Annotated in this window: 37 protein-coding genes and 2 tRNA genes (1 of these 39 running past the window's edge); 6 read left to right on the forward strand and 33 right to left on the reverse strand. The window is 61.9% G+C overall.

Annotated elements, in window-relative coordinates:
* Positions 1-217 precede the first annotated feature (217 nt).
* A complete protein-coding gene (locus tag LKG04_RS02915; RefSeq protein WP_291761844.1) occupies positions 218-1,438 on the forward strand; it encodes a trans-sulfuration enzyme family protein in 1,221 nt (406 codons plus the stop codon).
* Positions 1,439-1,658: 220 nt separating this feature from the next.
* Here the strand turns inward: LKG04_RS02915 and LKG04_RS02920 are convergent, their stop codons facing one another.
* Together LKG04_RS02920 and rpsO are read right to left on the reverse strand one after the other, a co-directional pair.
* Complete coding sequence (locus LKG04_RS02920) at positions 1,659-4,265, reverse strand: polyribonucleotide nucleotidyltransferase (RefSeq protein WP_291761845.1); 2,607 nt, start codon at positions 4,263-4,265, stop codon at positions 1,659-1,661.
* A 606-nt stretch (positions 4,266-4,871) separates the two neighbouring features.
* On the reverse strand, positions 4,872-5,141 hold the full coding sequence (gene rpsO, locus LKG04_RS02925) for a 30S ribosomal protein S15 (protein ID WP_291761846.1): 270 nt from the start codon (positions 5,139-5,141) through the stop codon (positions 4,872-4,874).
* A gap of 495 nt (positions 5,142-5,636) precedes the next feature.
* On the opposite strand from rpsO, the gene LKG04_RS02930 reads away from it, so the two are divergent.
* Positions 5,637-8,084 carry a glycosyl hydrolase gene (locus LKG04_RS02930; protein ID WP_291761848.1) on the forward strand — a complete coding sequence of 816 codons (2,448 nt, stop codon included), beginning with the start codon at positions 5,637-5,639 and terminating at the stop codon, positions 8,082-8,084.
* 71 nt (positions 8,085-8,155) lie between these two features.
* On the opposite strand, the gene LKG04_RS02935 is transcribed toward LKG04_RS02930, so the two are convergent.
* The 15 genes from LKG04_RS02935 to LKG04_RS03000 all read right to left on the reverse strand — a co-directional run bounded on the left by LKG04_RS02935 (position 8,156) and on the right by LKG04_RS03000 (position 32,986).
* Positions 8,156-8,968 carry a hypothetical protein gene (locus LKG04_RS02935; protein ID WP_291761850.1) on the reverse strand — a complete coding sequence of 271 codons (813 nt, stop codon included), beginning with the start codon at positions 8,966-8,968 and terminating at the stop codon, positions 8,156-8,158.
* Positions 8,969-9,080: 112 nt separating this feature from the next.
* Positions 9,081-9,154, reverse strand: a tRNA-Gly gene (locus tag LKG04_RS02940).
* Positions 9,155-9,262: 108 nt separating this feature from the next.
* The gene (locus tag LKG04_RS02945) at positions 9,263-9,778 is read right to left on the reverse strand and encodes a holo-ACP synthase (RefSeq protein ID WP_291761852.1); all 516 of its coding nucleotides are present in this window, start codon (positions 9,776-9,778) and stop codon (positions 9,263-9,265) included.
* 177 nt (positions 9,779-9,955) lie between these two features.
* A complete protein-coding gene (locus LKG04_RS02950; RefSeq protein WP_291761854.1) occupies positions 9,956-11,770 on the reverse strand; it encodes an alpha-amylase family protein in 1,815 nt (604 codons plus the stop codon).
* Positions 11,771-12,076: 306 nt separating this feature from the next.
* Complete coding sequence (locus LKG04_RS02955; protein WP_291761857.1) at positions 12,077-13,168, reverse strand: iron-containing alcohol dehydrogenase family protein; 1,092 nt, start codon at positions 13,166-13,168, stop codon at positions 12,077-12,079.
* Positions 13,169-13,434: 266 nt separating this feature from the next.
* Complete coding sequence (locus LKG04_RS02960; protein WP_291761859.1) at positions 13,435-14,316, reverse strand: MetQ/NlpA family ABC transporter substrate-binding protein; 882 nt, start codon at positions 14,314-14,316, stop codon at positions 13,435-13,437.
* 66 nt (positions 14,317-14,382) lie between these two features.
* Positions 14,383-15,063 (reverse strand): methionine ABC transporter permease, encoded by a 681-nt coding sequence (locus LKG04_RS02965; protein WP_291761861.1) that lies wholly within the window; start codon positions 15,061-15,063, stop codon positions 14,383-14,385.
* Entirely contained in the window at positions 15,060-16,184 is a 1,125-nt protein-coding gene (locus LKG04_RS02970; RefSeq protein ID WP_291761863.1) for a methionine ABC transporter ATP-binding protein, read from the reverse strand. The genes LKG04_RS02965 and LKG04_RS02970 overlap by 4 nt, the downstream gene beginning before the upstream one ends.
* Positions 16,185-16,293: 109 nt before the next feature.
* Positions 16,294-17,157: a DUF1684 domain-containing protein gene (locus LKG04_RS02975; RefSeq protein WP_291761865.1), complete on the reverse strand. Its 864-nt coding sequence runs from the start codon at positions 17,155-17,157 to the stop codon at positions 16,294-16,296.
* Between the two features lie 140 nt (positions 17,158-17,297).
* Positions 17,298-18,599, reverse strand: coding sequence for an acetyl-CoA hydrolase/transferase family protein (locus LKG04_RS02980; protein ID WP_291761867.1), 1,302 nt, complete (start codon positions 18,597-18,599; stop codon positions 17,298-17,300).
* A gap of 370 nt (positions 18,600-18,969) precedes the next feature.
* Positions 18,970-19,209 (reverse strand): serine hydrolase, encoded by a 240-nt coding sequence (locus tag LKG04_RS08770; protein ID WP_363300738.1) that lies wholly within the window; start codon positions 19,207-19,209, stop codon positions 18,970-18,972.
* A 108-nt stretch (positions 19,210-19,317) separates the two neighbouring features.
* The gene (locus LKG04_RS02985; RefSeq protein ID WP_291761869.1) at positions 19,318-19,536 is read right to left on the reverse strand and encodes a hypothetical protein; all 219 of its coding nucleotides are present in this window, start codon (positions 19,534-19,536) and stop codon (positions 19,318-19,320) included.
* A gap of 315 nt (positions 19,537-19,851) precedes the next feature.
* Positions 19,852-29,346, reverse strand: coding sequence for a type I polyketide synthase (locus LKG04_RS02990; RefSeq protein ID WP_291763233.1), 9,495 nt, complete (start codon positions 29,344-29,346; stop codon positions 19,852-19,854).
* 152 nt (positions 29,347-29,498) lie between these two features.
* Positions 29,499-31,067 (reverse strand): acyl-CoA carboxylase subunit beta, encoded by a 1,569-nt coding sequence (locus tag LKG04_RS02995; RefSeq protein ID WP_434734859.1) that lies wholly within the window; start codon positions 31,065-31,067, stop codon positions 29,499-29,501.
* A gap of 35 nt (positions 31,068-31,102) precedes the next feature.
* A complete protein-coding gene (locus LKG04_RS03000) occupies positions 31,103-32,986 on the reverse strand; it encodes an acetyl/propionyl/methylcrotonyl-CoA carboxylase subunit alpha (protein ID WP_291761755.1) in 1,884 nt (627 codons plus the stop codon).
* A 954-nt stretch (positions 32,987-33,940) separates the two neighbouring features.
* Between LKG04_RS03000 and LKG04_RS03005 the strand changes: the two genes are divergently transcribed.
* Positions 33,941-34,522 (forward strand): biotin transporter BioY, encoded by a 582-nt coding sequence (locus LKG04_RS03005; protein WP_291761757.1) that lies wholly within the window; start codon positions 33,941-33,943, stop codon positions 34,520-34,522.
* A 188-nt stretch (positions 34,523-34,710) separates the two neighbouring features.
* Here LKG04_RS03005 and LKG04_RS03010 read toward each other — a convergent pair whose 3' ends face one another.
* Positions 34,711-35,685, reverse strand: coding sequence for a biotin--[acetyl-CoA-carboxylase] ligase (locus LKG04_RS03010; protein WP_291761759.1), 975 nt, complete (start codon positions 35,683-35,685; stop codon positions 34,711-34,713).
* Positions 35,686-35,875: 190 nt separating this feature from the next.
* Here LKG04_RS03010 and LKG04_RS03015 point away from each other — a divergent pair, with 190 nt between their 5' ends.
* Together LKG04_RS03015 and LKG04_RS03020 are read left to right on the forward strand one after the other, a co-directional pair.
* Complete coding sequence (locus LKG04_RS03015; RefSeq protein ID WP_291761761.1) at positions 35,876-38,101, forward strand: DUF6020 family protein; 2,226 nt, start codon at positions 35,876-35,878, stop codon at positions 38,099-38,101.
* 311 nt (positions 38,102-38,412) lie between these two features.
* A complete protein-coding gene (locus LKG04_RS03020) occupies positions 38,413-39,192 on the forward strand; it encodes a PucR family transcriptional regulator (protein ID WP_434734860.1) in 780 nt (259 codons plus the stop codon).
* 211 nt (positions 39,193-39,403) lie between these two features.
* Here LKG04_RS03020 and rplA read toward each other — a convergent pair whose 3' ends face one another.
* From rplA to dapE, 12 genes are all read right to left on the reverse strand, one after another.
* Positions 39,404-40,096, reverse strand: a complete 693-nt coding sequence (gene rplA / locus LKG04_RS03025) for a 50S ribosomal protein L1 (RefSeq protein WP_291761763.1) — start codon at positions 40,094-40,096, stop codon at positions 39,404-39,406.
* A gap of 14 nt (positions 40,097-40,110) precedes the next feature.
* Entirely contained in the window at positions 40,111-40,542 is a 432-nt protein-coding gene (gene rplK / locus LKG04_RS03030) for a 50S ribosomal protein L11 (protein WP_291761765.1), read from the reverse strand.
* A 319-nt stretch (positions 40,543-40,861) separates the two neighbouring features.
* Complete coding sequence (gene nusG, locus LKG04_RS03035) at positions 40,862-41,770, reverse strand: transcription termination/antitermination protein NusG (protein ID WP_291761768.1); 909 nt, start codon at positions 41,768-41,770, stop codon at positions 40,862-40,864.
* A 29-nt stretch (positions 41,771-41,799) separates the two neighbouring features.
* Positions 41,800-42,027, reverse strand: coding sequence for a preprotein translocase subunit SecE (gene secE / locus LKG04_RS03040; protein ID WP_291761770.1), 228 nt, complete (start codon positions 42,025-42,027; stop codon positions 41,800-41,802).
* A 36-nt stretch (positions 42,028-42,063) separates the two neighbouring features.
* Positions 42,064-42,139 (reverse strand) — tRNA-Trp (locus LKG04_RS03045).
* Positions 42,140-42,288: 149 nt separating this feature from the next.
* Positions 42,289-43,494, reverse strand: coding sequence for a pyridoxal phosphate-dependent aminotransferase (locus LKG04_RS03050; RefSeq protein ID WP_291761808.1), 1,206 nt, complete (start codon positions 43,492-43,494; stop codon positions 42,289-42,291).
* A gap of 273 nt (positions 43,495-43,767) precedes the next feature.
* A complete protein-coding gene (gene proB, locus LKG04_RS03055; RefSeq protein WP_291761809.1) occupies positions 43,768-44,904 on the reverse strand; it encodes a glutamate 5-kinase in 1,137 nt (378 codons plus the stop codon).
* A 50-nt stretch (positions 44,905-44,954) separates the two neighbouring features.
* Positions 44,955-46,631, reverse strand: coding sequence for a GTPase ObgE (obgE, locus tag LKG04_RS03060; protein WP_291761772.1), 1,677 nt, complete (start codon positions 46,629-46,631; stop codon positions 44,955-44,957).
* A gap of 278 nt (positions 46,632-46,909) precedes the next feature.
* Positions 46,910-47,161 (reverse strand): 50S ribosomal protein L27, encoded by a 252-nt coding sequence (rpmA, locus tag LKG04_RS03065; protein ID WP_291761774.1) that lies wholly within the window; start codon positions 47,159-47,161, stop codon positions 46,910-46,912.
* Between the two features lie 43 nt (positions 47,162-47,204).
* The gene (gene rplU / locus LKG04_RS03070; RefSeq protein ID WP_291761776.1) at positions 47,205-47,513 is read right to left on the reverse strand and encodes a 50S ribosomal protein L21; all 309 of its coding nucleotides are present in this window, start codon (positions 47,511-47,513) and stop codon (positions 47,205-47,207) included.
* Between the two features lie 137 nt (positions 47,514-47,650).
* Positions 47,651-50,500: an Rne/Rng family ribonuclease gene (locus tag LKG04_RS03075; RefSeq protein ID WP_434734861.1), complete on the reverse strand. Its 2,850-nt coding sequence runs from the start codon at positions 50,498-50,500 to the stop codon at positions 47,651-47,653.
* A gap of 546 nt (positions 50,501-51,046) precedes the next feature.
* Positions 51,047-52,255: a succinyl-diaminopimelate desuccinylase gene (gene dapE, locus LKG04_RS03080; protein WP_291761780.1), complete on the reverse strand. Its 1,209-nt coding sequence runs from the start codon at positions 52,253-52,255 to the stop codon at positions 51,047-51,049.
* 116 nt (positions 52,256-52,371) lie between these two features.
* Here dapE and LKG04_RS03085 point away from each other — a divergent pair, with 116 nt between their 5' ends.
* Positions 52,372-53,313 (forward strand): AEC family transporter, encoded by a 942-nt coding sequence (locus LKG04_RS03085; protein WP_291761811.1) that lies wholly within the window; start codon positions 52,372-52,374, stop codon positions 53,311-53,313.
* Positions 53,314-53,857: 544 nt separating this feature from the next.
* Here LKG04_RS03085 and LKG04_RS03090 read toward each other — a convergent pair.
* The 3 genes from LKG04_RS03090 to LKG04_RS03100 all read right to left on the reverse strand — a co-directional run.
* A complete protein-coding gene (locus tag LKG04_RS03090; protein WP_291761813.1) occupies positions 53,858-55,279 on the reverse strand; it encodes a Maf family protein in 1,422 nt (473 codons plus the stop codon).
* Between the two features lie 265 nt (positions 55,280-55,544).
* Positions 55,545-56,657, reverse strand: a complete 1,113-nt coding sequence (locus LKG04_RS03095; protein WP_291761782.1) for a homoserine kinase — start codon at positions 56,655-56,657, stop codon at positions 55,545-55,547.
* A 133-nt stretch (positions 56,658-56,790) separates the two neighbouring features.
* On the reverse strand, positions 56,791-57,671 hold the 3' portion of the coding sequence (locus LKG04_RS03100; RefSeq protein WP_291761784.1) for a homoserine dehydrogenase. The gene runs 433 nt beyond the window's last position; 881 of the gene's 1,314 nt are visible here — the last part of the coding sequence; its start codon lies beyond the right edge, outside the window — the gene reads right to left on this strand; its stop codon occupies positions 56,791-56,793.

The following is a 57,671-nucleotide window of genomic DNA, read 5'->3' on the forward strand; positions in this document are numbered from 1 at the left end:
GTCGAACTGACGTCGAGTCGCCCGGCAGGCAGTTTTTTATTCCGGAACGGCTTGATCGAACAAGACTCTTCGACCAGCCGGCTGGCGCAAATGGGCGGCATGCGCGCCGCAGCGCCTTCGATTCTTTCTATGAACGGCTATCAAACGCTGCAATAGTGGCGATTCGAGCAGTTCGTGCGGATATGCGGATTTGCCGTGATGCTGGCACACTGAGAACATGACTTCAGATCTCGTGCATCATGGCGAATCCTTCGACGGCAGGCCCCTCGGATTCGCGACCAAATCGATCCATCTCGGCAACGGCGTGGACGCCGAAACCGGTGCAATCCGCCGGCCGATCACGCTGGCGAACGCGTATGCGCTGCCATACGATCCCTCTGACATTAACTGGTCCAGCTCGGACACGAACCTGTATACCCGCAACGGCCACCCAAACCAACGCTACCTTGAGGCGAAGCTCGCGAATCTCGAAAACACCGAGGATGCGGTCGTGCTCGCATCCGGCGTCGCCGCCCTAGCCGCCACATTCACCACGGTGCTGGGTCGCGGCGACCATGCGGTCTTCTCCGACACGACCTATGTCGCCGCGTATCGGCTGCTCAATCAGATCCTGCCGGAGAAGTACGGCATCGAAACCTCCATCGTCGACTCTTCGGACGCGCGCAACATCGCCAATGCGATCAGGCCGAACACAAAGCTTGTACACATCGAAACGCCCGCCAACCCTACACTTAAAGTCACTGATATCGAGGCCGCTGCGGCCATTGCGCATGAGGCGGGCGCGCTCATAAGCGTCGACAACACCTTCAATTCGCCATTCAATGTGCGTCCGGCCGACCTTGGCGCGGATATCGTGATCGAAAGCCTCACGAAGTACATCAATGGCCATGGCGACGCGCTGGGCGGCGTCATCGCCGCGCGCAAGGAGATCACCGACCAGATCCGCTTCACATACCAGGTGAACTATGGGGGCATCATCTCGCCGTTCAACGCGTGGCTCATCAACCGCGGCTCGGTGACGCTGCCGCTGCGCATGAAACAGCACAATGCTTCCGCACTGACCATCGCCAAGCATTTGGAAACTTTGCCGCAAGTGCGGTTCGTCGCCTATCCCGGGCTGGAATCGCATCCGCATCACGAGGTGGCGACGCGCCAGCTCGCCCGGCCCGGCGCGGGATTCGGCGGCGTCCTCGCGTTTGGGCTTGGCACCGGCCACGACGGACACAACCGCTTTGTATCCAAGCTCAATGTGATCACTTCAGCCGTCTCGCTCGGCCACGACGAAAGCCTCATCGTGTTCCTGGGCGAAGAGGACGAACGCCAACATCTCTACCCGCAGGAGTTCCATCGCGGCTTCTTCCGCTTGGCCGTAGGCTTGGAAGATACGGACGATCTCATCCGCGACATCGATCATGCGCTGGCCCAATCGCAGCTGTAAACAACACAGCTATACGGCAGAAGGCAGAAACACTCGAATATCGACCACGGCTGGCAGAAAGAACCGGCAATCGATTCACTCGCGTCGGAAGCACAGCGAGAACACGACGGCCCAAATACAACGACAGGCCCGCCGCCGATTATGAATCGGCGGCGGGCCTGTCGTTGTATTGCATCTGCGCCTGTCAAGTCAATTCAGGCTCGATCAGCACCCCAAATGATCAGTCCTCGAAGGGATCGAAGTCGGTGCGCACACGGCGGCGCGGGCGCTCCGAACGCTCTGCGCGGTCGGCGCTGTACTCATCGTAATGGTCGTCGGCGGCGTAACGCGGATTGCGGTCGTCGCGACGGCCGCCACGGTAGCCTCCGCGGCGATCATCGCGGTCCGCGCGGTCGTCACGCGAGCGGCGCGGACGGTCACTGTAGCCACGATCGTCGCGGTTATCGTAGCGATCCCCACGGTCCGAACGGTCGTCACGGTCGTCATGCGAACGGCGCGGGCGCTCATCATAGTCACGATCGTCACGATGCCCGCGATACCCGCGGTCGTCACGGCCACGGTCGTCACGGCCACGGCCGCCACGACGATCATCGCGATCCTCGCGCGGCCGGCGTGACGATTCCTGGTTCTCGAAGCCGGGGATGGCCAGCGAGATCTTGCCACGATCGTCGATGCTCTGGACGATCACCTCGACGACATCACCTTCCTTGAGCACATCTTCGACCGCCTCGACGCGTTCGCCGTCGGTTAGGTTGCGGATCTGGGAGATGTGCAGCAGGCCGTCGGTGCCGGGCGTCAGGTTCACAAACGCACCGAAGCTCGTCGTCTTGACGACTTTGCCGTTGAAGGTCTCCCCGGGCTGTGGCACATGCGGGTTGGCGATGGAATCGATGATCCCCTTCGCCTTTTGGGCGGCTTCGCCACCCTCGGAGGAGATATAGACCGTGCCGTCATCCTCGATGGCGATATTGGCGCCAGTGTCCTCTTGGATCTGATTGATCATCTTGCCCTTGGGCCCGATGATCTCGCCGATCTTCTCGACCGGAACGGTGGTGGTGATGATGCGCGGCGCGTACGGGCTCATCTCGGCCGGCGCGTCGATGCACTCGTTGATGACCTCGAGGATCGTCGTGCGGGCTTCCTTGGCCTGGTTCAGCGCCGAAGCCAGCACGTCGGCGGGAATGCCGTCGAGTTTGGTGTCGAGCTGCAAAGCGGTGATGAACTCGGAGGTCCCGGCCACCTTGAAGTCCATATCGCCAAAAGCGTCCTCCGCGCCAAGAATATCGGTCAGCGTCTTGAAGATGTGCTGCCCGTCGACGTCACCGGAGACCAGACCCATCGCTATGCCCGCGACCGGTGCCTTGAGCGGCACGCCGGCGGCAAGCAGCGACATGGTCGAGGCGCATACCGAACCCATCGAAGTGGAGCCGTTGGAACCAATGGCCTCGGAAACCTGACGAATGGCGTAAGGGAACTCCTCGCGATCGGGGAGCACCGGCAGCAACGCCTTCTCGGCGAGCGCGCCGTGGCCGACTTCACGGCGCTTGGGCGAACCCATGCGGCCGGTCTCGCCGGTCGAATACGGCGGCATCTCGTAATTATGCATATACCGCTTGGTCTCCGGGCCGGAGATGGCGTCGATCTGCTGCTCCATCTTGAGCGTGCCCAACGTCGTGACGCCCAGAATCTGGGTCTCGCCGCGCTGGAAGAGCGCGGAACCATGGACGCGCGGCACGATGTCGACTTCGGCGGACAGCGTGCGGATGTCGCGCAGGCCGCGGCCGTCGATGCGGTAATCCTCGCTCAGGATGCGACGGCGGACGATCTGGCGCTGCAGCTCCTTGAAGGCATTGCCCAGCTCCTTGTCTTTCTCGGCCGGATCCATCTCGGTGAACTCGCCCGCGAGCGTTTCACGCACGGAATTCTTGATCTCGTGCAGACGGTCCTGACGCGGCAGTTTCTCGGCGATGGAAAGCGCCTCGTTGAGCTGGTCGTGCGCGATCTCGTCGATGCGCGCATACAGCGCATCGGTGTACTCAGGGAAGAGCGGGAATTCCTTGGTCTGCTTGGCGGCAAGGGACTTGAGCTTGTCCTGCGCCTCGCAGATCGCCTTGATGAACGGTTTCGCGGTTTCGAGACCGCCGGCGACGACCTCCTCGTCGGGCTTGGTCTGGCCCTCGTCATAGATGAGCTTCCACGCGTTCTTGCCAGCGCCAGCTTCGATCATGGCGATAGCCACGTCGCCGTTCTCGATGACGCGGCCCGCGACCACGATCTCGAAGACGGCGCGCTCGCGCTCGCTCCAGCGCGGGAAGGCGATCCACTGGCCGTCGACGAGCGCCAGACGCACGCCGGAGACCGGGCCTTCGAAGGGCAGACCGGAGATCATCGTGGATGCCGAAGCGGCGTTCAGCGCGATCATGTCATATGCGTCGTCAGGATTGACGGCGAGCACGGTCTCGACGACCTGCACTTCGTTGCGCAACGTGTGCGGGAACAACGGACGCAGCGGTCGGTCGATGATGCGGCAAGCCAAGATGGCGTCAGCCGACGGGCTGCCCTCGCGGCGGAAGAACGAACCCGGAATCTTGCCTGCGGCATACATCTTCTCCTCGACGTTAACCGTCAGCGGGAAGAAGTCATAATTCTCCTTGGGGCTGGATCCAGCGGTCGTGGTCGAAAGCACCATCGAATCATCGTCAAGGTAAGCGGCTACTGCGCCGTCCGCCTGCTGGGCCAATCGACCCGTCTCGAAGCGCAACGTGCGCTTGCCAAATGAACCATTGTCAATAATGGCCTCAACGGCCTTGATTTCGGGACCCTCCACGGGTTCCTCCTTCTGTTTTGTTTCTTTTCCTACGCAACATAACCAAATAAGCGAATCCGTTTGCTTGGCGCCCTGCGCCCAATCCGACACGGCATACCTGGCCGCGCATCCTCAACGACGGATCTCATTGTTCACTTATGTCCTGAGTATCGTTATTCTGTTATTTTCTGTTCTGTTATTCTCGTCGGCCTTCGCCCGCGTCCTTAATACAGCCGCCAGCCGAGGACCGAAAATCCTTCGCGTTCCGCCATGTGCCCGTTATGTGTCGCATCCCGGCGCCACACGCCCCGATGCCCTACATCTCGTTGACGCTTCAACTTCGCTACGTTCCACGTCGCATTGCCTGCATTGCTTTTCGCTACACCCGAGCGAATGCCCGCGCCTCATGTGCCGCCAGATGCTGATTGCACCATCCGTCCGCACTGCGCGCTTCGCAATCGTTTACTTCCGTTTTCAGTTATACCACCGGCAGCCCGGCTGCACGGCGTGCCATGCCGGCACGCAGCTTCTTCTACGGCTCTTGTGCACTCTTGCCGCCCTGCACGTCTACCGTGCGAGGCAGCGATGCAAAATGCCCGGGCGACAAGTCGCCCGGGCAACGGTTGGTTATCGGCGCAAACCGAGTCGTTCGATCAGGGAACGATAACGGTTGATGTCGACGCGCTTGAGGTAGTCAAGCAGACGGCGGCGGTCGCCGACCATCAGCAGCAGACCACGCCGCGAATGGTGATCGTGCTTATGCTCTTTGAGATGCTCAGTCAGGTTATTGATACGCTGGGTGAGCAACGCGACCTGGACTTCCGGGGAACCCGTGTCGCCCTCGTGCGTCGCGTACTGCGAAATAATGCCCTGCCTGTCTTCAACCGTAAGTGCCACGGCTTCCTCCTTATAATCACTGCGCGGTGCCAACAACCCAATGCTGCAAGCGCTCTGTATCCGCGGGCGAAACACGCCAATCGACCAGTATACGAATAGCCTGCGACCGAGAAGGGTTCAAGCAGAGGCGACGGGAAAGCCATGGCAGAAAAGACCAAAATATTGCAATACGGTATAAATGCTGGCTAGTTCCGGCTGACAAATTCAATCATGCAACCGTCAATGCCGCAATTTTGTGGGTACATATAGCATTAAGCGTTGCTGAATCGGTTCATGTATGTATGTCGACACACTGTTTGCAAAATTTATTTTACAATATACAGAATTCTTTTATTTATATGGATTTTAAGTCCTCGTAACAACTTGCTCCGCGATACATCACAATTAATGATGCCATTATTTTACCTAATCGCTTAAGCTTCTTGTTGCAGCAGTGGTGATGCAGCATGGCTCGATGCCGAACCGGGAGCGGCGAGAATCAGAAAGGAATACTGCATGCACATCCAAACCCTTATACGACGCCGCATATCTGCTGTGGCCCTGGCAACCGCAGTGGCCTGCGCTGTCGCTCTCGCGGTCTGCGCGCCGCCGGCGCAAGCGCAAGACGATAGCTCCTCAAGTGCCATTACGCTCGCCGATCCGCAGGCGAGCGCAAGCACGCGAAGCCTGTATCTCAAACTGAGAGACAACCACGGCAAGATTCTATTCGGTCATCAGCAGGACACCGACAATTTCGTGACAACGGATGAGCAGAATCAAGGCACGAACTCCGACGTCTACGCCGTCGCCGGCCAATATCCAGGGCTATGGGGGCAGGATTCCGGCACCGAGAGCAATCCCAATGTTCTCGCCAGCGACGCGATCAAGGCCGATGAGAACGGCGCTGTCATGACCCTCTCCTCCCATTGGGACAATCCCGCCACAGATGGCCCGTATAACGACACCTCTCGCGTGGTAGACTGCATTCTTCCGGGAGGCGATCTCAATGCCAAATTCAATCAGCAGCTCGACATCGTGGCCGAAGCGGCACATCAATCGGTGCGCGCAGACGGCACGCCCATACCGATTATCTATCGTCCCCTGCACGAGAACGATGGAAGCTGGTTCTGGTGGGGCTCCGGCCACGCCACCAACGGAGAATATATCGAACTCTTCCGTTACGTCGTCGATTATCTTCGCGATGCCAAAAATGTACACAATCTTCTGTACTCATACTGCGGCTATACGATGAATGCATACCCTGGAGATGATTACGTCGACATTATCGGCACGGATATCTATGACGACGCCACAACGTTGGAAGGAACCCGCGAGTGGATGCAGCAGGCCGTGTCCCGGCTCGAAAAGGTTTCAGACTGGGCCCAAGAGCACGGTAAGCTCCTTGCGCTCACCGAATTCGGAAAGCTCATGCACCAACACGACGGCGACAATCCGAACCCACGTTGGTTTACTGAGCTGCTCGCTCAGATCAAGGCCAGTCCCAAGGCTTCACGCATTGCCTATATGATGACATGGGCGAATTGGGACACGGGGCAGGTATGGACTCCATGGCCAGGCACATCCATCGCCGACGATTTCAAAGCCTTCAGCCAGGATCCGGCAATCGCGATGGCATCCGGTTCGCCCCTCGATTACTCCACCGATGTCGCTACGGCGCAGCCCAAGCCAACGATTCGATTGGTGAACCCGAATGAACGGACCCGCATCGAACAATCCCCCACTGCCGTCTACGCCAGAATCAACGGCAAGGCAACGCCAAGCCGCGTCTACTTTACCGTGCAGGGAGATAAACGACAGCATGAGCTCACCAAGGACGCCCAGGGATATTACACGAGTTCTTGGGATATCGATTCATCGATGATGGACGGGCAGCTCAGGACCATGCGCGTAGTGGCGGCAACTGCGCAAGGCGAGTTGAGTTCGCAGACGAACGTGATCCTGGGAGCCCAGGCAGAGCGGTCGCGTGGCACGATCGATGGATTTGACGAATACGCCGACGATACGGACCTCAGGCAGACCTGGACACCGAATCACTTCGATTCTGCTGGTTATTCGCTCGCGAATGATGGCGCAGGCGGCAAAGCGCTCAAGATTGACTGGGATTTCAATGCCTCGCCAGACTATCTCGGCGTCGGCCGCGGTTTCCCCGCCGGCGAGGATTGGAGCGGATTCGACGGGCTGCAGCTGAATGTCACATCAGCGGCAAATGGCCACAAATTTGTGGTGCAGCTCTCCGCTGGAGGAATTACCTTCGAGGCATATCCTTCATTGGATACAGCCGTGGATGGCATCGTCAGAATCCCATTTTCGAACTTCGCCCCGGCCGGATGGGAATCCGCCGAGCACAAATCGAAGACGCTGAACGACGACACGCTCAAGAAGATAGGCGGCTTCAATTTCTATCTCAATGACGGCGACAAGGAGTTCAAAGATCCGTGGACAGGAGGCACCCGGCCGCGCTCGGGAACCATAACGGTCGATAATATCCGCTGTGTGGATCTGTCGACCGAAAAAGCACGCGATGCGCTGCTTGCAACCATTGAAAACGCCGCCCGCTACATGCAAAAGGATTACACCGCGAAGTCCTGGGAAACCTTCAGCAAGGCACTGAACGCCGCGCGAACGATTGCGAACAGGGCTGACGCGTCGAAGGACGGGCTGGAGGCAGCCGACAGCCAACTGCGATCGGCCGTCGCGGCGCTGGAGACCAAGTCGGAAGGCGAGACCGGGTCAGGATCTGGATCGGAGCCCGGCACCACGCCCGAACCTGAGAACGGCAACGATGAACATGCTCACGCAGCCGGTAGCCAGGTTCCCGCAACAGGCAACGTGACGCGTCTGGCCAATACAGGCGCCGTCGTTTCGTATGCTGCGACGGCGTTTGGCTCACTTGCGCTCGTAGCCTTAACGCTGCTTGCGCTGGCCCGCCGCCGTCGCAGTTGAAAGCGCACACTTTCGACTGAATGATTCGGAATGCGGTCTGCCGGTTGACTGGAAACCGGCAGACCGCTTTTTCAGATCATGGTCAGCAAAGCGCCGAGCACAATGGCGAGGGCGATCGCCTCGATGACGAAGAACATGATGAATGAGGCCCAGCTGTGGGTAAGCACGTTGAGAGGCGAGTCTTTCCTGATGAGCACGAGCAAGCCGACCCAGAGCACGGCGAACGCGGCTACAGCGAAGACGGCACCGATGATGCCGAGGTTCGCGGCGTTTGCAAGCCCTGCTGATTTACCGTAGACCACATAAGTGGAATACCAGAAGTTGAATCTGAGCAGGCACAGGCCCGCGATGAATTGCTCAGCCGCAAGACTGATCGCAAAAAACGCGCGCCACAGCCATTTATGCACATCGACCACCATCAAGCCCAGCGCGGCCAGAGTAACAAACGTGACAGCCCACGAAACGAAGGCCACGCCCTGCGCATTGAGCAGGTTCAGATGCGATACCAGCCACTCGGTGCGATTCGCGGCGAACGAACGGCCGAGCCAGTACGGACCGATCAGCGCGACCAGAATGACGACAATATATATGGTGCGCTGCAGCGGTCTGGAGCGGCTGCGCTCGATGTCGGCAAGGGACAGCTCGGACTCGGGTATCGAAGCCACCGGGTGCTTGGAGACATCGACGATAGCGATGGAATCGCCGATGAGTTCAGTGGCGGTATTGGCTGATTTGGCGATTCCGCCGCCATGAACCGCAAGCGTGGTCTGAACGGCATCAGCCAAATCTTCACCGGCACCTGCCGCAGGACTGCCCCAATCGGGGGCGTTACCCCGGCTTTGGACTTCACCTACCTTATCGGTGTCAGCGATCCGCTCCGCCATGTCATCCACCTTAACTTCGCATCCCTGTTACACAGCAACGTTCACACGTCCCATCGACCAAGAATAAGAAAGGTAACCCTTGCGGCGACTGGGTTCCCGGCTTTGGATAGAGTGGAGCGGACGACGGGAATCGAACCCGCGTAATCAGTTTGGAAGACTGAGGCTCTACCATTGAGCTACGTCCGCGTGGGACTGCTCGTGTGCATCGTCCGAAAACCGCAGCGCCGGCTTTCCAGACCGACTGCACAACAAACAACCTGAGTCATTATACATGAATACCGCTATTCAGCAAGCTTATGCGAGTCCCAGTGTGGCTACTGCGGAAGCGATCGGGCCATCATGGCTCAGCGAGACATGCCACTGCGGATGAATATTGTGGGCGCTTCCTGACCGATCAGAGCCCGAACCATGATATAGCGATGACTTCGCTGCCGAGTTTCCTGACTGGGCCCGAGTTCCAAAACCAAGCGAGACATGCAAAGTCTCCTCGACATCCGCTCTGAGCACAACGCTCGGGCGCGAGCGTGAATCGTCGAGGATCTCGATGCCAGCCCACGGGAAATCGTCGAGCGTGTATGGGTTCGCAGCATCGCCGAGCGCCTCGCACCAGGCTTTGAGCACCGACTCTTTGCCCGCCCAGCGTGCGGCAAGATGTGCCGCCTCGCCGTCATGCTTAATCTGCGCACGCATGGCGCACTGCCGCAGTTCGCGCGCAGAGAACAGTTCGCGCATGCGCGACCCCGGCTCGGCGAGTTGCGCGGCGAAAGCGGCGACGTCGACCACATCATGGCCTATGGCGATCAGTTCCATGCGCGGCCGTTCCCTTTCTGCATGGCGCATATCTCGGGCCCGCAATCACGCAGCCGCGCTGGCGTCAGCACAACACACGGTATCATTGAGCGCCATCGAGCTCCAACGGCTTTCCGCACGTCGACGCCAACCACAATGCCAGATCGATCACTATTCCCACAAGTTCTCCGAAGACCCTCAGCGCCGCACCAGTCTCGCCTCGTAAGCACCGAGATCTGCATCCATCGGCCCCATGATACCGTCGCTGCCGTCGAGCCGCGCATGCTGGTCGTATCCGGTGAAGTTGAATAGGCCAACCAACGTCTCAGCGTGGGATTTCCGCACGACTGCGAAAATACCATTGGCATGCGCGTCCCAGGTCGAGACCCACGCGTCCGGCGCGAAACAAGGATCCGAACGCATCGATCGTAGCTGAGCCATGCCCTCCCACAGCTGGTGTTGCAACGTGCCGGTCTTGCGGCGCAGCGCGGCCTTGCCCCAGTCGAAGCGGCTGCGATGCAGGTTGCGGCTGTCGTCGACGCGGTCGGGATCCTCTTTATAATCCCAGCCGTTGAGCTGCGCGATCTCGTCGCCGCAGCTGAGCATGGGGAATCCGCGCAGGAAGGCCATAGCCTTGTGCATGAGCAGGTCACGGTTCACAGCGATTTCGAGCGCCGGCCCGTCATGCCTGATCAGCGCGCGCTCGATGCCGCACAGGCTCGCCGTGGTGCCGCAGCTGCGCGCGTCGTTGCTTGCGGCGTCGTAGTTGTACAGCTCCCCCATCGCCCAGCTGCCGGGCACTGCCCCCTCATAGAAGTGGTACAGGAACTCCTTGTGCTGCAAAGGATCGATGCCCAGCTCGCGCTCCTTGTCCTCGTCGAGCCCCCAGCCGATATCGTCATGGCAGCGCAGGTAATTCACGAACCAGCAATTGCTCGGCAGCGCATTAAGCGCATCGGTCTGCGCCTTGAGCAGCCGCGTATCACCGTTGGCCAGCGCGCTCCACAGGTTGACCATCATCGAGACATTGTAGAGCATATGGCATTCGGGCTTTTCAGGCGTGCCGAAGTACGCCGCGAGCTCCTTGGGAGCCATGACGACTTCGCCCTTGAGCACGACTGCTGGGCAGACGCACTCAAGCACGATGCGCAGCATGCGCACGATGGCGTGCACCTGCGGCAGGTTGCGGCAGTTGGTGCCCAGTTGCTTCCATATATAGGGAACTGCATCGAGGCGCAGCACCTCGACGCCGAGGTTCGCCAAGTGCATGGCGCTGCCCAGCATCGCGACAAGCACCTTGGGGTTGCTGTAGTTGAGATCCCACTGGAACGGGTAGAACTGTGTCATCACCCATTTGCCCATCTGCTCGTTCCAGGTGAAGTTGCCCGGGGCGGCGCTGGGAAAGACCTGCGGCACGGTATCGTCGAACTTGTCAGGCATCGTGCGATCGTCGTAGCAGAAGTAATAGGACTGACATTCGGGGTCTCCCGCCTGCGCGCGCCTCGCCCAGCGGTGCGTCGATGCGGTGTGGTTCATCACGAAATCAAGGCACAGGCTGATGCCCGCCGTGCGCAGCTTGGCCGTCAGCGCCGCCAAGTCCTCGTTCGTGCCGAACATCGGATCGACATTATCAAAATCCTCGACCGCGTAGCCACCGTCGTTGTGCGGATGCGGCATCCGCAGGATCGGCATCAGATGCAAGTAGGTGAGCTTCTGCTCCTTCAAGTACGGTATGCGCTCGGCGAGCGCGTTGAGGCTGCCGGCGAACAGGTCGGAATACATCGTCATGCCGAACATGCCGCCGCGCTTATACCATTCCGGGCTGGCTTCGCGAACCTCGTCCAGCTTGCGCAGATCGCCCGGCCGTGCGGCATAGGCTCGAGCCATAGCCCCTTTCAACGCATTGAGCGCCGATTGATCGTTATACAACTCCATGAACAACCGGTCGAGCTCCTTGCCCCGCTTTGCAAGCCGGCTGCTAAATGCCGTATCGGTCGATGCCGCACCATTCATCAGAAACTCCTTCGTTTCACGTTTACGACCAACAGTGTATCGCATACCCGCACAGCCTAAAACCGGTTCGACGTGTTGTGCACGCGTCATGGCTGAGTGTTGTGACCGCCGAATACGCGCAATATCCCAAGCAGCATCATCGCGTGCGACTGTAATTCGTCATGTGTCATAAATTTCATCGTAGGCCGCCTTCGAAACTGCAAAACCATAGAATTTCGCCATTCCTGGATTCTCGAACACGTCACGCAACGACAGCTACGTCGCACGAGGGTGGGCACGGCATGCGCGGGAAACCGCGCGCAGAGCCTACGCCTTCTTCGCGCTTTGCTCGACCGTGCGCATTGCCCGCGCTACCTGCTCCGGCACGATATCGGGAATGGCGAGTATGAAATTCTCGCGCGGCGAGGCGGCGATAGTAGACACGGCCCGAATATCATCGTCGCTGGCATCGATGCCAAGATCGGCCAACGAGCACGGCAATCCGATTCGCCCATACCAATCACGCAGCAATCGAAGATCACGCTCATCCCCCAACGCCGTGAGCAACACGAGAATCCCATAGGCCACCTGCTCCCCGTGCAAGCTTTGCGACGACCCGGGCAGCGCAGTGATCGCGTTGGCGGTGGCATGCGCGCCAGAGGACCGGCCTTTTCTGTTGGCGAAGCCGCCTACAGAGCCCGATAGGGGAAAAATCGCCTCAACGGCATCGCAGAATACCTGCGTATCCTCGCCGATTCGGTTGGCGTCAACGGCGGCCTGGGCGTGCTCAAGCAGCAGATCCTTGACATTTTCAGCTGCGATCAGGCCTAGGCGCTCGGTAGGCCGGATGCTGGTGCCTGGGCGCATGATGGATTTTGCCTCATACCATTTGGCGATCGAATCACCGATGCCGGCAATCAGATAACGTTCCGGTGCGTGCGCAAGCAGCGCAGTATCCACCAGTGTGGCCAGCGGACTATGGTCATGCTGCTCGAAGCCGGACTTGGCGTGGTGCCGGTCATAGAGCACGGTATGCGACGAATATGCGGCGCAGGTGGCGGCGATGGTCGGCACGGTGACAATATCAGCGCCGATATGCGCTGCCACGGATTTGGCGGTGTCGCACACACGTCCGCCGCCGATGGCGACGATCAGATCGGATCCCACAGTCTCAGCCTCGAGCCGCTCGATGTCTTGCGTCGATACGGTGCCGTCGTAACGGTGCACGCTCACGCCATCAAGCACGTCGGCATCACCAATCGTCTGTCGGAAAGCCGCATAGGATGCGCGTCCGGTGATGACGACAACATGCCGCCGATCCTGCACATAGTGCCCGAGCAGTTCAGCGAGTATGCCGCTGCCTTGGACATAGTTGTCTGGCCCGCTGCGCGCATGCAGAAGGGTATCAAGCTGGTTCATGGTGGTTTGCTGCGGCTTTCTGACGAACGGAGACGTTAACGCGTAACCTTGCCGAACCGGAAAGCGAACAGCCCTGTGGACTGTTCGCAGGCAAGGTGAGGCCCCGCCAAAGGGCCGAAGGACGATGCTATTGTCATCGTCCCCTGCGCAGCCGGCATCCAGGGCCCAGAAGGCCCAGAGGATACAACGGAGATCACGCTGATTAATCCAAGCGAAGGCGACAGACATCACGCTCACTCAGTCGCGCCATTCACAGGCGAGGAATCTCAGTACTTGAATGCGGGGGTGTAGGCGCCTTGGAATTCCTTGATGATCGTATCGGCGACTTGCCTTGTATGGTAGGCGTCGACTACGTCTTTGAACAGCGGATTATCTTTGTTTGCCGTCGCGCAGGCGATCGTGTTGATCCACTGGTGGTTGAACGGGTCGGAGAGGTTGACGTCAGCCTTGTATATCGCGTCCTGGTCGGGCTTCATGCCGTGGTCGATGATGGAGAAGACGTTCGTGACGCCCGCATCATAGTCCTGCAGCAGGTTCGGGATCTGATTAGGGTCCACCTCGTCGACGGTCAGGTGCTTGGGGTTGCCGGTGATGTCCTGTTTGGTGGGCAGGTTCGCGTTCGCCGGGTTCAGCGTGATCAGCCCTGCCTGCTCGAGCAGGTTGTAGGCACGCGCCGCATTGGTCGCATTGTTCGGCACGGCGATCTTGCCGCCGTCCGGGATGGACGCGAGATCCTTGTGCTTCGTGGAATATAGGTTGTAAGCGTTGATGACCGTGTCGCCGATGTTGGTGACCTTGTAGCCCTTCGTCTCGACCAGGTTCTTCCAGAACGCATAATGGGCGTTAGCGCTCAGGTCGATGTCGCCGCTAGTGAGCGCGTCGGCGGTCTGGGTGGTGCCGCCTTGGAATTGCACGAGCTTCACGACGATATGCTTGTTCTCCTTTTTGAGCACCTTGTTGACGGCGTCCCATATGGCGCTGTCGGCGGAGTTGGTGATGCCCACCTTGATGGTGGTGTCGCCCTTCGGCGCCTTGTCTTTCGCGCCGAAGGCGACCTTGCCGACGATGAGCGCGACGACGACAAGCGCGACGACGACAAGGAGCGCAATGATGGTTTTCCTGTTGGATTTCTTGGCATTGGCGGACATAATGTTCCTTTTGTGTTGGTTGGTGACGGACTCGCGGCGGCTGATCTCGGCGGCCGCCTATGCCTGCTATCCGTGCGAGGATTCGCTGATGACCAGTTTGCCGACCGTCTCGACGATGTAGATGAGCACGAGGTAGACGAGCACGACAGCCAGCGATGCATCGAACATGTAACGCTGGAAGCCGTAGCGTATGGCGAAATCGCCCAGCCCGCCGCCGCCGACGATGCCGATGATGGCCGTCAGGGCGAGCAGATTGACGATGGTGATGGACGTGACTTTCGCGATGCCGGGAATCGACTCGCGCAGCACTACTTTCCAGATGATCTGCGGGCGGGTCAGCCCGATGGATTGCGCGGCTTCGAGCAGACCCGTGTCAACGCCCAGCAGCGACGACTCAATCTGGCGGGAAAAGAACGGCACGATGCCGATGATCAGCGGGAACACCGCGCCGCGTAAGCCGATAGCCGTACCCATGACGAGGCGGGTGAGCGGGATCATCGTCGTAGCCAGAATGACGAAGGGAATCGAGCGGAATAGATTGATGACCTTGTCGAAGACTTGGTAGATGACCGCGTTCTCATACAGGCCGCCTTTCTTGGTCGTGGTCAGGACCACCGCGATCAGCAGGCTGAGCACGAATGCGATGCTACCGACAATGGCGATCATGGCCAGCGTGTCCATCGTGCATTGATAGAACTCGTCCATGCGCGCGGAAACGTTGGGAAATATGCGCTGCAGCATGCTCATTGTTCATCCCTCCGATAATCCTGCAATGCGCAGTCAACGGATTGGATGGCGTGCGATTGCGTGGCGTCAGGCCGCTCGGCGCCGGACGCGAGGACCTCCACGCTGACATCCTTGCCGCGGAAGTAATCCAACACCTGATCTTTGGTGACCGCATCGGCATCGATCAGCACGACGATGCCGCCCAGTGGCGCGCCTTTGATCAGCGCGACATCGGCGAACAAGATGTTCAGATCGACGCCGAAGCGCCGCGAGGCCTCCGACACGAGCGCCTCAGACACCACCTGCGTAGTGTATTTGAGCCGCACGAGCGTCTTTCGCGCCCCTTCGACGAATGCTACGCCGGCTTCCTCCAGATCGGCGGACTTGCCCAGATTCGATGTGGATTCCACGAATTCGCGCGTGAGCTGCTGCTGCGGGTCGGCAAAAATGGAATACACGTCACCTTGTTCGATAATCCGCCCGTTTTCGAGGACGACAACGCGATCGCAGATCTCCTTGACGACGGCCATCTGATGCGTGATCACGATGATGGTGATGCCCAAGGTCGCATTGAGTCTGCGCAGCAGACGAAGAATCGATTTGGTGGTCAGCGGGTCGAGCGCGCTGGTCGACTCGTCGGACAGCAAGATCTCGGGGTTGTCAGCCAGCGCACGGGCGATGGCCACGCGCTGCTGCTGGCCGCCCGAAAGATCCGCAGGGTAGCTCTCCTCTTTGCCGGTCAGCTCGACCAATGTCAGCAGTTCCCTGACGCGGGCTTTCCGCGCCGCCTGAGACAGTTTGGAGTTGACAAGCGCCAAGCCGACATTGTCTTCCACTGTGCGCGAAGGCATGAGGTTGAACGACTGGAAGATCATGCCCACATGGCGGCGCAATGCGAGCAGGCCGGAGCGCGACAGGGCTTGCACTTCCTCGCCTTTGACGCGCACCGTGCCCGCACTGACGGGTTCCAGCCCGTTGATGCAGCGCACCAGTGTGGATTTGCCCGCGCCCGACAGCCCGATGACGCCGAAGATCTCGCCCGGGTAGACCTCCAGATTGATGCCGTCCAGAGCCTTGTGCCTTTGGTCGGCGCCGGAATAGTGCTTTTCGACACCGCTGAATTCGATGATGGGCTCAGCCAAGCCGTTCACCTCCCTTGTGTCTGTGCTGGTGTAGTTATCCGTGTTGATGTTGCTGCGGTTGCCTGCATATATGCAATCACCCGCGTCTGCGCCCACGTGCCGCAGCCGCCTATTGCGCCTCGCGCGGCGTCTTCTCGCCGGCCTCGACTGCGAACGGCAGCCGGTTCTCACGCGTGGGCACAGGGCATGTGCAGTACGGGGTAAACGAGCAAGGGAAGTTGTAGGCTCGATTGAAATCGATGTGGTTCAAGCCTCGTGCGTCGGCCCGGCCCAGCTCGAGGATCCTGCCGTTGCCATATGTGGTGTCGCCGCTGGTCGCATCGGAGAAAAAGATCGTCGGCGTGCCGTGCACATCTGCGACCTGCAGCGAATAGTCCTGATCTCGATAGGTGAACGTCACCTTGCCGATGATCGACAGCACCTGGATGACGACCTTCTGGACCGTGTCCTGCGTGGAGATGGCTTTGCTTTCGAACAGCTCGAATCGAGCGGGCAACTTCCAATCGCGGGTCGGCGCGTAGAATGGGATTCCCGTGAAACCACGGCGGGTCGGCGAATCCGGGTTCTTCACGCGGATCCAGAAGCGATGCCTGTCATGGTGCAGCTGGTCGCTTTGCGCCTTGACTTCCGCAATGAGATTCCCGTATTCGAAGAGCGCGAGATCCTCCTCGCCATAGAAGCTGGCGCGAAAACTCAGCGCTTCGCTCACTTCACGACCAGCGTTGGTGACCGTCGCGCCCGCCTGCGGGGTGTAAGTGAGCACGTCGTCATGCGCACTCCACGTGCCGGGAAAGTCCTCGGAAGTCTTGCTGTCGCCCTCCCATACCCAGGTGATCGACGTGGGCGAAAGATAGCCGTGCGGCGATTCGAGCGCGTCGAGACGGCTGCCATGCCAGACATGCCAGCGCTGCAGAAAGGAATCGGTCGCGTTGGCATCGACTGGTTTTGTTTTTACTGCGGATTCGTTCGCCATAATGGTCCTTTGCATTGGGTGGGTTGTCTTGAATGATTCGCTGTGTAGATTGCCGTGGTTGGACAATTGGACGGTCGCCGCATTGTGATTGCGCTGATCACTGGTGGCATCACCAGTGGCCGTGGCGCAACAGTGGCCTGCTACCAAATCTGGTATTCCCGGCGTCTGGCTTCCATCTCATCACGGAAATCGGGGTGCGCGATAGCGATCAGCGCCTTGGCGCGCGCCTCCAGGGTCTTTCCTTTCAGCGCCGCGACGCCGTACTCGGTGACCACGTAATCGACGTCGCTGCGGTTGATGCTGACTACCGCGCCAGAGTTCAGGAATGGCTGGATCGTGGATATCGTGCCGTTTTTCGCCGTGGACTTCAGAGCGACGATCGATTTGCCGCCTGGCGACCGGATGGCGCCTTCGGCGAAGTCCGCTGCGCCGCCCGTGCCGGAGAATTGCACATGCCCGATGCTTTCCGAGCAGACCTGCCCGGTCAAATCCACCTGGATGGCCGTATTGATCGACGTCATCCGATAGTTGCGGGCGATATTCGCCGGGTCGTTCACGAACGAGGTCGGGGCCAGGAAAATCGACGGATTATCGTCAAGGAAGTCATAGAGCTCGTTGGTGCCGATCGCAAAGCCGGCCACGATCTTACGCGGCAACAGCGTTTTGCGTTTGCCGGTGACTACGCCAAGCTCAGCCAGCTGCGCCATGGAAGTGGTGATCATCTCCGTATGAACGCCAAGATCATTCTTGTCGCGCAAATAGGTGGCGGCCGCGTCGGTGATCCTGCCCACGCCGATCTGGATGGTCGCGCCGTCGTCCACGAGCGAAGCCACGTGCCTGCCGATGGTCAGCGACACGTCGTCAAGCTCCGCTTGCGGGCGTTCATACGGCGCATGCGGATATTCGTATACGTAGTCCACGTCGGAGATGTGGATTTCCGTGTATCCCGCGACCTGCGGGAGCTTCGGGTTGACCTCGAGTATCACCGTGTCCGCAGCGAGCGCCATGTCCGGTTCCATGCCCGCACCGAGCGAGAACCGGAAATAGCCGTGCCTATCCATCGGGCTCGCTGCGCCAACGAACACGTTGGCATGCGTGTTGAACTCGCTGCGTTCGCGCCATGCATGCAGATTCAGCGGCACGAAATCGACGGTATGTAGGCTGTGGGCTTTGCGCATCGTGCCGTCAAGAAAGCTCGCCCGCGTGCCGATATGTCCTATGGCGTCTTCGTCGGACAGAAAATCGTATGGATATTCGAATCCGACACTGTATACGCTGACGTTTTCCACGCTATCCGCGATCGAATCCAATGCAGAGAGGAACCCCACCGGCTCCTGCGTGTTCGTGGAGGCATACACACGATCACCAGACCTGATCTGTTGCAGAGCCTGGGGCAGAGCAATCGTCTTGTCGCGTAACTCCCGCTCGTAATCCGTTGGCATGATGTGAACTTCCCGATAGTGCTCCATAAGGCGTTTCGATCACAGGCAACCTTCTGTCTGTGTCGCTTGTCAGCGTATGCCGGCTGCCGAGCGGACACACGATGCCCGTATTCCGGAAAATAAATGGCAGGATCAAAGCCAGACTTATAGCCTTGAGAAGCTCAGCGGGAGATACGCGAAACGCCGCAGCGGGCATCGGATTCTGCACCGGTTTTGCGGCGAAGGCGAAACGCTTCGTTCCCCTCCCAATGCGCCAGAGGATCCACATTGAATGCACTGGCGACCATAGAGGTATCGGTATCCGTCCCAAGCCATCGCTCGATTTGCCCAGAAACACCTTCCGAAACCAATTTCCCCGATTGAAGTCTCATCATATAATCACAGCGTTCATTGCCACATCCGGAGACATCACACGTCTATCGAGAATTTCATGTATGTCGATTTTCCCCGAATCAACCTCATGCATAAGGTACATGAGTAAAAACAGTTTTCCTATGCTAGCTGTCTCCATTTCGTTTTCCGGAGTGTGCGCATACAATGCGGATCCGTCGGACCCATCGCGAATTTCGACCGACCAGCGCACTCTGCTGTCCAAAAATATATCAAACACGAAAATCCCTCCCTTGGTCCGTGCAATACAAGGATTATGCCTGGCACAGGGCTCGGCCTCTCTGCCTATGACCGGCAGAGAGGCCGAGCCCTGTATCAGCGGTGAGTCTTAATGCTCAATCCAAGTGTCCGCCATCGAGTATTCGCCGACGGAACCGGTGCCGTAGCCATGGACCTTGCTGGATTGGGCTGCACCGTTCTCGTACATGGACGACAATGTGGCATTCATGTAGGTCGAATACGGCGCATGACTCGTTCGGCGGCCATCAGAGTATCGGATGAACTGGTCAGGGCCAATCACATCGGGAGTCCTATAAACGAATCCCATCTGGAATTCTCCCGAGCTCTCAGTATCTTCGATCGTTGACCGAACCTGCCTGACGAAGGAGGCGCAAAGCCGACGATCCAGCACAACCGTGAGGCAAACAGCCTGTGGCGCGTAGACGGCTGAAGACCACCCAACAGCATTGACGCGTTCCGCGGCCTTTGCCGAGAAGCTCATGGAGGGCACACAACGGCAACAGAGCCCACCCTGATTCAGCTGCTGAAACCACGGAAACAGGCAATTGCACGTTCGCCGCAATGAACAAGGCGCAGAGAACCTCCGTTCCCTGCGCCCCGCTTAATTACCTAGGCGCTAAATTCACGCCTCGTAATATCCCGAAGCACCCAAACGGGCTTTCGAATCAAGCAGCATGGCCTTTTCAACTTCGTGGGCGTCGTAGCTGCGGGAATCCTCGTGGAAGCGGCGGTTGTCGATCGGCTCGTAGAGCGCTGCGCGGCCCATCATGCCTTCTTCGAGACGGCGTTGGCCGGCGGCGAGGCGCTCGTTGGCGCGGCTGCGCCATGCTGCAAGAGCCTCGGTGCCGGCGGTGTTCGCCACGGCGGCTTCGAAAGCACCCGGATTCACGATGGCCGTGAATCCGCTGACGTGGCCGAAGCCGAGCGAAGTGGCCAGACCAGCTTTGACCTTGCCGACATCAAGCGGCTGCTTGAGCCAGACCAGATGGTCGTCACGCTTGAGCTTGGGGTCGACGCAGTCCAGCGAAGCGTTCGCCGGAATACGGCCGGAGGTGAACAGCTGCGTGAGTCCATTGACCTGGAAGATGCAGGCGCCGCCCTTGGCATGGCCGGTGAGCGACTTCTGCGAGATCACGAACAGCGGGTTGCCCTCAGAGCGCCCGATGGCATGCGCAATGGTGTTGTGCAGCTCGGACTCGTTAGGGTCGTTGGCATTCGTGGAGGTGTCGTGCTTGGAGACCACGGCGATATCGTCCGGGGTCACGCCCAGCTTCGCCAGATCGTGCACGAGCTTGGAATCCGTGCCGCCCTGCGCCGCAGCGAGCGCGCCGAGACCGGGAGCCGGAATCGAAGTGTGCGCGCCATCCGCATAGCTGTGGATGAAGCCGACCACGCCAGCGACCGGCAGACCGAGCTTCAACGCGATATCGCCGCGCGTGAGCAAAATCGTGCCGCCACCTTGGGATTCCAGGAATCCGCCGCGGCGACGGTCATTGGCCCGCGAGAAGAAGCGCGGTTCTATGCCCTTGTCATACATCTCCTGCGAGTTGGCAGTCGCGTTCATGTTGCCGAAGCCAATCACCGACTCCACGCCGATGTCGTCAATTGCACCGGTGACCACGAAGTCGGCCTTGCCGAGCGCGATTTTGTCGGCGCCTTCCTCAAGCGACACCGCAGCAGTGGCACAGGCGGAAACCGGCTGGATCATGTTGCCATAGCCGCCGATGTAGGACTGCATGACGTGGGCCGCGACCACATTCGGCAGCGCCTCCTGCAGAATATCGGTCGGAATCTCATGGTTGAGGAAGCGATCGAGATACAGCTTGCGCATCGAGCTCATGCCGCCGAATCCGGTGCCCTGCGTCGAAGCGACCATCGAAGGATGAATCGCCTGCAATATTTCGACCGGACTGAAGCCTGCGGACAGGTAGGCATCGACCGTGGTGACGATATTCCACAGCGCGATCCGGTCCACATCGCCCACCATGGAAGCGGGGATGCCCCACTTGAGCGGGTCGAAACCCTTGGGGAACTGGCCGCCGACCGTGCGGCTCATCGTGGCCCGACGCGGCACGCGAATCATCGAACCGACGTGGCGCGTCACCACCCATTCGCCTGATTCCTCATCCTGCGCAATGGTGGTATGCGCCTCGTCAAGCTTGACATACTCATCAGCGACATCCTTGCTCGGCACGGAGAATTCGACATCGTGGTCGAGGAAGACCTCGGCCTCTTCCTCGTCGGCGCCGTCCTTGTAGTCGTTTCCCATGCCTTCGTCGAAGGGGCGAATGCCGGAGCGGGCCACGACCTCGTCATGGTAGCGTTCAGCAATATCCTCCTCGGGCACGAGGTTGCCGTCGGCATCATACCAGCCCGGAGCCGGGCTGTCCTGCCAAGTGACCAAGCCCATATTCCACGCCAGTTCGAGCACCGCGCCGGCCGACAGCTCGACCGAGCCATCGGGGCGGATTCCCATCTCGGCCTCGAAGCGCGTGCGCCCGGAGCCCCAAGGGCCAAGCTCGCCGACAGAAACGATGACGATTTCATCCTCGGGCTTCGCGCTGACGCCCTGCCAGTCGGCCAAATCGACGGGCGCCTGATGGCGGATATGCGGGGTGGGGAGGGCTTTGAGAGTGGTTGATGCAGAGCCGTTTTTGCCTTCGCTTTGACCGTTTTGTGGGGTCTTCGCAACAGAGTTCTCTCTCAACGAGCCTTTCTCCGCCTCCATCCGCAAAGCCTTGATATCAATCGGCGTCGAACCCAGACCGCCGGTCAGATCGACGTCAAGTGGCGCGATGGCCGCCTGCTCGCGAGCCTGCTTCGTGGCCATATCGAGCAACTGCACTGCGATCTCCTCGGTCGAATAGGTGCGCAGCCCGTGCTTTTCGACGATGGCGACCAGCGGATCGTTGCCGCCCATCAGCCCTGTGCCTCGCACCCAACCGATCTTGGGATGGGCGAAGGTGACGCGGCCGGACCAGTTCTGCTCGGCATGCGCGCGGGTGACGATGGCATCGAAGGCGCTCTTGACCTCGCCGTAGGCGCCGTCGCCGCCGAACACGCCGCGGTTCGGCGAGCCGGGCAACACCACATGCAGCTTGTGCTGCACATCGGTGTCCGCGCCAATCGCGCTGAAGCCGGTGATGGCGCGCTCCACGCCCCAGAGCATCAGGCGGGACTGCGATTCGAACAGCTCGCCCGAATCGGCCATGGTGCCATGCACCGGAGGCGCGGCGAAGGGGAAGAACAACGTTGGCTCATAAGCCGGCTTGAGAATCGTGGTCGTCGCGCCGGTCGTCTTTTTGGAGATTGAGCCAACCCACTGCACGAGTTTGTCGACATCGCGATAGCTCGACAGGTTCGCGGGAACCAGCCAGAACTTGGCATTGCCGACCGCATGGTTGCGGTACGTGCGCTTGGCCCATTCCTTCGTCGCCGTAGTGAAGCTGTGCGACGTCGCAATCACCGTCGCGCCGCCCGCCAGCAGGCCATTGACGACCTGCGCGCCAATCGAATTCACGGCGACGCCGGTGACGATGGCCACATCGCCGGCGAAACGAGAGGACCGCGGATCGTCGCTGAGCGGTTCAAGCGCCTGCTCGGCGATGCGCGCAAATGTCGCGCTGAGTTCTCCGTCGCCATCAGCCCGGGCCTTGCCCGCGAACCAGCGGGCCTGAGTGCTCACATCCTGGCCAGCACCGATGAAGTTCAGCGCGGCGATGGTTTCGACAGTCATGCGACCGTCCTCGTTGTTCTTGCTGCCATAGTACAGCTGCGCGAGATCCTCGCGGGCCGAAGCCCAGCGATCGTCCAGCAGCAGCGCACGACGCTCGTCGAAGCGCGGCTCGACCTGCTTGGGCCAGTCGGCCCCCAGCTCGGCATCGACAGCGGCGACCACGGCGGCGTTCGCATCCTGGGAAGGCTGTACGACCGGAGCGGCGACGCCAAGCTCGTTCAGCACGAATCTCGCCGTTGCGGCGAGCACACCGTCAGAGCCAGTGACCTTTTGCGCGAAGGCATCCAGCGCTGCGGAATCTACGACCGCGCCGCCTGCGGCACCGCCCGAATTGGGCAGACCGACCGTGATGCCATGAGCCTGCGCCACATGTTGCACGGCGGCATCGATAAGCGAGTTCGCTGCGTTGGCGTTCGCCGCTGGATCGGCGCCGAGCGATGCGAGATCGCCCCCGCGAGCGGAGGCGCCTTCACGTGTTTCCAATACCAGCGCGGAGACAACATGAGAAGCCCATCCAGCGCCGAGCTGCCATGTATCGGTCACGCGCTTCTCAATCTGCGCGAGCTTCACGCCCGAAGCGCCGAAGAGCCCGCGCACGCGGTCGCGCACGATATCCGAAAGCACCGGCCCGAAGGCTTTGTAATTCGGTGCGACCTTGTTTACCAAGGCGCTCAGGGCAGGGATAGCAGCCTCGGCGGCACCATCCACGCTTGCCACGCCAAGTTCGGAGCTGATGTCCATGAGCAGCTGGTTGCGGCGGGACGAGACGCCATTGGTCAGCGTGTCGGTCGTGTCCACATCGCCGATCTGATCGGGACGGACCTTGGCCGCGTACGCCAGCAGCGTGGTGATGGCGTCCGAAGCATTGTATGCGACGTCAGCCGGACGCTCGCCGAAGGCGGCAACCGGGACGGGCGGGGCGGCAGCCGCGACTGCGGAAAGAGGAGCAGCGTTCGCCGCCGCTTCTTGTTTCTTCGCACTCGCCGCATCGTGCTCAGCGTCGCTGGCGGAGAGCCCATTGGACTCTCCGCTTAACCGCTCCGCATGCGGAGTTGAAGCCGACAATAGCGCGTCGCTGCTGCCGGCCTGAACAGCAGGATCACTATCCGTCATATATACGCGGCTCTCGTCGCGGCCCAAGTTGTACACCGTGACCTTGCGGCCGGAGAAGTCGGGCAGCCTGAGCGTCTTCGCACCCAGGTTCGCCAAAGTCGGGGCATTGCCCAGACCCACTTCGACGTACTCTTCGACGCCAAGTCCACCCTGCGACGGCTCGCCGAACATGAGCGCCTGCGTTTCGATCCAGCGCACCGGGGACGCGAACTGCCACGAGAGCAGTTCGGTGAGCAGCAGCCGGCCGAGTTTCTGCTCGTCGGCGGCGTAGGACTCCCAGACCGCCGGGTCGTCCAGCGCCTCCTTGATGCGAGCAGAAGGTACTGCTGCGAGGATCTTCGCAGCGAACTCGCGGGTCATCGCGAAGGGCGCGGCCACGAGGTTCGGGATGTAGCGCCCGACAAGACGCTCGTAGTCGATATGCTGCGGCAGCAGCTCGTCGAGCTTGTCGCGGAACTCCGGCACGCCCTTGCGCAGCAGCGTGGAGTGGAACGGCACGTCGATGCCCGGCACGAGCATGAACGCCGGTTTGCCGCCAGCCTCCTTCGCGCGGCGGTTGCTGTCGGCCTTGAGATATTTGAGGCCTTTGATGGTGCCCGCGATGGCGTACTGCTGCCCGGCGAGGTTATAGTTGACGATTTGGAGGAATTCGCCGCATTCGGCGGCCACCTGCTCGACATAGGTTTTGACCTGGTCGTCGCCTACGCCGAACTGGTTCGGCCTCAGCGCGCCCATGCGATAGTTCGAGCGTCCTTGTGCATCGCGCTCGATGAGATGGTGCATCGTGGAGCCGCGGTGGAACACCAGCTCCAGCACGGTTTCCAGCGGGATGATGCCAGCGAAGGAGCTCAGCGCATTGTATTCGCCCAGCGAATGGCCGGCGAAGTACGCAGGCCAAATATCCGAGCCGGACTCGCGCAGGCGCGAAGTCTGTGCGAAGGCCACGGTGGCGAGCGCTACCTGGGTGAACTGGGTGAGGTTGAGCAGGCCGTCGGGGTGACGGTAGGTCACGCCGTTGGCGGTCAGCTCGGTCGGGTTGTCGCGCACGACGGCGAGGATCGAGAATCCGAGGCGCTCGCGAGTGAGCTTGTCGGCGCGTTCCCAGGTTTCACGCGCAGCGGCGGACTGGGCGCGCTCGCCCAAGACCATGCCCTGCTGCTGGATGCCTTGGCCGGGGTAGACGAAAGCAGCTTTCGGCGCACGGGCGACGGCGGTGCCGCGCGAGACGATCTGGCCGTCGATGCGGCAGGTCACCTCAAGCACCAGCCCGCCATGACGCAGCTTGCCCACGCGTTCAACGCTGATTTCCACGGCATCATCCAGTTGGACCATGCCGTACATGTTGTAGGTCCATCCGGCGATCTCATAGTGCATGCCCTTGTCGTCAGCAGCCTGCGCCACATGCTGGGCGGTGCCCGAAAGCCACATGCCGTGCACCAGCGGCGCCGCCAGCCCGGAGACCGCGGCCCCGCGATGCGAGGTGTGGATCGGGTTGAAGTCGCCGGAGGTGCGGGCGAAGGCCGTCATCTCGTGGGGCGCGGTCACCGTGACGCGGCGCAGCATGCGACGCGGGGTATTGATGACCAGGTCTTCATTGTCGTCGAAGGGCGTGCTCTTGCCGTTGGAATTGCCCCGGAACGAGAGGTAGTCGCCATATTCGGGCGCCTCGGGCGGCAGGGCCTGCGAGTAGGAGCGGCCGCGGATGGCGAAGCGCTCGATCTCATGGGCCAGCACGGTGCCGTCAGACGCGGTGTGGGCCACGTGGATGATCACCACGCGCCCGGACGCGGATTCGAGGTAATCCTCGGCCCAGCTGGTCAGCGCGATATGCTCGCCGGTGTGGGTCAGCAGCTCGGCCTCGGCCACGTCCAGCTCGATCAGGTGGTCTAGGTGGACCGCGTTCAGCAGCCCTTCGATCACCGGGAAGCCGTGGACATACACCGATCCCAAGGCGGCATAAATGGCCGGCCATGCCGGTCCGACCAACGCGTCGGGCACGATGCGCGAGGCTAAGAGCGAGCCGGGCAGGGTTCCTGCGGTCGCCGTCTCATGATCGAAGCCGAGGTTGGGAGACAAGGTGTAGCCGGTATGTGCCAGCCCGAAGGGGTAGGACTTTTTGTCGTCCAAGATTTCGACAGTCGGCATCGCGGTGAGCTTGTCGCCGGTGATGGCGGTGTTGCCGATGCCGGCGGTGTCGGCGAGCATCGCGTAGACGTGCTGCGGCAAGCGCTCACGGTCCACGACCGGGAAGCGGCCGGGCTTGGTGGCATCGATGGTCAGCGGGATCACGATGTCACGCACGGCGTGCTTGGACGCGCCGCCGTCAGGGTCGTTGTCCCAGAAGGTGTCCAGATGAATATCCAGGTCGAAGAGCACATTGTCCTCGTGGCTCCCCGTCGCGGTGATCTCGTAGTGCGGGTCGCCCAGCATAGTGCCGAAGGCCGGGTTGGCCATGAGATGGCCGACCCAGGAGATGTTCGGGCTGCAGCGGATGAACTCCTCGGCGCTTGCGGCGGCGCTCAGCTGCGCGAAGGCATGCTCCGGCTCGGCAGCAGTTTCAGATTCGTCGGTTTCAAGAGCGTGCGTGCGCTCGATGGCGGCCTGCTCGAAACGGGAGAGGATACCGCCTACCGGCTCATCCACGCTCGTGATGCCGGCGACCGAGATCGGCCCCGGTATGGCACGCACGGAATCGGCTGAATAGCGCGGATCCTCGGACTGCCACAGCTGGTCCTGGCCCCACCAGCGCAGCAGATCGTTGTCAATGGCCGGTACGAAGGGCATGGGCTTGGGATACTCGCGCACCAGCGAGATGAACCAGGCCACATCGTTCGGGATTACCTTGATCTCCTTGGCTTGCGGGTAGGCCTCGACCAGCGTCGCAATGGCCGCATACGGATCGGATTCCACTGCGGCGCGGGCAGCGAACAACGAGTCGAATTCGCCGGACTCCTGATCGCGCACGCGGGCCTCGATGCGCTGCAGCAGGTGCAGGAAGCGATCGGCATACGTATCATCGGCCCACGGGAAGGAGAGCCGCGCGAAGCGTTCGGCCCACTGGGCGTAGGTCATCGCGTCCACATCGCCGAAGTATGGGCGAGACGTGGCGTTAAGCGTTTCGATGATCTCGCCGCGGCGGGTGAGCAGCTCATCCGGGTGCTTCATCACACGCACGAGCAGACGGCCGCAGCGCGAAGAGGAATTCTCCAGCTCGTAGATATCGGCATGCAGATGGCTCAGGCCCGAAGAGACTCCGCCCACTGCCTTGCCGCTCGGTACCCACTTCTCGCCGATCGGCGCGAAGGGATCCTCGTCGTCCGGCGCCTGCACGATGCCGGGGGTTTCGACCAGCATCCGCTTGACCTCAGGGCTGGTGTAGGCCTCTTTGGCAGTCATCGCAGCGGTGCCGATCATCACAGCGTCCACCGGCATATCGGGCAGCTCGTAAACCCGCGCCCACTGGCCGGAGATGTAGTCCGCGGCGCGATCGGGAGTGCCGATGCCGCCGCCGGCGACCAGTACCAGGTTTTCGCAGGCGCGCACGTCGGCGTAGGTGTTGATGAGCAGATCGTCCAGCGACTCCCACGAGTGGTGTCCGCCGGCGGCGCCGCCTTCGACCTGCGCGATGATCTTCGTCGGCGCGACGGCCTTGGCGATGCGCACTACCTGGCGAATCTGATCGACAGTCCCTGGTTTGAATGCCACATAGGGGAAACCTTCGGCGTTCAGCGCAGCGACAAGCTCCTTGGCCTCGTCAAGCTCGGGGATGCCGGCGGAAATGACCACGCCGTCAATCGGGGTTCCTGAGGCACGCTTCTTGGACACGATGCGCTGGGTGCCGAACTGCAGGTTCCACAGGTAGCGATCCATGAACATCGCGTTGAATTCGATGGTGGCGCCCTCGTCAAGCTCCTGTTCGAGCTTGGCCACATGACGGTCGAAGACTTCGGCGGTCACCTGCCCGCCACCGGCCAGCTCGGCCCAGTAGCCGGCGTTGGCCGCAGCCGCGACGATCTCGGGCTCGACGGTGGTCGGGGTCATGCCGGCGAGCAGCACCGGCGGTTTGCCTGTCAGCTCGCTGAACTTGGTGCGAATGCGATCACCGGAGGGCGTGCGAATTATTGTCGGCGCGAAAACCGCCCAGTCCTGCGTGCGGGCAGGATCGCTCTCCATGGTCGAGAGCGCGGCCCGATCGGCCCCGCTGGCGGCTTCAACCACGCCGACGCCGGTGCCTTGCACCAGCGCGCCGACGAGCTTGCCGACGGTCATGCCGGGGCCAAGATCAACGATCCACAGCTTGGCCGGATCGGTCGATGCGAGCAGCTCATGCACGCGCGCGGCCCAGTCCACATGGTTGACCAGCACCTCTTCGGCGAGCGCACGGGAGCGGGCCTCATCCAGCCCGCTGGCCGCAGCCCAAGCTACCGTCTGCTCGACGGCCTGCGCCATGAGCGACGAATGGAAGGGCACAGTGACATCAAGATATTCGAGCACCGGCGCGAACACCGATCCCCCGCGCACCTTCTCCTCGCGCAGCTTGGCCTGATGCTTGTGCTCCTTCTCGGTTTCCACGGCGAAAGCGGCCAGATCCTCCGGATATCCGGAGAGCACATGCTGGTTCGCCGAGTTGGTGACGGCAATCGAAATTGGCCCGCGCGGCTTATTCACGCGTGAAATCAGCGTTTCGACCTGTTTGACGGTCGCGCCGCGCACCGACAGCATCGGTGTCGCATCGCCGCTCTTGGGACGCAGAGCGAGCATGCGGGCCTGGCGCGTGCCGGCCACGCCGATCAGCTGCGCGATAGCGAGAATCTGATCAATGTCGCCTTGCGCAGCCTCAATGGAGCCAGCGGTGACGATGACCTGCATCATATGCTCGGCGATGACGCCCTGCGAATGGCCCAGCACGGCGACCGGCTTGGCCGCGACCACGTCATAACCGAGGCTTGCGGCGTCGATCAGCGCGCCCAATTGCGTCAGCGCTATGCCCGGCACGCTGGCCGCAGCATCGGCCCCGGCCCCGAGCGAGGCCGTGTTTGCCTCGAATCCAAACAGATCGACCGGCCCGCCGGTCGTGGCAAGCAGCTCGGCGTTGACGCTCGCCAGCAATCGGCTGGCCGCATCGACGTGCGCGTGCAGCGCGGCAGCCAAGGTGGGGTCATTGCCCTGATCAGCGAGCGCCGCCGTCCAAGGGGTCGATTGGCCGCCGAAGGCGAGCGCATGCGGTTCGCTGGACAAGCGGTTGAGGAAGAATGTGGTGTCGGTCATGACATTCCTTAATGGTTGGTTCTGATGAGTTGGATTTCGTGTATTCGTGGTTGCGGGGACTGCGTTTTCAGTGGCTATATTCTGCACGGTTGAGTGCACGTCAATTGAATGCCGGCAAGGGTCGTTGGACGCTATGGATGCGGTATCGTGCATCATAACGGCTGGTTGCCATGGTGCCTGCCGGTGCGGCTCACGCGCCTCTTTCCGGCCAGCAGTCGCAAGGATTCGGCGATGGCCTCACGCGTCTGCTCCGGGTCGATCATCGCGTCTATCTGACCGGTTTCGAGCGACAGGTTCGCATTGACCGTAGTGCTTTCGTACTCTTCGATCAGCTGCGCCCGCAGCGCGTCCACGTCCCGCCCGCGCTCCTTGGCCTTCTGCAAGTCCTTGCGGTGGATGATGTTGACGGCGCCCTGCGCGCCGAGCACAGCGATCTGGCTGGAGGGCCAGGCATAGTTCACGTCGGCGCCGATGGCCTTGGAGCCCATGACGATGTACGCGCCGCCGAAGGCCTTGCGCAGGACGACAGTCACGAGCGGTACTTGGGCGTTGGCATACGCATAGATGACCTTGGCGCCGCGCCGGATGATGCCCGCATGCTCCTGATCGGAGCCGGGCTTGTAGCCGGGCGTGTCCACCAAGGTGATCACCGGCAGGTTGAAAGCGTCGCACAGGCGCACGAATCGTGCGATTTTCTCGGAGGATCCGACGTCGAGGATGCCTGCCAGCACATTGGGCTGGTTGGCCACGACGCCGACCGGACGGCCTTCGATGCAGGCGAAGCCGACTACAGCGCAGGGCGAGTAAAGCTCCTGCACCTGCACGAATTCGCCGTAGTCCACGATGCAGCGGATCACTTCAAGCACATCGTAGGGCTGGCGGTCATTGTCGGGGATGATGGCGCACAGACGTTGCGCGATTTCGCGGTCGGACCTGGTGGCGGAGTAGGCGAAGCTCGGCGCAGGGCTTTGCGAGCTGGAGGGCAGGTAAGCCAGCACGGTTCTCGTGTAGTCGATGGCGTCTGCCTCATCCTCGCCAAGGTAGTGCGCCACGCCTGAGGTGGCGTTGTGCACGTAGCCGCCGCCAAGCGACTCCATGCTGATCGCCTCGCCGGTCGCCGCCTTGACCACGTCGGGGCCGGTGACGAACATATTCGAGTTCTCGCGCGTCATGATGATCAAGTCGGTCAGCGCCGGGCAATACACCGCACCGCCTGCGCATGGTCCCAGAATCACCGATATCTGCGGAATGAAGCCACTGGCCTCGCAGGTCTTCTGGAAGATTCTGCCGTACTGCGTCAGCGCGGCGACGCCTTCCTGAATGCGCGCACCGCCCGAATCGATAAGCGCCACGACCGGCGCCTTGATGGACATGGCCATATCCATAAGATGGCAGATCTTCTCGCCTTCCGCCCGCCCGAGCGTGCCGCCCTTGACCGAGAAATCCTGCGCGTAGACGGCCACCTTGCGACCGTAGACCTCGCCGAAGCCCGTGATGACGGCGCATCCTGCGCGCTCGCCATTGATGTCGCCACCCGAGAAACGCGCGATCTCCTCGAAGGAGCCGGTGTCGAAGAGCAGGTCGAGGCGTTCGCGGGCCGTGCGCTTGCCCTTGCCGTGCTGGCGGATGCGGGCGGCGTTCTCGGCGTCACGCGCCAATTGTGCGGCATGGGCGATGGCCGGGCGGATGGGCTGCGATTCGATGGGCGCGCCGCTTTCCATGGCCTTTCTGACGTCCGGGGCGTTCATGATATCGGTCATTGACTATCCCCTTTGTTTGCGGTGGACTCATCGGCGCTTCCATTGCCTGTGTTGCTGCCGCCGTCTCCATCCACGTCAATCGTGATGAGGGTGTCCCCCGCCTCGACGCCTGACGACGGTCCGACGAATATCTTGGTGACCGTACCGGCGTCGGGCGCGTAGACGTAGTTCTCCATCTTCATGGATTCGAGCACAATGAGCAGATCGCCCTTGGCCACGCTCTGCCCTTCGGCGACGTTCACACGGGTGATCACCGCCTGCATCGGGGAGGCGATCACACCGGGTTTCTGATCGGCAGAATTGCCGCTTTCCACCACATGCAAGCCTTGGCCACGCAACGGTTGAGAGGCGCGCTTGGCGCCGCGGGCACGGGCGGCGCCGGTGAGCGTGTTGACGATATCCACGGGAACTTTCAGCGTCACCCGCCTGTCGTTCATCTCGATGACGAAGGACTCTGTTTCGGCGCGCTGCGGCTGCTCGACGTCACCGCTGAGCGACGCCGGCTGACCGCTGGCGAGCGTGGACGGCTCGCGGTTGAGGTATTCGCGTTCAAGCCATTTGGTCGACACGTCGAAATCGTGCCCTTCGGCGGTGAACACCGGATCGTTGAAAATCTGCTCGTAAAGGCTCGCCGGCGTCGGCACGCCTTCGATGCTCAACTCCTGCAAAGCACGGCGGACACGCGCGACGGCGGTGGGCCGATCCTGCGCGGTGATGACGAGCTTTCCCATCATCGAATCGAATTTCGGCGAGACCGTGTCGCCTTCTTCGACTCCCGAATCGACGCGGATGCCCGGGCCGGAGGGCCAGCGGATCGCGCTGAGCGTGCCCGAGCTCGGCGTGAGGTTTGTGGCCGGGTCTTCGCAGGTGATGCGCAGCTCGAAGCTGTGGCCGCGGGGCTGCTGCACTTGGTTGAGCTCGCCGCCGTTGGCGATGTCGATTTGCTCGCGCACCAAATCCAGCCCGCACACCTCTTCGCTGACCGTGTGCTCGACCTGCAGACGCGGGTTGACTTCCAGAAAATAGACCTTGCGCTGGCCGGTGACCATGAACTCGCAGGTGCCCAAACCTTGGTAATCCACTGATTCGAACAGATTGCGAGAGTAACGATGCAGCTGCTCATTCGCGTCCTCGGACAGGAACGGCGCCGGGGCCTCCTCGATGAGCTTCTGGTTTCGCCGCTGCACGGAGCAGTCACGGGTGGAGTACACGGTGAAGTTGCCGTGGCTGTCGCGTCCGCACTGGGTTTCTACGTGGCGGGCCTTGTCGATGAAGCGTTCGACGAAGTACTCGTTCAGGTCTCCGCCCTGCAGTGAATCGTGGCTCATATAGAAACCGCGCAGCTCATCGTCGTCATGCACCAGCACGATGCCGCGCCCGCCGCCGCCGTCCGTGCGCTTCATCATCAGCGGGTAGCCGTGTGTGTGCGCGAACTCGAGCAGTACGCGGATGTCGCTCACCGGGTCGGAGATGCCGGGGACCGGCGGCACCTTGGCGAGTTTTGCGACGCGCCGGGCAGTGATCTTGTCGCCCAGATCGGTCAATGCCTGCGGTGAAGGCCCGATCCAGATGGCGCCGGCGTCAATCACCTTCTGTGCGAAGGATGCCACTTCGGAGAGAAAGCCATAGCCGGGGTGGACGGCATCCGCGCCGCTGCGCCGCAGCACGTCGATCATCAGCCCTTCGTTGAGATAGGTGTCGCGATACGTGTCGCCGGGGAGCAGATACGCTTCGTCGGCCATCTCGACGTACTGCGCGTTGCGGTCCTGTTCGGCGTAGACGGCCACAGTGGCGATGCCCATTTCGCGCGCGGTTCGTACGACCCGCAAAGCGATTTCACCGCGATTGGCCACCAGTATTGTGTTGACGTTTTTGACCATATTTTCTAACGTAACCCGGCCGGGCCGCCCCAAGTCAGCGGCAAAGCTACAAAATGGCGCGACCGTCTTTGTGAGATCGTACAAACGTTCGGCGCGCGTCCAGACCGGTCATGCGGGGCGATCAGGGATTGGGCCTAGCTTGGGCGTCGCACATCGGCGCTACAGCTATGGCACGAAGTTTCACGAGTATTGCAGTGGTCGGCGAGATGCTCTTCACGACTGAGACGCCTCATCATGCGTTCGCTGCATGTTGTGCTCGCCGTTGGCGTTGGCGTTACAAAAAACAGGTGCGATGAGCATTTGCCGCCGGCCGCTGAAAGCGCATCGTGCAGTGAATTGTTCGAATCCGTCAATGTGGCCTACAGGCCTGCGGTCTGCCGATGCAAGATCAATTCCCCCTCACGTAACCCATTCCGTGGCGAATTTTCATTATGCGAGGCAGGCGTCGCCGCGCCATCACGGTAAGAATCCCCGCGGCACGGCGCCCGCTAGCCGTGTCATCTCGCAGTGTCCTCTGCCCAGCTCCTCCACCCAGCTCCTCCACCCAGTGCCCCTTCTGCTCGGTGTTATTCCCAAAGTGCCATCAGCGCAATGCCCGCCACGCGCTTTATCCAGCAAGCTCAGCCGCCCGCTTTCGCGCAGTACATACGCAGCGCGGGGTCAGCAATCGGGATTGCTGCAGATGCCATCAGTGCAACTGCATCTCGACAGCTGATATCGGAACAACCCACAAAAGGATTGGCTGGATTTTGTAGCTTGCACCCAACGACAGGCCGCAATGAACCGGCTACGCTGGGCGATTGGTGCCGGGGCTGATCGGCTGCGCCGATCGATGTCCCAGGTACCGGTCACACCTTGGATAATTTACTCAGTCTCAATTACCCAGGGCGGTTGCAACCACACAATGCACGCATGTACCTGCGGTACCAGCAGGCGCGCGATCCAGGAGGATTCATGCAAGCACGAAACGCCATCGCATTATCATCATCCCGCCGTCTGCGGTTTTCGCTGCTGAAAGCCGGCATGTTCGCCCTGCTGTTGTGGGCCGCATCCGCCGCAGGCGCCATCCCCATACCCGGCACGCCCGTGCCGATCACATTGCAAACCTTCGTCGTGATGCTCGCTGCGCTGACCCTGAACTGGAAAGAGGCCGCAGGAGCGGTCGGCGCGTATCTTGCCGCTGGAGCCATGGGCGCCCCGGTCTTCGCCGGCGGCGCATCGACCATGGCGCTGTTCGGTCCCAGCGCCGGTTTCCTTATTGGATTCTTGCCCGGAGTGATCATCGCCGCGCTGCTTAAAGGCAAGGCCGACACCAATGGATTCCTCGGCTATGTCCGCACTGCGTCGCGTTACCTGCTGGCCGCTGCAATCGGTTGCATTGTCGTGGTGTACGCCTTCGGGTTCCTTGTCCAATCGACGCTCACCGGCGTGCCGCTGAGCGCGGTGGCCACAGCATCCATGGGCTTCGTGCTCGGCGACCTCATCAAAGCCCTCATCGCCTCGCTGGCCATATCCGGTTTGGCCAAGCTGTTCTGATCAGGCCGCCGGCCGTATTTGCCTCCGACCCGGCCTCTGGCCGCTGCACAACACGCAGCTTCGCTGCACGCCGACCAAGGCGGTGGGATGAGTTGCGACGCATGAAAGCGGCTATGCGATGCAGTTATTCCCGCACAAGGCCGACATGGTGCGCGATTCGCGGCATTGAGACGTTTAGGCATTGATTCTCAGCCGAGCACCCCCACGTCGCCAGTGCGCACGACGCATATCTCCCCGGCGTCGTCGCGGACGCTGAGCGAAGCATCGGGGTTCAAGGCGACGGCAGTGCCGCAGATGGCACCGCCGGTGGCGAGCCGCGCCTTGACCCGTCTGCCCAACGTCCAGCATTCTGCGCGTGTTTCCTCGAGCAAAGCGTCGCGCTGGCCGGGCGTGTCATCAATCAGCGATTGCAGCCGTTTGCGCAGCGAGCGCACGATTCCCGCAGCGATCAGATCGCGCATGATCCGCGCCTCGGGCAGGCCCTCGCGATGCAACTGCAGCGAAGTGGATTCGGGCGTAGGCAAACGCTCGGCCCGCACCGCGAGATTGAGGCCGACGCCGAAGACCACGCCGATGCAATCGTCGAACTCGACATCTGAAGCCGGCGCGGCCTCTGCGCCGTCGCCATCTGCCTCCTGAGTCCCGCCATCGGCGTCACCGACGTCAACGCGGACATCATCGACATGCGGCAACGGCACAAGTTCGCACAGGATCCCGCCGAGTTTCAAACCACGGCAGAACACATCATTGGGCCACTTGAGAGCCAGTGAACGGCCAGGCCTGATGCTCTTGGAACCGACCTCTTCAAGCGCGCCGCGTATCGAGTCAAGACTGGCCAGCCCGGCAGCCATCTGGATCCATCCGTTCACGCTCCCGTCGGTGGCGAGCGCGCGCGGCAGCACAGTGGCAAAGGAAACGGTGAAGGATTCCCCGGGAACATTCACCCATTCACGGCCCAGCCGCCCGTGCCCGCTGGTCTGCATATCGGCGGCGACCACCGTGATCGGGAGCCGGCCATCTTGGCGCGGCATGAGCTGATCCTCTTCGATCATGTGCCGTGCCACGTAATTCGTCGAATCAACGCTCGCGCGCACGACGAGCCGGTCAGCCTCCCTTGCTGTGCGCGGCATTCGCGGCGTTGCGGCTTGCGATACGGTCATCATGATTCAACAATAATGCGCGAACCGGCGCTATACGATGCAATACGTCCGATGATGAGGGAATATCACTGCTGGCGTAGTCAGGGCAGCAGGGTACGGGCTCCTTCGATGTCCTGCGTCACTATTGCCAGCGGTACCATGCAGTGGCTCGGGAATCGCCCGGCGTTCGCAAGTCCACGATAGAATCCATCACATGACAGACGCTTTACCTCATCGCCTCTCGAAAGATGCGCCAGGTGCACTGGCAGCGCTTACGGGCGGCGCCCCCATCGCGTCGTCCTCAGCCGATCGCGCCCACCGGAGGGCGGCCTATGCAACGCAAAGCCGCGGTCGCCGCACCACCGCAGCCCTGCGTTGGGCCCTCGCCGTCTTCGCGTGCCTATGGCTGAGCCTATGCACCGCAGTCGGGCCGCTGTTTTGGGAGGATGAGGGCATCGCGCAGTTCTCCTGGCTCAATGCTGTGTTCGGACTGCTCGCATTCGCCGTATATTTTCTGCTGATCGTCGCCTTGGTGCGCGCGGGCAGCCGGCGGCGGATCGTTCCGGCCTCGTGGCATAAGCGGCATATCTCCGAGCGACGGCTTGCGCAATCCTTCGCGGCAATGACCGGCCGGTCCCGCCCATGGGCGCTTGTTCTCGCCCGCAGCTTCGGCAGCGCGTCGCAGGCCGTCAAACGGCTCATGTTCGCCATTACGAGCCGGTGGTGGAAAATCGCGGCGATATTGTTCATTGGATGGCTTTGGGTGCCGGCGACGCTGCTGTCGGCCTTCGGCGCGGATATTCGCTCGCAGATCCGTGAATTCAGCTGGGCCTACAACCAGTGGACAGGCCTGAATCAGCCTTATATCGGCTTCTTCTCCTTCGTGCCGATGGATATCTACCCGACCGCGCATTACATGTGGCCCGCGAACCCGATCTATCTGACCGATCAGCACAATATCGTGCTCACCGTGCTGTACGGGACAGCGGCAGCCATATCCCGCTACTTCACCGGTTCCAACGATTGGGGGCTGGTTGCGCTGTCCGCCGGGCAATTCCTTTTCGCCGTTTTCTGCTGCGCGTCCGCAGCGAACCGGTTCCTGAACCTGCCGTGGCTCGGGAAATCCGCGCGTCCCGCGCCACCGAGTCATTTCCGACAGCCCGAACGCTTCCAGCCCCGTGATCTGATGCGTCCCGAGCGCGGCATGGTTTGCGCGCACGTTGCTGGTGCCTCCGGCATCTCGCGGGCATCCACGGCCGGCGCCGGCGTGCGGACGATTATCCTGGTGTTTTTCCTCTGCTGCCCGCTCGTGCTGTTTTCAACGATTTCGCTGACGAAGTCGCCGGTATTCGCCTATGCGTTCGTCTGGTGGTTCGGCGCAGGCTACGAGCTGCATATGACCAGACCGGCAACACCAGCTGCAAAACCAGGGCAGGGGACCAGCGTGATCGGCCTGTGGCCCGTGCGCCGGCACGCGGCGAGAACGTCCGCGAGTGCCCGCCTTTTCGACGGCACGCGCAAACGCACGGCTGCGGCGCTGGCAGCATCGACCTGCATCATGCTCGTCTCGGCGAAATATGCGTTCTACATTCTCGTAGTCCAAATTCTGCTGCTGCTCATCGCCGACCGGACGCGCTGGCGCACCTATTGCGCCGCGCTCGTTGTGCCGGTCGTCGTCGTCCACGGCTCGTTGAGCTTCCTAATCGCCAGCGGAGCCGTCATCGGCGGTGACCCGATCGAGTCGCGGGGCATCCAGCTGCAGCAGATCGCACGCGTCGCCAAACTCAATCCGGCAGGCATCCCGCAGCAGGCCCGAGACGAGCTCGCCCCCGTCTTCAACCTCGATCAGATGGCCGACTCGTATTTCCGCCAGGACGCGGATCCGGTCAAATCCTCGGGCATCCAGTCAAAGAAGGTCAGCTACCGCTGGCGCACTGTCACCAAGGGCGACATGGCTGATTTCAACCGCGCCTGGCTGGCAATCGTCAAGGCCAATCCACGCATCGCCCTCGACGCCTTCTTGGCCAAATGCTTCGGATACTTCGATGTGGCAGATCAGCCATACGTCTCCATGGACTACTATCTGACCAGCGACTATGTAACCCAATGGTCCAGCTGGATCCGCTATTGGCAGCCCCATTGGAGGCATTCGATCGCCCGCCTCGCACGCGTCTGGGGTGCGGTCCCGGTGCTCGGATGGGTCACGCATGGCAATCTCTATGTGGTCCTGACGCTGTTGCTCGGAGCCGCCGAAGTGGTTCTGCGCCGGTGGCGCACGCTGGTATGGCACGTGCCGCTGCTGCTGCTCATGGGCGTATTCATCACGTCCCCTGCCAACAACTTCGAGCGACATATGCTTCCGGTCGCCTTCGTCTTCGGATTCGTGGCCCTGACATTCTGGCGCGACTCGCACTCTGCAGGCGACAGCGCCTCGTCGTAATAGGCGTTTCTGCCGACCGGCTCTGGTCAATGGGACCCGGCCTTGAAACCGGGCCTTTCAGCTTGCATGCAGCCTCGGTCGGCTAGACTTGAGGTATGACCGATATCGCAGCAGGAGACAGATCAGGCAAGAAAACAGTCTCCGCAGCTGCGTTGGGCGCCGATGCAGCCATACCCGATATCCTCGCCTTGCTCGGCATCATGAAAAACGCGCCGGAGCGCGCAGACGGATGCAGCGGCAGCTGCATTGACGACCATGCCGCCGATACCGTTCACGATGATACGGGCCCTGCCGGGACGGAAGAATTGCATATGGCGCCCGCACAGCATTGGTCGCTCACCGAGACCGCGCAGGCGCGAATCGAATCAGTCGCTTTCGAGGCGTTGCTCCAGGGGCTCGGCGATGGGCGCGTCGCCGCGCTGCTGCGCATCCTAGGCTGGCCCTGCCAATTCAAGTGCTTTGCGCTCGCAGGCACGCCGAAATCTTCGTATTCCGGCACGCGGGCGGCGATACTGCGCGCCGTCCACGACCTTGGCGGCGATGGCTGCCTGATTGGCCGGTGCGGGAGCATATGCGTGGCGATAATAGAGATCCGTAGTGCGGTAACTCCTGAAGTGACATGCACGGCTGCACTCGGCGCCTTTGACGATGCGCGGCCCGTATGCCTGGGCTCGGCGGGCGCCAACGCCTCAGGAGCCAGCCGTGTGACTCGTGGCGTGCTGAATGCGCTGCGTGCCTGTCCTGCTGTGAGTCCACTCCCCCGGCCCATGCGCGCCGACGACGTGCTGCCCGAACGCGCGCTGCTGGGCGATGATGACGCCAGGGACGAACTGGTTGCAGTCGTATATCGCAGTCTGCTCAGCGACAACGCCGACGACCCGACGCTGGACACCGTCTCCGCATTCATCCAGTCGGGCGGCTCGCTCGACGCCACAGCCCGCGAACTCAACGTGCACCCCAATACCGTGCGCTATCGGCTCAAGCGAGCAGCTGAAACCACCGGTTGGGACGCCACCAATCCGCGTGAAGCCTATGTGCTGCAAACCGCCATCACGCTGGGTCGAGTTCGCGATGGCCGGCGCAGCTCCTGACAGGCAGAAACGGATCGCAATTCCCGGGAAATTGTTGAACATACAGTTTCGGAAGGCCTGCGTTCAACAATTTCCCGGGAAACTTCGCAGGCGATGGCTGCGCATATGGTTCCGCGACGAAATCGCGCAAGCGACCGCAGCGCCGCCGATACGACGAAGGCCCGCACCATATTCGGTGCGGGCCTTCGGTGATTCAGGCTCAGACGTGCAATCAGGCCAGCGGGGCGACATCCAGGGGGATGCCGGGGCCCATGGTGGTGCTGATCGTCGCCTTGGTGAGGTAGCGGCCTTTCAGAGTCGAAGGCTTGAGACGCTTGATCTCGTCGGCCACGACCTTGAAGTTCTCCTCCAGCGCGCCCTCGTCGAATGAAGTCTTGCCGACGATGAACGAAAGGTTGCCGTTCTTGTCGACACGGAACTCGATCTTGCCACCCTTGATATCGGACACGGCCTTGGTCACGTCCATCGTCACGGTGCCGGTCTTCGGGTTCGGCATGAGGCCACGGGGGCCGAGTACGCGACCCAAACGGCCTACCTTGCCCATCATGTCGGGAGTGGCCACGACCGCATCAAAATCAAGGAAGCCGCCCTGGACCTTCTCGATCAAATCGTCGTCGCCAACAATGTCGGCGCCGGCCTCGGCGGCCTCAGTGGCCTTGGGGCCGCGGGCAAAGACAAGGACCGTAGCGGTTTTGCCGGTGCCGTGAGGCAGATTGGCCACACCGCGCACTAGCTGGTCGGCCTTGCGCGGATCGACATTGAGGCAGTAAACGGCCTCGACGGTCTCGTCAAAGCCGCGCTTCGGCATGCTCTTGATGAGCGCAATAGCTTCGGAAGCAGTGTACAGATTGTTGCGATCGACCTTCTCGGACGCCTCGCGGTACTTTTTGGAATGCTTAGCCATCAGTCCTTCTCCTCTCAGTCCGAAACCGTGATGCCCATCGAACGGGCGGTGCCCGCGATGATCTTCATGCCGGCTTCAACGTCACGAGCGGAAAGATCGGCCATCTTGGTCTCAGCGATCTCGCGAACCTGGGCAGTGGTGACCGAACCGACTTTATGCGTCATCGGGTTCTCAGTCCCCTTCTGAAGGCCCGCGGCCTTGAGCAGCAGCGCCGCGGCAGGCGGCGTCTTGAGCACGAAAGTGAAGGAGCGATCCTCGAATACGGTGATCTCGACCGGAACGACCTGGCCCATCTTGTCCTGCGTGGCAGCGTTGTACGCCTTGCAGAAGTCCATGATGTTCACGCCGTGCGAGCCGAGCGCAGGGCCGAGCGGCGGGGCCGGATTGGCCTTGCCCGCCTCGATCTGCAGCTTGATCAGCGCCGAGACTTTCTTTTTAGGAGCCATGGTATGTGGTTCTTCTTTCTATGAAGCGGTACGCGCGGTCGCCGTCCGCATGCCCTCAGATCCGTCACACGCCAATCCGCGCCGAAGCACAGCAGCACCATCCAGATCGTCCGGCACACGCGGTTCCCTCCCGCAACTTGCCATTTACTTATCTGCGCTGGCCGGATAAGCCCCGCCAGACACAAGCTTTCTTATTATGCCGCATCAACGCGACAAAAGACGTTCGCGCATCCCTGCCTTCCCCCATGCGCGACGCGCCAAGGTCGTTACGCACAAGTCAGATACGGCACGAAGACTAACCCGCCATTGGCGAGTAGACTCAGTTGAGCTTTTCGACCTGCTCGAAGCCGAGCTCGACCGGCGTGTCGCGTCCGAAAATGGAGACGAGCACGGTGAGCTTCTGCGTCGTGGGTTCGACGTCCGAGACAGCGGCTGCCATTGTGGCAAAAGGCCCATCGACGACGGTGACCTGATCGCCGACAGCGTAGGAAACCTCGACCGTGCGCTTCTTGGCAGCGGCGGGCTTGTCGCCCGCAGCCTTGAGCGCCTCGGAGGCGATCATCGGAGCCATCATACGCACGACTTCTTTGCGGCTGAGCGGAGCCGGTTCCTTGGTCGGGCCGACGAACCCAGTGACGCCTTCGGTCTCGCGCACGATGCGGCGCGCATTCTCGTCGGGCCACATGCGAATGAGCACATAGCCCGGCACCCGCACGCGCGTGATGACTTTCTTGCCCTTGTCGGTGTGCTTTTCGACTTCTTCCATAGGAACTTCGATCTGGAAGATCTTGTCTTCCAGTCCGTAGCTCTGCACTCGGGATTCGACGTTGGTCTTCACGCGCTTCTCATAGCCGGAATAGGTATGCAGCACATACCACTTGCCTTCCAACGTGCGCAGATTCTTCGAGAATTCCTTGACGGCCTTGCTGCCGGCGTCATCGGCGTCGGCGTCAGGCTGCGCGGCGTCGTCGGACTCGGCCGCAGCGCCGCTGCCCGCGACATCCTGCGGTTCGGCGGCAGCAGACGACGCAGCTGTGCCGGACACCTCAGTCGGGGTCGAAGCGGCATCTGACTCCGAGTCATCCGCATCCGCAGCAGTTGCCGCTGCGCTGTTCTGACCGTCTTGAGGCACCGCAGCATCCTGCGGAGCCGGTGCGGCAGCGGCCGCATCGGTCTCGGGGATGTCTGGCAGCGCGTCGAGGCCGTCGAAGTTCAATTCATCATTCATTCGTGACTCACCTTCACATTCACTCGAAATCAGCCGAAGATCCACAGCATGAGCTTGCCCAGCCCCAGATCCATGCCGGTAACGATAAGCATGAGGAACAGCACGAAGACGAACACTGCGAACGACCAAGCGAACAGCCCTTTGCTCGTGGGACTCACGACCTTGCGAAGCTCGTCGATGATCTGCTTGATGAACAAGCCGATACGCATGAAAACATTCGGCTTCACAGCCTTTTGAGTTTCGCGTGCCTTCGCCATTTCCATCCTTCGCTTGGCTGATATTGCTTCAAGTATTGGCAGGGAAGGCGGGACTCGAACCCACAACCTACGGTTTTGGAGACCGTTGCGCTACCAATTGCGCCACTTCCCTATGGGGAAATGCCTTCTGGACACGCCATGCGTGGTCCGTGGCAAAACCGCCAAAGAGCCATACTAGCGAACACCCTAGATTTCGTCCAGTTGAGTGTTTCCGAAGACTGTGCGTTGCAAACGGACCGTGTTGAAAACAACGGTGCCGCCTCAGCTCACCCAGGCAGTCAGCCGACGCATTCCTTCGACCAGCTGATCGTCGGCCAACGCGTAGGAGAAGCGCAGGTAGCCCGGTGCGCCAAACGCCTCACCCGGAACGGCAGCGACGTGCGCCTGGTCGAGCAATGCGGCGGCGAATTGCGCCGAAGTGGCGCATACTGTATTACCGGGGCCGATAGGGCGCCCGAGCAGCGCCTGTACATTGGCAAAGGCATAGAAGGCGCCCGTGGGGTTCGGGCAGACGATGCCGTCGACGGCGTTCAACGCCGAGACAATCGCCTTGCGCCGCGCATCAAACGCCGCGCGCATCATCGCCACGGCCCGCAGCGACCCGCCTACGGCAGCCAGCGCGGCGCGCTGCGAGACATTCGACACATTCGAGCTCAAATGGCCCTGCAAGGTCGTGGCCGCCTTGGCCACCGGAGCCGGCGCGACCATCCAGCCGACACGCCAGCCGGTCATGGCATAGGTTTTCGCCACGCCATTGAGAATGAGCAGCTGGCCGCGCACCTCGGGAACGCACGCCCCGATATACGACACGCTGGCATCGTCGTAATGCAGATGTTCGTAGATCTCGTCAGAAATGACCCAGATATGGTGCTCGAGCGCCCATTCACCGATCGCGGTGACTGTTTCCTCGCTCCAGACCGCTCCGGTGGGGTTCGCGGGCGTGTTGACCACGATGGCTTTGGTTCTGGCGGTGCGCGCCTGCTCGATCGCGTCCATATCCGGCTCGAAACCGCGGTCAGCCCCCGCGAAGACCTTGATCGGCACGCCGCCGGCCAGTTTCACCGCCTCGGGGTAGCTCGTCCAATAAGGGGCGGGGATGATGACCTCATCGCCTTCATTGAGCAGCACCTGGAATGCCTCGTACACGGCCTGTTTGCCGCCGTTGGTGACCACGACCTGCTCGGGCTGGACCGCGAAGCCTGAATCGCGCAAGGTTTTATCCGCTATGGCCTGGCGCAGCTCGGGCAATCCGGCCGTCGGCGTGTAGCGATGGTTGCGCGGGTCGCGGCAGGCGTTTGCTGCGGCCTCGACGATATAGCCGGGCGTGGGGAAGTTCGGCTCGCCCGCGCCGAAGCCGATGACGTCCAGTCCGGCGGCCTTCATCGCCTTGGCTTTGGAATCCACCGCCAAGGTGGCGCTTGGCGCCACCTTGCCGATACGTGTGCTCAGCACCTGCCAATCAACCATGCTCATGGCTTCTAATCTACCGACCTCGCGGACACAACACACTGTGCAAGGACATGCATGCGATTCGATGTGCGCTTCTTCACGTTTTGCGGATGGCTGGGCGCCACCTTCTGATCGCCAACTTGACTCTGGCGTATGTTTGTTGCGTCACGTTCCCGGTCGAATGCGCGTCGCCCTTCCTGCAGTAACCTCGTGTTAGCGGTAACAATGCGATGGTAAAGAAAGACGCCGCAGTGTGCAGCGCGCATTGCCGAGTACGATGCCAAAAGGTTGCTACACCAGCACGAGATTGTCGCGGTGGACGAGCGGATGGGCGTATTCCTGACCGAGCAAACGGCGCAGTTGCGCGGTGGTGCGCCCCAGCATATGCGGGATCTCTTCGGAATCGAAGCCGCACAGTCCTTTGGCCAGATGCTCGCCCGATTCATCATCGATCCAGACCGGGTCGCTGGCTGAGAATTCACCGCGCACTTCGACCACGCCAGGCGAAAGCAGACTGGCCCGGCCGGCGCGGATCGCCTTGGCGGCGCCTTCGTCGACGACCAGCGTGCCGCGCGGCTCGGCGGCGAAACCGATCCAAAGCCGCCGCGCCGAACCACGCTGCCTGACCGGCGCGAAGGCCGTGCCGACGCCGTCGCCCATCAGCGCCGGGCCGGCATTGCCCGCGCAGGTGAGCACAGTGGGAATGCCGGAGACCGCGGCGACGCGGGCTGCTTCGAGTTTGGTGATCATGCCGCCGGTACCGATACCCGATTCACTGCTGGTGACCTGCACGTCCTCCAGAGCGCTGACGACATCGGGCACATAATCAATGCGGCGAGCGCCCGGGCGCGAAGGCGGCGCGGAGTACAAAGAATCCACGTCGGTAAGCAACACGAGCGCATCCGCCCGCACGATATTGGCGATGAGCGCAGAGAGCCGGTCGTTGTCGCCGAAACGTATCTCGTTGCTGGCCAAGGCGTCGTTCTCGTTGACGATCGGCACGACGCCGAGTTCCAACAGGCGTTCCAAAGTGCGCTGCGCATTGCGGTATTGCGCGGCTCGCGTCGTGTCCTCGGCCGTGATGAGAATCTGCCCGACGCGAATGCCAAAACGGCCGAACGCCGCCTCGTATTGGGCCATCAGCAACCCCTGCCCCACCGAAGCGGTGGCCTGCTGAGTGGCGACATCGGATGGGCGTTTCGCGAATCCCAGCAAGCCGAATCCTGCGGCGATGGCGCCGGAAGACACGAGCACCAGCCGCGCGCCCATGGCCGAGGTGCAGGCCAGGGCCTGGACCAGCGCATCGAGTCTGCCTACATCGAGATGACCTGCCGTATCGGTCAACGAGCTTGAGCCGACTTTGACGACGATGGTGCGCGCCTGTGCGACGGCCCGGCGCACCTGCGCCTGGTTCTGCGGCTGCCGCATCTGCCGTTCACCGCGTTCCTGCAATGACGCGCCGACCCTGCCCATGGCGCCTATTCGCCGTCCCGCTCGCGGCCGAGCAGCCCGTGCTCGTCGTGGCGGTCGTCGTCCACAGCGGGATCGGCCCAGTGCCCTACATGCCGTTCCCTGCTCATCACCTCGCGCACGGCGGCCTTGGCGTCCATCATCTCGTGATATTCGCGCCGACGCTCCTCGTTGGTGCGCCTGCGGGCGCGCACATCGCCCTCTTCGAGCCGCAGATCCTTGCCGCGTGCGCCGAGCTGGGCGCCGTCGAGCATCTCCGCGCCGGCGGCGATGGTCGGATCCCATTCGAATTCGATGGCGTTATCCCCTTTGCCGATGCGGATCGTGTCGCCGGGATGTGCGCCTTTCTTGCGCAGCGCATCCTCGACGCCGAGCTTGGCCAGGCGATCGGCGAGATACCCCACGGCCTCGTCGTTGTCGAAATTCGTCTGCCTGACCCAACGCTCGGGCTTGGCGCCTGCCACCGTGAACCAGATTTCGCCGCCATTGCCCTCTTCGCGCGCGATTTCGTAATCGTAGGCGCTGCCACGCTCTTCGTCGCTCCGCCGGCGTCGGCGAGTCGGCTCTTCCAACGGCTTGATGACCACGCGGGCCTGTTCTTGCTGACGATCCTGTTCAGCGATTTTCGCGCGCAGCTCGACCACCATCTCGCCAAGCGCGAAACCGAGCTCCCTCAGGCCTTCATGCGAAGCCGTCGATACCGCGAACACGCGCAGACCCAGCTTCTCGAACTCGGGACGCACGAAGTCGGCGAGCTCCTTGGCCTCGGGCACATCGACCTTGTTGAGAATAACCACGCGCGGGCGGTCAGGAATAGCGATCGCGCCAAGCGGAAGCTCCAGCTGATCGGCATACTGCGCCAGCTCGTGCTCAAGCGCATGATAGTCGGAGAGCGGGTCTCGGCCGGGTTCAAGCGTCGCGCAATCGATCACATGGGCGATGATCTCTGTGCGTTCGATATGGCGCAGGAATTCCAAACCCAGCCCTTTGCCTTGCGAAGCCCCGGGAATAAGCCCTGGCACGTCGGCGATGGTGTAGCGGTATTCGCTGGCCATGACCACGCCGAGATTCGGCACCAATGTGGTGAAAGGATAATCGGCGATTTTCGGCCTGGCCGAGCTCATCGCGCCCACCAGACTCGATTTGCCCGAAGAAGGGAAACCGACCAGAGCCACATCGGCGATGGATTTGAGCTCGAGCACCACATCGCGTTCCTCTCCCGGCTCGCCCAACAGCGCAAACCCGGGCGCGCGACGAGTGCGGTTGGCCAGCGCGGCATTGCCCAAGCCCCCCATGCCGCCGGCGGCAACCACGAAACGATCACCCTCATGACGCAGATCCGCCAGCTGCGCGCCTGGTCGTTTGGAGGCGCCCTTCGCGCCTTTGGCGGTGAAAACCACCGTGCCGAGCGGCACAGAAAGGATCAGGTCTTCTCCTTTGGACCCGTCTTTGGTGTCGCCCAAGCCCATCGTGCCGCTGCCTGCAGTGCGATGCGGCATGAAACGATAATCGAGCAGGCTGTTCGCGCTCGACTCCGCAACGAAGATGACGGAGCCGCCGTCCCCGCCATTGCCCCCGTTAGGGCCGGCCAAGGGCTTGTACTTCTCGCGTTTGATCCCGGCGGAGCCATTGCCGCCGTCGCCGCCTTTGACATGAACGGTGACGCGATCCACAAAATCACTCATGGTTCTACCTTACTTTGTACGTTGTATTCCTTGGATTGCCCTGGTTCTTGAGGTCGCGCGAGACATTAGCGGAAGAAACCACAGTCCGAGTCGGGTGGGATTATTTCTTGCGACCGCGTAGAGCTTGGAATGACACTTCGCGCGAGTGGAAAGGCTATTCCATACGTGCAACAGGCCATTCGTTGAGCGGAAAAGGAAAAGCCGTGCCATCGGGGCACGGCTTTTCCTTGCAACGCCTTACGGCGCCAAATGCGCTAAACAGTCAGGCTGTCGGGCAATCACTCCGACACAACGTCAACGACCTTGCGGTCGCGGCGGATGCCGAACTTCACATTGCCGTCCGACAGGGCGAACAGCGTGTGATCCTTGCCCGTGCCGACATTCTCGCCGGCATGGAACTTGGTGCCGCGCTGGCGCACGATGATGTTGCCGGCGATGACGGACTCGCCGCCGAACTTCTTCACTCCAAGGTACTGGGGCCCTGAATCGCGGCCATTGCGTGAAGCGGATGCGCCCTTCTTATGTGCCATGATCTATTCCTTTCGTCTCTATGCGTTCGCTGGATGCCGTAAATCAGGCGATCGCCGTGATCTTGACGGCGGAAAGCTGCTGACGATGGCCCTTGCGACGGGCGACGCCGGTCTTGTTCTTGAACTTCTGGATGTTGATCTTCGGCCCCTTGGCCCCATCGTCAATGACCTCGGCCTTGACGCTGAGCTTGGCCAGATCCTTGGCGCCGAGGGTCACCTGAACGCCATCGACCACGAGAGCCGCCGGGAATTCCACGGCATCGCCCTTCTTCGCGTCGAGACGGTTGACCAGAATGACGTCACCGACCTCGACCTTTTCCTGATGGCCACCGGCCTTCACAATCGCGTACATAATCCATTCCTTGCTTATTCGGAAAGCTTCTCTATCCGGCACGTTTGAGCCTTACGGCCAGACACCAGCTATCTAACATACACCGACCCGCCTACCGGCGTCAAATCACCCCGGTCGCGGCGGTTCGGCCGCCGCCGCTATTCGTCGCCGCCGTCGTCCTCGGGCCCGTTCGCCGCGAGCGCCGCCGCCGCGATCTGTGCGAGCTTCGCCTTGACATCGGCGCTTGAACCTTTCGGCGCCTGCACCTCGGGCGCGCCGTGGCCGTGCTTGTTCGTCTTGATGAACGGGTCACCGCCCTTCATCGCATACGGGTCGGCATAGTCGGAAGACACCGTCGGCTCGTCATGCAGAATGAAGCCGCGGCCCTTGCAGGTCGGGCACTCTTCGGAGAACGCCTCGACCAGGCCTTGGCCGATGCGTTTGCGAGTCATCTGCACGAGGCCCAGCGACGTGACCTCGGCGACTTGGTGCTTCGTGCGGTCGCGGGCCAAGCACTCCACCAACCGGCGCAGCACCAGATCGCGGTTCGCGGGCATCACCATATCGACGTAATCGATCATGATCATGCCGCCGATGTCGCGCAGGCGCAATTGCCGCGCAATCTCCTCGGAGGCTTCGAGATTGCAGCGGGTCACAGTCTCTTCAAGCGATTTGCCCTTGCCGATGAATCGGCCGGTGTTCACATCGACCGTGGTCATGGCTTCGGTGCGGTCGATCACGATCGAGCCCCCGGAAGGCAGATAGACCTGACGTTCCATGCCCTTGCGCAGCTGGCTGTCGATCTGCCACTTGTCGAACACGTCCTTGCCCTCGTGCTCGGCAGGATCCCAGCGTTCAAGCTTGTCTTTGAGATCAGGCGCCATCGTGTCGAGGTATTCCGCGATACGATCGTAGACACGGCCGCCTTCGACGATGAGCTTGGAGAAGTCATCGTTGAAGATGTCGCGCACGACGCGGATGGCCACATCAGGCTCGCCCTGCAGCAGTTTGGGCCGTTTGCCATGAAGGAATTCCTCGCGCTTGGCGTTCACCCGCTCCCATTGGCGGGTCAGATTCTGCAGATCCTTGGTAAGCGCCTCCTCGGAAGCGCCTTCGGCCGCGGTGCGGATGATCACGCCCATATCCTTCGGCGCGATCTTCGAAACGATGGACTTGAGCCGACTGCGCTCACGCTCGGACAGCTTGCGGCTCACGCCCGTCATGCCGCCGGAAGGCACGAGCACGAGGAAGCGGCCGGCGAGCGTGACCTGCGAGGTCAGCCGCGCGCCCTTGTGCCCGATCGGGTCCTTGGTGACCTGCACGAGCACCGGATCGCCGGAGCGATACGCCAGCTCGATGCGGCGGGGCTGGCCTTCAAGCCGCGTCGAGTCCCAATTCACCTCACCGGCGTAGAGCACGCCGTTGCGCGCCTGACCGATGTCGACGAATGCGGCCTCCATGCTCGGCAGCACGTTCTGCACGCGGCCAAGGTAGATGTTGCCGACGGTGGCGACCTCTTGGATGTCGGAGACGTAATGCTCGACGAGCACATTGTCTTCGATCACGGAGATCTGCGTGTGATGCTCACGCTCGCGCACGACCATGAGACGTTCGACGTTTTCGCGGCGCGCCAGGAAATCCTGCTCCACGAGCTGGTCCTGACGGCTGCGCTCGCGGCGGTTGTCGCGCCGGCGCTGTTTCTTAGCCTCCAGCCGGGTGGAACCCTCCACGTCGGTGATCTCGTCGATGTACTGCTGCTTGCGCGAACGGCGCGAACCCGGCTCGTCGCCGTTATCGGAGTCCCGCTGACCACGACGGCGACGGCGACGGCGGGTTATCATCGCGCCTTCGCCGTCCGTGTCGTCCTCTCCCCTGCGCCGACGGCGGCGGACCTGCGTGCGTTCGTTCGATTCGTCCTCGTCACGATCGTCCCTGCGGCCGCGCTCATGATCGTCGTCGCGATCATGGTCACGGTCACGGTCACGATCGTCCCTGCGGTCGTCGCGACTGCGATCCGAACGCGGGTTGTCGTCGCGCTCGTCGTGCCTGTCATCCTCACGATCGCCGCGGGAACGGCGCCTGCGACGCGAGCGGGTCTGCGATCCGCCGGCCTCGTCATTGTCAATCGGCATATACGAAATATTGTCGTATTCGAGATCATCCTCGATTTGGCCTACTTCGCCGGCGGCGCGCCGTTCCTGGGCATTCAGCCGGCGCGAATGGCTGCGACTGCGGCTCTCCGATTCGTCGTCGGAATCATGCGAATCATTCTGATTCTTACGCCGACGGCGAACGGTAACGACCCGTGCGCCTCGCCCGTCCTGCTCGTCGTCAGCGTCCAACGCCTCATCTTGTGACTCGTTCTCGCGTATGAGACCACGCCGCGAACGCATGCGCCGGATGACATGCGGCTCTTCCGATTCGTCGTTGGACTCTTCTTGACGGTTCTGGGGCTCGGAGTCCTCACCGGAAGACGGCAGCACCGGCTCCTGGAACAGCAGCGAAGCCATCGGGCGCGGATTGTGATGGCTTTCATGGCCTTCCGGCAACGATTCGACCAGATCGGCAACGCGATCCCCGCCAGCGTTCGAACGCCTATCCGCATGACCTGCCGCCCTGCGCGTGTGCGGACTGCGCGGCTCCCTGCGCTCCTCGCTGGATTCGGCAGACTTGGCGTTTTCGGCGGAACCAGCGGATTCACCGTCTGCATCAGAGGCTGAAGCCGCAGCTGACCGGTTCTGCGCTGACGCGCCATCGTCCTTGGCCTGGCTGCGCCGACGGCTGCGCGTGCTGCGAGCCGTCGCATGAGCTGCGCGAGTGCGGCGCGGCTTTGCTGTTGCAGCGCTGTCGGTATCTGAAGATTGATCGTCGGATTGCGCAGGCGCAGAAGCTTCGCCGTCCGGCGTCTTGCGCTCCTCGACTTTCAGCGCAACCGGCGCGCCGGCCGCGCCCGTGCCGCGCACGACGCGGCGACCGCCACGGCGCCGGCGCACCGCGGTTTGCGCCATATTCGTCTCAGCCGGAGCCGAAGCTTCGGAACCGGCGGAACTCTTGGAATTATTGGATATGATCTGATTGGGGTCGTCGACCTGCTCGACGCCCGTGCGATTTGCTCTGGGCACAATGCTCCTCGGCGCCACGCTGCAACGCGCCGCCTTTCTTAAGGCTTCAGCGGTTCTCACACCACGCTCTCACCGTGGCCATCCCGCACGAAACACATCGTCAAAAGTCATAGCTGGTTGATGGCGGACACCGGCGCTCGCAGTCCTCACACGAGGGGATCAACACCATCACAGGCTTCGGCGGCTTGCAGAACCGCCATTGACCAGTATGGCACAAAAAATGCGGCAGCCGGGACACTTTCGCTCAGCACGAGCTATGGCTTGAGCCGAAAAAGGACGATGAACATAGGAAAGGGAGCGAAAATGACGTGATACGGGTGCAACGATTTCCTGTGAATTGGTTATTCGGCATACGCTAAGCCAACCCGAAACAGTACAACCCCAGAAAATGTTGAAACCAAAATTTCACGGGATAATTACGGAATGAGGAACTCAGAGTGTAAGCCACTCTCTGAGAATGCCCGCCAGCAAGGTCAAATCGCCCAAGGCCACTTGTTCGTCGCGTTTGTGGGCCAGCAGGGCGCTGCCGGCGCCAAGATTCACGGCCGGGATGCCCAGCTGCGTGAAACGGGCCACATCCGTCCAGCCGAGTTTGGCTTGCGGATCGCGGCCGGTGCGTTTCTTGACCAGGGCGGCCAGCGATTGCGCCAGCGGCGATTCCATGCCGGGTCTGGCGCTGGGCGATTCGTCGTGCATCTCGATGCCGAATCCGGCGAACATGCCGCCAGTTGCTTCGTGGTCGCCATTGCCCAGTTTCGCAGCGCAATCCTCCCCCATCACTAGCGCCTTGGCCTGCGCAATCGTTTTGTCGGGCGCAAAGCGGTAGTTCACATGCACACGGCATTCGTCCGGGATGACGTTCGTGCCGGTGCCTCCCGAAATCAGCGTCGCGTTGATGCCCTCGCGGTAGGTCAGCCCATCCACAGGCACATCCTGCGGCTCGTAGGCCTGCAGTCGCCTCAGTATCTCGGCGGCCTTGTGGATCGCGTTGTCGCCCAGCCATGCGCGGGCCGAATGTGCGGCGACGCCGTGCGCGACAACATCGAAGCGGATCGTGCCGTTGCAGCCGCCCTCGATACCGCAGCTGGTCGGCTCGGCTATGATCGCGAAATCGCCATCCACCCAGTCGCGATGGGCGTCGAGGAGCCGGCGCAGGCCGTTCTTCTCGGCCGAGACCTCCTCGTGGTCATAGAAGATATAGGTCAGATCGTATTTCGGATCGCGCAGAGCGGCCGCCAGATAGAGCAGCACCGCATCCGAGGCTTTCATATCCGTGGCACCGCGTCCCCACATCACGCGTTCGCCGGGATGCTGCGCGGCCATATCCGCGCGGATGAGCGGATCGCCCGGTTCGAGCCAACGCGGCGGGAAGTTGCCCGCCACCGGCACGGTGTCGAGATGGCCGGCGAGCACCACATGCTGGCCGCGCCCGGCAATGTCATCGGCGATGACGGTGTCGCCGTGGCGGCGGACTCGCATATGGCCCAGCGAACGCAGGAACCTCTCGACCGCATCCGACAGCGGTCCTTCGTCATCGCTGACGGAATACACTCCCATGATCTGTTCGAAAATACGGCTGAGCGACTCTTCGGGAGCCGCGTCGCAATCCACCGGGGCTATTATCTGCTGCGCATTCGTCATGCCTGACATGGTATCAGCCCGTTGCACCCGGAGCGGTGCCCACGACATGGACTGCGCCGTGCCAATGACGGCGCGCCATGGCACACTGGATGCCATACGTAGAGAAGGGAAGCGCCATGGGTTTGCTCAGCGCCATGCAAGGATTCTGCGTCATCGGCTTCGTGATCGCAGTCGGCTACGTCGCCGCCCGCATGCAGATCGGCGGGGCGAGCGCCCAGCTGGTGCTCAATCGTTTCAGCTTCTTTATCTCGAGCCCGTGCCTGATGTTCGCGATCCTCTCGAAGGAGCCGTTGGCGGAGATCTTCCATCCCTCGATCATCGTCGCCTTCTTCAGCGCTTTGGCGGTCGGCGTCGCGTTCCTTGTGCTCAATCGGATATTCTTCCATTTGAACGCCGCAGAGTCGACCATCGGCGCGCTCAATTCGCTCTACCTTAATTCCAACAACATCGGCCTGCCGGTCGCCACGTATATTCTCGGCAATCCGGCGCTGGTCGCCCCGATTCTTGTCATGCAGCAGGCTGTGTTCACGCCGATCGGGCTTACCGTGCTCGATGCGACGACCAAAGGCGAGATATCCATCAGGGAGATCGCGAGGCAGCCGCTGCATCAGCCGATGCTGCTTGGCTCGCTGGGCGGCATCGTGGTTTCAGCCATCAGCGCCAAGGCCGGATGGTATGTCATACCGAATTTCATCTTCGATCCCATCGACATGATCGGCGCCTCGGCGGTGCCAATGATCCTGATGGCTTTCGGCATGTCGCTCTACGGCAGCCAGCCGATGAAGAACAGACGCAACCGCGATGCGACCGTCGCCGTCGCGATACTGAAGAACCTCGTCATGCCGGCCGTCGCCTTCCTGCTCGCCTATTTCGTCATGGGGTTCCGAGGCGCGACGCTCTACGCCTGCGTCGTGCTCGCAGCGCTGCCGACCGGGCAGAACGTGTACAACTATGCGGCGCGCTATAACGTAGGCCTGAGCTTCGCCCGTGACGGGATTCTCGTCTCCACCGTCACCAGCCCCGTCGTCATAGCCGTGGTCGCGGCGGTTCTTGGCTGATCTGCTGGGCCGTTCGGCCAAGAACCCACCGCCAACCTCACTCAGTCATCCGCGCGGCAATCAGGCAGATCAAGTCTCGACGCCACCCGTTTCGAGGCGAATGCGCCGCCGGAGACCAGCGCGTAGCACAGCGCGATGCCGCCGAAGAACGCCAGCAGACTCGCCGAATCCGTTATGGCTCCCTCGCTTCGAGAACGATATGCCCCACCTTGGTCGCCCCGTACTGTGGCGTCGTCAGCGCGCCCGGATCCGTCTGCCGGGACGGCGTTGCATTGCCGCGTCGTGTTAGTGGATTCAGCGCTGCCGAATCCACTGACGCTGGGTTTCGCAATGCTGCGCCTATGCCCTCGAGCCTACGTATGCAAGGCCTCCACCGTCATCGGGCACCGGGATGATTCAGCGCCGCACCAATGCGACCCCTCATTTTCACGAACGATTCAACCGTCATCCATGGATGCATGCATCCCACAGAGTTACTCATGGAGCGCATACCGCATGCCGTTCCTGGCTGATTCGGCGCAATGCGCAGACATGAAGACCACGGTCACTGCTCTCGGTTCACCGCAGCGCCATGCGTCGCAGCGAGCTTCTGCAGCCGCGCCGCGAAGTTGGGCCAATCGGTGCGCAGGGCGGTCAGGAGACGATGATCGGGAACCTGCCCGAAGGGCACCCATTCGATTTCGAGGCTTTCGTCGTCATTGGCACACGGCATGACGCGATGGCCCGGCTTTTCGAAGGCGAACACAGTGGTGTAGGCCCACGGGCCGTGCTCCTCTCGGTAGGAGCCGACCACTTCGATGTCCTGCGAGGTGATATTGGCCTCTTCGAAACTTTCGCGCAGCGCCCCCTCGATCGGGCTTTCCCCGTCGGCGATGGCGCCGCCTGGAATGCCCCACGTGCCGCCTTCGGCGCTCCACACGGCACGATGCTGCATCACGATGTCGGTCACGGCACCGTTCTGCGGGTCGCGCCGCGCCAGCAGCACACCTGCGGCCCCGTTCGTGCCCCAATGGCGACGACCACAGGCACAGCTTACCCAGCCGTCGCCCGGCTGATGCACGGTTTCCTTAGGCGGGACAGGCTGTGCCGCCTCCTTTTTGCTCGTGCCGGCCGGAATGCCGCGGCTGACGTTCCACAGGTCGGTCCATTCGATGCCCAGCTGCGCAGCCAAATGGCGCAATAGCGGCAGGCTCACACCCATTACTCCGTGCGGATCGCCATCGATGCCTTCGATGAAGGCCGATCCGAAACCCTCCAAGGTGAACGAGCCGGCGACTTCCAGCGGCTCTCCGGTGGCGACATACTGTTCAATCTCAGCATCGGAAAAGTCTCCGAAATGCACCGTGGCATGGCTTGAACCGCGCGCCGCGCGCCCGCTTGCAAAGTCGATGAGGCAATGGCCCGTCCACAATTCGCCATCACGCCCACGCAACGCGCGAAGCCGCCGCTGCGCCGCATCGGCGTCGTGCGGTTTGCCATAGCATTCTCCATCCAGCAGGAACATCGAATCGCAGCCTATGATCAACGGGCCGACCGCGCTATGAGCGATGCCATCACGATTGGCAGGCACTTGCGCGATCGGCTCAGTGGCGGTGGGCGCCGTGACGCCGGAAAAATCGCGTGTCAGCGTCGAACGCGCTGCAGAATCGGCGTCACTGCCAGTCTCGCCCGATGATGCCGCGGCCCGCAACGGATAGGCGGTGACCTGATCGCCTTTCGCCTCGTCAGCCGCGCTTGCGACATCCCGATAGGCCTGGAACACAGCCTGCGCCTTGGCTTCAGCGAGTATCATCACGCGCTGCTCGATGCTCAGGTCGCGCACGTCGCCGCCGGAGTGCGACGCGGCCTGTTCCAAGGCTGCCGGCTCGTCCACATGCGAGACGCGGATGATCGGGCATACGCCTGCGGTGTACAGCACGTCGCGGCGCGACGGCGATTGCGATGCGAGCACGACTGGTATGGACAACTTCAAGCCTCCTCAACGGCATTGGTTGGCGGCAGCCCGCCGACAACAACAAGCCCTACGAATTACGCGGTCCCTTGCGATGACGTCCGGGCGCACAGGGCTCAACCATGCAAAGCCGCTTGAGAATCCCCGCACACCTTGTCCGACACCACCGTAGCCGCATCGCCGGGCAACCGCAGCCATATGCTCGCGAATCTGCCGGCCTAGCCGCGTTATGCGAGGCGTTAAGCCGACCTTGCGGAGGTTCATCCGCAACCGGGCAGCGCTACTTGGCCTCGACCTCGACTCCGGTGGTGTTGATGCCTAGGTGCAGCACCCGCCAGCTGCCGGATTCCAGCTGAGGCCGTGCGACCTGATCAATGGCCTGAGCTGCCGAGCCGCTGTGCAGCACGAGCACGCACGGGCCTGCGCCCGAAATCGCCGCAGCGAAGCCTTGCGCTCGCAAGGCTTCGATCAGCTCCCACGACGACGCCATGAGATCCCTGCGATAGGGCTGATGCAGCCGATCCTGCGTGGCGGCGAGCAACAGCGCATTGGCGCTGTCACATGTTCCTGTGCCGTACGGCTCGCCACCGCGCCAGCCACCGTTTTGCGGCCCCATCGCAGCAGGCAGCAGCCCAACGCGAGATAGATTGAATACCGCATCCTTGTATGGCACTTGCGCCGGCAGCGCCTGACGCGCCTGCTCGGTGGACTGTTCGAAGTCGGGCACGAACACGCTTGCGCGGATCGCATCATCGACCGGGTACATCGTGGTATGGAACCCGACCGGCAGCGGCTCGCCGTCGCGGATCGGCACCGAACCGATGCCCTCCCCCGCGTCAAAGCGCCACGAGAACGTCAACCCGCCGAATACCGCCGGCGCCACATTGTCGGGGTGACCTTCGATCGACGCGGCCATATCGAATACCGACTGCCTGTCGAAATTCACGCCATGCGCCAGTGCCGCCGCAGCACTGATGCCGGCGACGATCGCCTCGGCGGAGGACCCCATGCCGCGCGCCTGCGGGATGCGGTTATGCGCCTCAAGCGTGAAACCGAGCCGGCCCAGCCCAAAAACTTGGCAGGCGCGGCGGAATGTGGAGACCACCAGATGGGTTTCGTCGCGCGGCAGCGTGCCTTCGCCTTCGCCGTGGATGATCACGCGCGCGGAAGTATCGATGCCGGCAACGCCGCTGGCAGTGTCCTCCGCGGCCTCGGCGGAGCCGCCGTGGCCCGAACCGCTGTAATTCCAACCGCTGTAACCTGGCCCACCATGCAGCGTGAAGTCGAGCTCATCGTAGTAGTCAAGCGCCAACCCGACCGTGTCGAAGCCGGAACCGAGGTTGGCGCTGGTCGCCGGGACGCGCACATGGACCTGACGGAATACGGGGGTCATGACGCCATTGCTCCTCTCAGATTCGCCACATCAGATTTGTTCGCGCCGCAATCGTCAGAGTTTCCACGGCTCGCATCGACGCAGTTCGGGCTGTCGCCGATCGCCGGAATGTGCGCCGCGCCATCGCGCCGCATCAGACAAGCACCCGCAGGATCGACGGCGTGCCGGTCACGAAATCAAGGGAGCATACGGCCGTGACGGTTTCCCGCAAGGTCAGCTCGTCGCACTGGTGGGTCACGATGCGCAGCTGCTGCAATTCACCCGAATACCCGGGATCGTGGCGCGTGGGCTGCAGGTCCTGGTTCACGCCGTTGATCGACACGCCTCGGTCGGCGAATTCCTTGGCGATGGCGGCGAGCACGCCGGGCTTGTCATGAATCAGGAAACGCACCGCGAACGCCGCTTTCGAAGCGTCGATCGGCGCCTTCGGCAAATCCTTGTACAGCGGGATGGACGGTCCCGTGCAGCCTTGCGCGATATGGCGCGCCTCGGTGACGATATCGCCCACAACCGCCGAAGCAGTAGGCGCTCCTCCGGCTCCGCGGCCGTAGAACATCAAGTCATCGGCCGCCTCGGCGTGCACGAAGACCGCGTTGAAGCTGCCATGCACCGAGGCGAGCGGATGGTTTTCGTCGATCAGCGCCGGATAGACGCGCGCCGAAACCCCGGCCCCGTCGTTCTCCACGACGGCCAACAGCTTGACGACCTTGTGCTCGGCCACGGCGGCGGCGATGTCGGCGGCGGTGATCGCGGTGATGCCTTCGGCGGTCACATCATCGATGCTGACGGCGGTGTGGAAGGCGAGCGTGGCCATGATAGCGGCCTTGTTCGCAGCGTCCTCGCCCTCGATGTCGCCGGTCGGATCGGCTTCGGCATATCCCTTGGATTGCGCGTCTTTGAGTGCCACGTCGAAGTCCAGCCCTTTGGTGGTCATCTCGTCGAGAATGTAGTTCGTCGTGCCGTTGACGATGCCCAGCATGCTGCCCACCCGGTCGCCGACCAGCGATTCGCGCA

Origin of the sequence: Bifidobacterium sp., assembly GCF_022640935.1 — a bacterium.
In the GTDB taxonomy this organism is placed as follows: Bacteria; Actinomycetota; Actinomycetes; order Actinomycetales; family Bifidobacteriaceae; genus Bifidobacterium.

Excerpts from the sequence above, each read along its gene's own strand:
- LKG04_RS03020 (WP_434734860.1), top strand. The coding sequence starts at position 38,413 with ATGGCGCCCGCACAGCATTGGTCGCTCACCGAGACCGCGCAGGCGCGA.
- LKG04_RS02955 (WP_291761857.1), bottom strand. The coding sequence starts at position 13,168 with ATGAACCAGCTTGATACCCTTCTGCATGCGCGCAGCGGGCCAGACAAC.
- proB (WP_291761809.1), bottom strand. The coding sequence starts at position 44,904 with ATGCGGCAGCCGCAGAACCAGGCGCAGGTGCGCCGGGCCGTCGCACAG.
- LKG04_RS02945 (WP_291761852.1), bottom strand. The coding sequence starts at position 9,778 with ATGGAACTGATCGCCATAGGCCATGATGTGGTCGACGTCGCCGCTTTC.
- LKG04_RS03000 (WP_291761755.1), bottom strand. The coding sequence starts at position 32,986 with ATGGTCAAAAACGTCAACACAATACTGGTGGCCAATCGCGGTGAAATC.
- LKG04_RS03050 (WP_291761808.1), bottom strand. The coding sequence starts at position 43,494 with ATGGTTGATTGGCAGGTGCTGAGCACACGTATCGGCAAGGTGGCGCCA.
- obgE (WP_291761772.1), bottom strand. The coding sequence starts at position 46,631 with ATGAGTGATTTTGTGGATCGCGTCACCGTTCATGTCAAAGGCGGCGAC.
- LKG04_RS02990 (WP_291763233.1), bottom strand. The coding sequence starts at position 29,346 with ATGACCGACACCACATTCTTCCTCAACCGCTTGTCCAGCGAACCGCAT.
- rplK (WP_291761765.1), bottom strand. The coding sequence starts at position 40,542 with ATGGCTCCTAAAAAGAAAGTCTCGGCGCTGATCAAGCTGCAGATCGAG.
- LKG04_RS02995 (WP_434734859.1), bottom strand. The coding sequence starts at position 31,067 with ATGGAAAGCGGCGCGCCCATCGAATCGCAGCCCATCCGCCCGGCCATC.
- LKG04_RS02915 (WP_291761844.1), top strand. The coding sequence starts at position 218 with ATGACTTCAGATCTCGTGCATCATGGCGAATCCTTCGACGGCAGGCCC.
- LKG04_RS03095 (WP_291761782.1), bottom strand. The coding sequence starts at position 56,657 with ATGACCCCCGTATTCCGTCAGGTCCATGTGCGCGTCCCGGCGACCAGC.
- LKG04_RS02975 (WP_291761865.1), bottom strand. The coding sequence starts at position 17,157 with ATGGCGAACGAATCCGCAGTAAAAACAAAACCAGTCGATGCCAACGCG.
- LKG04_RS02960 (WP_291761859.1), bottom strand. The coding sequence starts at position 14,316 with ATGTCCGCCAATGCCAAGAAATCCAACAGGAAAACCATCATTGCGCTC.
- LKG04_RS03015 (WP_291761761.1), top strand. The coding sequence starts at position 35,876 with ATGACAGACGCTTTACCTCATCGCCTCTCGAAAGATGCGCCAGGTGCA.
- LKG04_RS03085 (WP_291761811.1), top strand. The coding sequence starts at position 52,372 with ATGGGTTTGCTCAGCGCCATGCAAGGATTCTGCGTCATCGGCTTCGTG.
- LKG04_RS02980 (WP_291761867.1), bottom strand. The coding sequence starts at position 18,599 with ATGCCAACGGATTACGAGCGGGAGTTACGCGACAAGACGATTGCTCTG.
- rplU (WP_291761776.1), bottom strand. The coding sequence starts at position 47,513 with ATGTACGCGATTGTGAAGGCCGGTGGCCATCAGGAAAAGGTCGAGGTC.
- LKG04_RS02950 (WP_291761854.1), bottom strand. The coding sequence starts at position 11,770 with ATGAATGGTGCGGCATCGACCGATACGGCATTTAGCAGCCGGCTTGCA.
- nusG (WP_291761768.1), bottom strand. The coding sequence starts at position 41,770 with ATGAATGATGAATTGAACTTCGACGGCCTCGACGCGCTGCCAGACATC.
- dapE (WP_291761780.1), bottom strand. The coding sequence starts at position 52,255 with ATGACGAATGCGCAGCAGATAATAGCCCCGGTGGATTGCGACGCGGCT.
- LKG04_RS02930 (WP_291761848.1), top strand. The coding sequence starts at position 5,637 with ATGCACATCCAAACCCTTATACGACGCCGCATATCTGCTGTGGCCCTG.
- LKG04_RS03005 (WP_291761757.1), top strand. The coding sequence starts at position 33,941 with ATGCAAGCACGAAACGCCATCGCATTATCATCATCCCGCCGTCTGCGG.
- secE (WP_291761770.1), bottom strand. The coding sequence starts at position 42,027 with ATGGCGAAGGCACGCGAAACTCAAAAGGCTGTGAAGCCGAATGTTTTC.
- rpmA (WP_291761774.1), bottom strand. The coding sequence starts at position 47,161 with ATGGCACATAAGAAGGGCGCATCCGCTTCACGCAATGGCCGCGATTCA.
- LKG04_RS02935 (WP_291761850.1), bottom strand. The coding sequence starts at position 8,968 with ATGGCGGAGCGGATCGCTGACACCGATAAGGTAGGTGAAGTCCAAAGC.
- rplA (WP_291761763.1), bottom strand. The coding sequence starts at position 40,096 with ATGGCTAAGCATTCCAAAAAGTACCGCGAGGCGTCCGAGAAGGTCGAT.
- LKG04_RS03075 (WP_434734861.1), bottom strand. The coding sequence starts at position 50,500 with ATGGCGCAAACCGCGGTGCGCCGGCGCCGTGGCGGTCGCCGCGTCGTG.
- LKG04_RS02965 (WP_291761861.1), bottom strand. The coding sequence starts at position 15,063 with ATGAGCATGCTGCAGCGCATATTTCCCAACGTTTCCGCGCGCATGGAC.
- LKG04_RS02985 (WP_291761869.1), bottom strand. The coding sequence starts at position 19,536 with ATGGGATTCGTTTATAGGACTCCCGATGTGATTGGCCCTGACCAGTTC.
- LKG04_RS03010 (WP_291761759.1), bottom strand. The coding sequence starts at position 35,685 with ATGATGACCGTATCGCAAGCCGCAACGCCGCGAATGCCGCGCACAGCA.